Source organism: Mucilaginibacter sp. P4_G9, assembly GCF_056400985.1.
In genome coordinates, this window is record NZ_JBFUKF010000005.1 from 1 (window position 1) to 49012 (window position 49012).

Sequence of the window (49012 nt, forward strand, 5' to 3'; positions counted from 1 at the left end):
GGCAACAACAACTGCAAGATTACCTGCTAAATCAAACACATCTATAAATTCTATTAATTTTACAATGATTATAGTTTTTATCTATATTAACACAGGTGGTGCATATTTAATCGTCTCTTTATATTGATTTAGTACCTTTGGGCTTGCAATAATTAAAATGACGTCTCTCAATTCCCCTAAATATAAGACCCCCGTTTTTAAGAAAAACCAGCCCGACGATACCTATAAATTTCAGCCGCTGCCTGCACCTGCGGGCAAATACCCATACCATTTACAGTTAAAAGATATTGTGCCCAACTTAAATAATGAGCGCATAATGTTTCACATGATTGGCGATACAGGGGGCCTGGGCAACCCGGCATTGCAGCAATTGATAGCTAATACCATGGCCGGTCAATGTAATAAAGCAGGCAACGCGGGCACCAGTCCGCAGTTTTTATATCACCTGGGCGATGTAGTTTACCACTACGGAGAAGCCGAACAATATGACCCGCAATTTTTCCAATCTTTCAACAATTATCCCTGCCCCATTTTCGCGATAGCCGGCAATCATGATAGCGATGTTAATCCCTTAAACATTCATCCATACAAAAGCCTTGATGCTTTTACAAAGGTGTTTTGTGATACCACATCCCGGCCTGTTATTTTCAGCCATCAAACCCACCGCAAAAGTATGGTTCAGCCCAATATATACTGGACCATGGAAACGCCTTTGGCTACCATAATTGGCTTGCACAGTAATGTACCCAAATTTGGCATTATAACCGATGAGCAAAAAAATTGGTTTATTAATGAACTCTGCCAGGCCAATCTTAATCATCCTGAAAAAATACTGATAGTTTGCATTCATCATGCGCCTTATTCTGCCGATATCAATCATGGTTCAAGCCTGCCAATGATCAATTTTTTAGAGGATGCATTTGAGACCGCTGGCAAAAGGCCCGATATTGTTTTCAGCGGGCATGTTCATAACTATCAAAGGTTTTGTAAAAATTATGCTGATGGCAAAAGTGTTCCCTTTATTATAGCAGGAGCAGGCGGATTTGACGAATTACACAGTGTAGCCACCCTGGATGATGAGCGTTTTACAGCCGATATTCCGCAATTTGATGATGTTATGCTGATGAGCTATTGCGATACCGGGTACGGATTTCTCCAGATCACTATAAGCAAAGGTGATGATGAAGTAGTACTCAATAGTAAATACTTTAATGTAACACAAAAAGAGACTACACTAATAGATTCCGTTACCATTAGCAAAAGCATCCAACAAAAAAACCTCCAGGCTTACGACTGAAGGTTTTACTGATTTACTTATGGCCGCCTGATAAAAAAGTTTATTATTTTACTTTTAAATCACTCCCGGCTATATCTTCCCAACGGTAATAATGAAAAGTTTTATCATTACTCATTACTACAAAAATACCATGTTTAAATATTTCATTAAGCGGTACAGCTATTACATCAGATCCATCGCTTTGACGTGCAGCCACATTTGCCACTTTTAATAAGCGGTGTTCAAAAGGATTGTTTTTTGTACCCTCGCGGCTAAATATCTGAAATCGGTTTGCCCCCTGGTCTGATACCAAAATATATCCCGTAGTATCGGTTAATTTGTAAACCGAGATCCCTTCATGGTCGGCCATAAAACCGCTTGTTCCAAATATGGCAAGCTGCTTATCGCCCTTTTCAGGATCTGCATAATATTGCCTTACACCAACTTGCTCATCCGAGTAATAAATATAACCCAACTCATTATCTACTGCAATTGATTCAATTTCCTTTTTACCGCTATACTCACCAAACTTACGTACAAGGCGGGCCTTAACATTCCCCGTACCATCATCTGTAAGCAGATATTGCCAAATGTACCCTCCTTTAAGCGGACCATTTTTACGCCCGACAATGGCATACATCTTACCATTCTTCGCAGTATAAATTGATATACCCATCAGGTCGCGGTACTCATTACYGGTTTCGCCGGCAAATGCTTCTATACCTCCGTTATCTACCGGTTTCAAATCGGGCAGGGAGTATACGCGCAGCTTATGTGTTATGCGTTCTGTAGTAATGGCAATATCTGTTGGTTTGCCATTTAACATTAAGCCGTAGGCTATATCCACATTATTAGGGCGCTTAAGGCCTTTCACTGTTTTGTTAGCTATTATTTTCCCTTCCAGGTTAAAAACATAAAGCGCGCCATCGCTGTTTTTATCCGTCCCAACAATAAGGCTTTGCGCCGGGTTACYGCGGTTAATCCAAATTGCAGGGTCATCGGTATCAAACCCAACCGGATCTGTAATAACTGCAGGTTTTATTTCGGCCGAATTTATGCCTGGCAAATTGATATTACTTTTATTGGCAGCAGCAGTTTGTCCGCAGGCCGTGTTAAATAGCAGTAAAGCTAATGGCGCTATATAAAAAATATTAAATCTGTTCATTAAGTTAAAATAACAGGCGGTCGCTATAAAGAAACCGCCTGTAGTGAATTGTAAATTACCTGCTACTTTGTTCCGAAGGCCCCTACAAATACCGATGGGTCTGGCGATTTATAAGTTATACCATTTATAATAATACCTGCCGCGTGGTGGCGGGTGAAAGTAGTTATGCCTTTTGTTAATGCGGGCGATCCTGCTTTTAAATGAAAATCCMAGCTGGTGTTAAAATCTGCATTGCCGGTTGATATGCTAAGTGGATAATTTACAAATTGCGGATCATTCTCCCCTGCATTTTTGCCAATCACATCATTTACGCCTGCCACAATTTCGGCGCTGGGCTGAAACTGGTTAACGGTAGTCTGATCAAATCCATAATACCAGTTATTGCTATACACCGACCGCTTATCCTCGGGTTTCTTGGTATCTCTTTTAACACCAAAACGGGTGTTGGCAAAAAGATTATTATACAAATCAGCCCTAACGGTACTTTCCAGCCAAACTGATCCGCCTTTTGCGGTAGGCCTTCTCCAACCAGTGTTGATCATGGTATTATTATAGGCTATAATATAAGCCTGTGGTACACGGTCGCCGGTGTTTGATAGCTTAAAGGCATTGGTATTGGTACTGTATACCATGTTATAAGCCAAATCTGCCAAACATCCCGATTTAAAGTTCATAGCCTCGCCGCCTGTTATACCTGTAGTATAAAATAAATTGTTGGCAAAAATCACTTTACCACCTTCAATATAGGTACAATCCTCATTAAAGTTCCTGATAGTGCTGTTGATCACCACCAGTTTCCCGTTAACATTTGAAAACCATAATGCCGGCAAATTTTCGCCGCTTACCGCTTTGTACAAACCTTGCTTTACCGATGTTGAAGCATCAGAAGTTGTAGAACCGCCATATTCCAATATGGTGTTGTCAAGCACCAGCTCGGCGCAACTTTTTGCGGCAAGTATCCCTCCCCAAAGCCTGCCAAATTTTTTGGCTGTGGTTTTATATGCATCATTCACGGTAAATTTAACCGGGTTTTCTGCAGTACCATAGGAGTACAGGTTGCCTTTTACAATAATTTCGGGCTTGGCAACGGTATCCATCAATACGGTCACACCTTCTTCAATGGTTAATGATTTTCCTTCCGGGATAATAATGTCTCCCTTGATCATCTGCGTACTTCCTTTTGCCCATACACCCGATACCTCACCAATGGCCGATCCATCGGCCGGGGTTGTATCAACATCAATATTTGCTTTTTGGCAACCTGCAAAAATCACAACCGATAATGCGATACCTGCAGAAATTTGTTTTAAGTTCATTTTATATATTTTTAAATGATGATGTTTTTATAGTTTATACCTGATACCCAACAGGTAGCTTTGTTTATAATAGTCTTCGCGGATTAACGTTTGCCCGTTTGATACAAGCTTCTCCTGAATTTTAAGGTTTTCGGGATTGGTCCCTTTAATAAAGAGTTTAGCTGGTGTATTGAGCAGATTTCCAGCTTTTAAAAACACACTTATACCGCCTTTAAATCTTTTTTCGGCCGAGAAGTCCATCTGTATAAAACCTTTTTGCCACAGGTCATTATTTAAAAACTGCGAAACGGTATTGATGCGAGGCCCGGTATAAGCGCCAGCCAGTTGGGCATCCCAACCCTTTTTGGTATCCTTATAGAGTAAAGAAATATTACCAATATGTGCAGACTGGCCATAAAGCGGGCGCGATTGCTCAACAGAAATGGCTTCAACATCGCCTGTTGAGCTGTTAATTACCCTTGAGGTTTTAGGCGTGGTAATGCGTGAGTGGGTATAAGTATAGTTGGCTTTGATACCAAATTTATTAAAGAATTTAATATAATCGATCTCCACCCCATAGTTGCGTGCGGTGCCAAAATTACCCGGACTATAATAGATATCCTGACCGCGGGTGGCATCGGCCTGGAAGGTGTATTCAATAGGATCTTTAATTGATTTATAAAACGCGCCTATCAGTAATTGTTGAGATGCATCGGGGAACAGTTCATAGCGCAGATCAAAGTTATCCGCTTTGGCGCGTTTCAAATCGGGGTTACCACGTTCCTGGTATTCTTCGGTTACCACCTTACTTGGTACTATTTCATAAAACCCGGGGCGGTTAAGCGATTTAAAGTATGATGCATGCAGCTGGTCTTTATCGCCCAGTTTATATTTCAACGTTAAACTTGGCAATACATCGGTAAATACCTGGCTTCCTTTAGGCCTTAGCTCACCTGCCGGAAACAGCAGGTTATATGCCTGGTTGGTATGCTCAACCCTTGCGCCGCCGGTTACCTGCAAAGCATTAACAGTAAATTTAAACATTCCGTAACCGGCACTTGTTTTCTCTGAAGCATCATAGGTTAATGGGTTATTTACAGCGCCGGTAGGGTTTTGAACGGCCCATGCTACATCTGTATAGTTTTGAAAATCGGTACCATACTGTGCAGTAGTGTTAATCGGGTAAAGTGTGTAGTTATTAAAAAAACTACTGCGTTGCTTATCCCTGTATAAACCACCTGCTGTAAAATCAACATTTACACTGCCAACCGGTACGGTGTAGGTTATATCCAAATAACCTGCTTTATCTTCATCGGTGTTGCGCTCCCAGCGATGTGTGCTTTGGTCAACCACAGTACGCCTGTCAACATTATTATCACGTACACCGCTTAATGAAATAGTTGTATTATCGGGCACATCGTTTTTTGCTGATGAATAAACGGCCGACCACTGGATCTTTAGTTTGTTATCAAAAAGCTTATGATCGCCATGTAAAGTGCTGTTGTATATTTGCTGCTCGGTTAAACGGGTACGCGTAGAGTAACTTAATTCCGCATCGCCTGCCGACGGATTATAACCGGTGGAGTAATTGGTAGATACCGCGTCCCGGGCCTGTATATTATCCAACTTTACGTATACATTATACAGGCTCAGTTTGTTATTTTTATCAAACACGTAATCAATTTTTCCATGCAAGCCGTATCGCTTTTGCTGTTCTGAATATTGACGGTTGCTTTTGCTGGTGATTACTGCGTACTGGTCGGTACTGTTTACCTCCGAACTGTAAAATGTGCTGTTACTGCCCCTATAGGTATTTTGGTAGCTGCCTGCTAAAATAACACCTAGCTTATTATTAAAAAACCGCTGACCTATTGATAAACTTCCTACCAGGTTTGGGGCTGATTTCTTTGAATCGTAGTTTAATGTCCCTTTAGGAAAATCATTTTGCGTGGCCTGGTAATTTTTGCCGTTAATTTCATAAGGCGACTTATGATTTATTGCTGATGATTGGTAACTAAGAAAATTACGGTCAAAAAATAGCTGATTGTACCCGCCGGCTATATTTGCATTCACCTGGAAACGGCCTGGGGCATCTTTCATTACCATGTTAACTACACCGCCAACAGCATCACCTTCCATGTTCGGCGTAAGGGTTTTGTATATTTCAAGCCTTTCCAGCAAGTCGGCAGGAAATATATCAAGCGGAACATAGCGATATTGATTATCGGGACTTGGAATTTTAACCCCATTTACCAACGTATAATTGTACCGTTTATCCATACCCCTTAAAATGGCATACTGTGCATCGCCATTACTGTTGCGCTCAACCGATACGCCAGACACACGTTGTATAACGTTGGCAACAGTAAGATCGGGAGAGGCTTCAATAGCCCGGCCCGATACTATATTCATAACCTGTACAGATTGCTGCTCAATACGGCGTGCTTCATGCTCTGCCGATCCATCCTTTTTTGATGTTATAGAAACTTCCTGTAAGTCTTTTCCATCAGCCTGCAGGTAAATTTTCACACGTGGGTTATCCTCCTTTTTAATATCAAGCTCCCTGATGATAGTTTTATAGGATATATAAGAAACCCGAAGAGAAAATGAGCCCACGGGAACTCCCTTTAGCTCAAAAGAGCCATCGAGCCCTGTTACGGTTGCTTTATTAGCCTTGTCGAGGGTAACGGTTGCCCCAACAAGCGGTTCACCTGTACTTTGGTCATAAACATGACCTTTTAATGTAGTAGCGCTTGCGGCTGTTGCGCAAAACACAAACATCAATAATATCTGTATAAGTTTATTCATTTTTCGAAATGGATTTATTCAACAATGGGTTCTCTTTTTTTTATGTCGCAAAGGTGTAACGGGAAGAGGCATTAACTGAAATTTAGGCTGTTACAAAAAGTATACACCGTTACACGCACCATATACAGCATGGCAACAAAAAAGTATAAAAATCTGTTAATGAGTTAGATACAAAGCACAAAAACCGACATTATCATTTAATTACCGTTACATTAAGATAATGTTAAGTGATTTGAAAGGCCGGCGCCCCAACGGCATTACGCTTATAGCGTTTGTATAAATGCGGATAGATTATCCCCCTGGTTAAGATTAAGTTTTTTACGCAGGCGGTACCGCGACACCCGGAGACTATCCAAAGATATTCCCAACAGGGTTGCAATATCTTTAGAGTCGAGGTTAATCTTAAGCAATGCGATTAACCGCATATCGGCTGAGGTAAGTTCGTTACTGTATTTTTTCAGGTCTTCAAAAAAACGTTGATGTACCTGCTCAAACGCGGCAGTAAATTCTTTCCAGTGCTGTTCGTGGTTAAAGCTTTGGTTTATCTGGTGAATGATTTGCTGCATCTGTTTCTTTTGATCGCGTTTATCATCCTTAACCATTTCCTGGAGTGTGTTGCGCAAACTCTCCAGCAGCTGATTGTTTTTTATAAGGTTTAAGGTATGGTTGGATAGCTCCTTCCCTTTTAGCTCCAATTGTTGTTTTAATGCATTTTCCTGTAGCTGTTTGTTTTTTAACTCCAGGTTCATTAACTCACGCTGGGCCTCAAAAATCGATTCTTTCTGTGCAGCAAGTACGCGTTGATCTTTAATTTTTAAGCGCTGCCTGCTAAAAATAACCAGGCCTAAAATAACCAGTAAAACAACCACAATTATTTCGGCTATGGTAATCACCTGGTTTGTTTTACGTATGTTGTTTAACCTTGCTATTTCGTCGCTTTTTTTATTAATATCATAAAGCACCTGCAAAAAGGCCGTTTGATTAACCCCTTCTTTTGAATAAACCTCAAGCGAATATTTGCGGCTAAGTTCAATATAATGGTAGGCGCTATCCAGCCGGTTCATTAACTGGTAGGCCTTACCCAGGTCTCTGCAGGCAGCAGCAAGCTGATAGGTATTACTGGTTTGTTGCGCAAGTGCCAATGCCCTGTATGATAGCTTTAAACCTTCTTCATACCGGCCGGTTTTACGTAATATATCGCCAAGGTTATTTACAACCTCAATGCTGCCTATTTCGTTATGGGCTTCATGGTAAAGCAGTAAAGATCTGTTGAAACAATTATAAGCAGAATCATAACGGGCCTGATCTTCATAAATGCTTCCTAAATTTTCGTATATCTTAGCTGCGCCCTGTTTAAAGTTGATTTTTTGATACTTGTTTAAAGCAAGGTTTTGATAATAAAAAGCGCTGTCATACTGCTGATGCTTTTCGTAAAGATGACCGATGTTTCCAAAAATATCGGCCTGTCCCTTTAAATTCCCGTCTTGCCTATATATCGATAAGGCCTTATCATACAACGCACGCGATTTACCAATCTCTTTATTGTAATAATATAATATACCCATCTGGCTCAAATTGGCTGCTAATAGCTCCTTGTTTTTTGATGCCTCAAAAATTTTATCGGCATGTAAATAAAAATCAAGCGCCTGGGCATAGTGACCCTGGTTAAAACAAATCATCCCCATTTGCTGCAAACAAATACCAGTTGTTAAAACATCATTTTTTTCTGTAGCTACAACATATACTTTCTTTAAAATAATGAGTGCAGAATCGGGATGATTTTGACTTATTGCCATTGTATAGGATAATTGCTTATCCTGGGCATGAAGGCTTACTGGCAAAATCCCCATAAACAACCACAGGCAATTCAGGAAGAAATACTTAACAACATGCCTGCGTATACTTATCATTCTTTATATCCCGTTAATTTTCGATACAGCCTTAAAATACAAAAGCTTTTCTAAACAAAGTAAAGCAATCAATATGATGATAATGTTAACAAGCATTTTACAATAAATGCACACAAGATAAATAAAGTTAATTACGCTGCCCTTACTTTTTTGCCATAACCATGAAACTTAAAACCTTGCACAAGTTAAACTTAGCTTTTATTGCCTGCCCTGCAAAAATCAGTTCTCTCCTTAGCTATCCTGCGCAATGGGAAGTATTAATATTCATTTTGCCTGAAATGATTACCATCTAATAAGTTTTAACTATTGGATATAGAATTAATTGATTGTGATTGTGTTATCTAATGTCATAATTTTATATCGCTGTACAATCAATGGGTGCAGGTAAGTGTTCAATATATAAACTCATAACTATGGAAAAAGAATCAAATGACATCAGTAAATGTCCGTTCCACAACGGCAGCATGAAACACAATGTTGGCGGTGGTGGCACCCGGAACCACGATTGGTGGCCCAATCAGTTAAAGCTGAGTATCCTGCGTCAGCACTCTTCTTTATCAAACCCGATGGGCGAAGATTTCAATTATGCCGAAGCCTTTAAAAGCCTCGACCTCGCTGCTGTGAAAAACGACCTTCATGCACTCATGACCGACTCACAGGACTGGTGGCCCGCAGATTTTGGTCATTACGGCGGGTTGTTCATCCGCATGGCATGGCACAGTGCAGGAACCTATCGCGTGGGCGACGGACGTGGAGGCGCCGGCGCCGGGCTGCAACGTTTCGCACCGCTTAACAGCTGGCCCGATAACGTAAGCCTCGATAAAGCCCGCAGACTGCTTTGGCCCATCAAACAAAAATATGGTCGCAAAATTTCATGGGCCGATCTGATGATCCTTACCGGTAACGTAGCACTGGAATCCATGGGCTTTAAAACCTTTGGCTTTGCCGGTGGACGTGAAGATGTATGGGAAGCTGATGAATCTGTGTATTGGGGCGCTGAAAACACCTGGCTGGGTGGAGATTTGCGTTATGCACATGGTTCACCCGGCGTAAAAGAGGAGCATGGCGTCTTGGTATCAGACGATGATGCCGATCGCGACATCCACTCCCGCAACTTGGAAAAACCGCTTGCAGCTGTACAAATGGGGTTGATCTATGTAAACCCTGAAGGTCCTGACGGTAATCCTGATCCTTTTATGGCCGCTAAAGACATTCGTGATACGTTTGGACGCATGGCGATGGATGATGAAGAAACCGTTGCATTAATAGCCGGAGGCCATAGCTTTGGCAAAACCCACGGCGCCGCAACTGCCGACCATGTAGGCAAAGAGCCCGAAGCTGCCGGCATCGAAACGCAGGGCTTCGGTTGGAGCAACAGTTATGGTTCTGGCAAAGGTGCGGATACAATTACCAGCGGGCTGGAAGTAACCTGGACCAAAACGCCTACTCAATGGAGTAATAATTTTTTTGAAAACCTGTTTGGCTTTGAATGGGAACTTACAAAAAGTCCGGGCGGCGCGCATCAATGGGTTGCTAAAACTGACGAGGCCATTATTCCGGATGCTTATGACGGTACAAAAAAACATAAGCCTGCAATGCTTACTACCGACCTTGCTTTGAGGCTCGACCCGGCTTACGAAAAAATATCAAGACGCTTTTTGGAAAATCCCGATGCGTTTGCAGATGCGTTTGCGCGTGCATGGTTTAAATTAACCCACCGCGACATGGGCCCCCTTGCACGTTACCTGGGCCCGGAAGTACCACAGGAAGAACTGTTGTGGCAGGATCCTATTCCTGCAGTTGACCATATATTAATTGTTGAAAGTGATATTGAAGCTTTAAAAGCAAAAGTATTGGAATCAGGCTTAAGCGTATCTGAGCTGGTTTCCACAGCATGGGCTTCGGCTTCCACTTTCCGCGGTTCCGACAAGCGCGGTGGCGCCAATGGCGCCCGCATTCGCCTTGCTCCACAAAAATACTGGCAGGTGAACAATCCGGCGCTGTTGCAAAACGTATTGAACATACTCGAGGCCATTCAAAAAGAATTTAATGCTGCGCAGGCCAACGGCAAGAAAGTTTCGCTGGCAGATTTGATCGTGCTGGCCGGTTGCGCAGGTGTTGAAAAAGCAGCTAAAGATGCCGGACAGGCTATAACGGTTCCGTTTACACCGGGCCGTATGGATGCCTCGCAGGAGCAAACCGATGTGGAATCGTTCGGCTACCTGGAGCCTGCGGCCGACGGGTTCCGTAACTATCGCAAATCAAAAGTACCTGTATCTACCGAAGAGTTGCTAATAGATAAGGCGCATTTGCTTACACTTACGGCACCAGAGTTAACCGTATTGTTAGGTGGGTTGCGTGTATTGGGTACTAATTTTGATGGCTCCAAACATGGTGTTTTCACTTCACGCCCCGGTGTGCTCACCAACGATTTCTTTATAAACCTGCTCAATATGGGCACATCCTGGAAAGCGGCATCTGCTGACAAGGAAGTTTATGAAGGTAGCGACCGCGCTACCGGCGAAGTAAAATGGACAGCAACCCGTGCAGACCTTGTTTTTGGTTCCAACTCAGAACTAAGGGCTGTGGCCGAGGTATACGGAAGCGTAGATGCCCAGGATAAGTTTTTGAAGGATTTTATAGAAGTCTGGAATAAAGTGATGAACCTGGACAGATTTGACTTAGCTTGATTGTAAATCATGAATCACCTTCGGTTTCACTGTTGACCACTAATGGATCAGATAGATGAACAAGATTAGGTAGTATTTTAAATAAGGCACCCTGGACCGGTGCCTTATTTAATTTTTACATCAATCCTTTTTTAGCTGTAGTGTTATCACAAATGGCTGGGTAAATTTTGTGTCCCCTAAATGCAGGTAATAATCGCTCCCGTACGTTTTCTCGATCCGGAATTTTTGATGGCTATCGGTTAAAAGGGAGTTATCTGCAATTGTTGTTTTTTCGGAAGTTTTAATTTTAATGCTTTAGAGACAGGTATATTGAAAACGATCATATAAAGCTTGCCGTCGCCCGGCTTTTGTGTAAAATAACCCCAATCCTGTTTTTCCAGGCTGGCATTGTCGCATCCATATATAGCGGCTGAATTGGTCTTCATCCATGCACCGACTTCCTTAGCCAGGTTTTGCTCATAAGTGCGGATACTGTCGTCGGGCTGGGGACCGAAATTAAGCACAAAATTTCCGCCCATTGAGGTGCAGGTTGCCAGCATTTCCTTTATTTCGTAAGGGGTTTTTACATGGCATTCCCATATTTTGTGTATCCCCATTGATTTTCGGGTACTGTCATGCATGCCTCCCAGTCAAAATCCAGTTTTTTTACCTTTGATGGCAAACGGCGCTCAAAACTGCCGTCAAAATCACCAAAATGCCGCCCCTTATAGTCATGGTCTACATGCCCCCGTGCATCTGGACGAATTCGGTTATTAAGGCTGATACCTGGTTTTAATATAGCAATGGGGGAGACGGCATTTGATAAAATATCGCCTTGACAATACAATGGTAACAAAATAATAATCTAAAAAAATAGTGAAAAATAGCGCAACCGTTTGCACAGGCCATATCAAACGTTTGCGTAAGTTTTATAGCCCAGGGGCATGGTTCTGCGCTTTATTTTTCAATTAAATTTTAGTTAGTTTCGAGAATGTTAACCCTCAAAATCAATACTTTCATATGCGAAAACTAACTTTTCTGCTTGTTTTATTTTTACCGATACATCTTTTTGCCCAACAGTTTGAACCAGTAAAAGCATTGGTTAAGAGGCGCGCTCCGTGGTTAAGCGATCATATCATTTTCAAAGCCGTAAAAACCAGCAGCCCTGAATTAGTTGAACTGCAAACTGTAAAAAACAAACTGGTTATCAGCGCATCCGGGGCTAACGCGGCCGCGGTTGGTGTAAACTGGTATTTAAAATATTATTGCCACCGATCTATGTCGCACATGGGCGATAACCTGGCGCCTGTGTTTCCAATCCCGGTTGTTGGCAAAAAAACAACCGTACAGGCTGAGGCCAGATATCGTTATGCATTAAATTATTGCACCTATAATTATACCATGAGCTTTTACAGCTGGCCCGATTGGGAACGGGAGCTTGACTGGATGGCCCTTAACGGGGTTAATACAATGCTTACCGTTGAAGGGATGGAAGCGRTATGGCAAAATACCCTGAGGAAGATAGGGTACACCGAAAATGAAATTAACAACTTTATAGTTGGCCCGGCCTATACCGCCTGGTGGCTGATGGGCAATATTGAGGGCTGGGGAGGACCAATGCCCCAAAGCCAGATTGACAACCGGAAGCTGATTCAGCAAAAAATGATAAAGCGAATGCAGGAGTTGGGTATAGAGCCTGTGTTGCAGGGTTTTTATGGAATGGTGCCCAGCTCATTAAAAAATAAGAGTAAAGCGCGTATCATCGACCAGGGTAACTGGGGGGYGTTTAAAAGGCCGGATATACTTGACCCTACAGATCCCGAATTTAGCCGCATAGCGGGCATATATTACAGTGAAATGCAGAAATTATATGGCAAAAACATTCACTTTTTTGCAGGCGATCCTTTTCATGAAGGAGGCAAAACCGATGGCATAGATCTCAAGAAAGCCGGAGCCTCCATACAGTCATCAATGCAACATTATTATCCGGGTTCGGCGTGGGTATTGCAGGGCTGGCAGGATAACCCCAAACAGGCTATGCTTGATGGTCTTGATAAATCAAAAGTATTGGTGCAGGAGCTTTTTGGCGAATTTACCAACAACTGGGAAAAGCGTAATGCCTATGATAACACGCCTTTTATATGGTGCAGTGTTAACAATTTTGGTGAACGCCCGGGCGTATACGGTAAATTACAGCGCTTTGCCGATGAAATATACAGGGCAAAGCAAAGTACCTACAGCAACTATCTGAAAGGCGTAGGAATAATGCCCGAGGGTATTAATAATAATCCCCCGGATTATGATTTGATGCTTGAACTGGGTTGGCGTAAAGAACATGTAGATACCCGGAACTGGATTAACGAGTATGCCAAATATCGGTACGGTAAAAGTAACACGCATACCAGCAATGCCTGGCAGGGCTTTTTACAAACAATTTACCAAAGCCTTCCCGGTTACCAGGAAGGGGCCGGCGAATCTATCTTTTGCGCAAGGCCGGCACTTAAAGTTAAATCAATCTCCAGCTGGGGTACGCTTACCCGTAATTATGATACTGTAAAGTTTGAAAATGCTGTAAAAGAATTTGCCGGGGCTACACCTGCTCTTATAAATTCAGCAACTTATAAAATAGACCTCATCAACATGGTTAGGCAGGTACTGGCCAATAAAGGAACCCTTGTTTTTAATGACCTAACAATGGCATACAACAATAAGGATCTGCAGGCCTTTAACGAGGCGAGCGAGAAGTTTTTGCACATGATAAAGTTAACGGATGACCTGTTGAACACCGACCCTTACTTTAGGCTCAACACTTATCTTAAACAATCTGTAGCTAACGGAAATACAGCCGAAGAAAAAGCAAATAATTTAAAAAACGCGCTAATGCAGATTACTTATTGGGGAGAAAACGTGCGTACAGAGGATAACCTACATGAGTATGCCTATAAGGAATGGGCCGGCCTGATGGATGGATATTACCTGCCCCGCTGGGAAATTTATTTTGATTACCTGCGTGGCAACCTGGATGGCAAAACCATTCCCGAACCCGATTACTTTTCCTGGGAGCGCAAATGGGTGGATGAAAACCAGAAGCTAAATCCCGAAAAACCACACCGGCCTTTACAGGAAGTAGTTAACCAAATTTTATCGATGTAAACTTAAAACACCCATTTTAATTCAAACTAACAGACCGCTATGCGTCAATTCAAAAAAACGGCCTTCATTATTTTATCAATTTCCCTGGCATTTTCTTCTTTATATGCTCAAAAGAAAATAGGAACAGAAACACCCGAACAAAAAGCGAAACGCATGGCCTGGTGGACCAACGATCGTTTTGGGATGTTTATCCATTGGGGACTTTACTCGCAGGCGGCAAGGCATGAATGGGTAAAGAGATGGGAACGAATGACCAATGAACAATACCAGCCTTACTTTGATGAGTTTAACCCCGATTTGTTTAACCCTAAAGAGTGGGCAAAGAAAGCCAAGGCGGCCGGAATGAAGTATGCCGTGCTTACTACCAAACATCACGAAGGGTTTTGCCTGTTTGATTCAAAATACACCGATTATAAGGCCACCAATACCGCCGCTAAAAGAGACCTTGTGAGAGAATTTGTAAACGCATTCAGAGCCGAAGGCATAAAAATAGGTTTCTATTATTCCCTGTTAGACTGGCATCATCCGGATTTTACGGTTGATGTTTTACACCCATTGCAACCGGCAAGCGAAAAGGATGAGGATTATGATAGGTTGAATAAAGGCCGCGATATGGCCAGGTACCGCACGTACATGCACAACCAGATTAAAGAATTGCTTAGCAATTACGGTAAAGTTGATATGCTATGGCTCGATTTTTCGTACCCCGACAACGGCAAACATGGTAAAGGCAGCAAAGACTGGGGATCTGTTGAATTGGTAAAAGAAATAAGAAAACTACAGCCCAATATTATAATTGATAATCGCCTTGATATAAACGAATACCAGGACGGATGGGATTACCTTACACCCGAACAGGTAAACTTAACAGAATGGACTAAAAAAAACGATTACAAAACTTATTGGGAAACCTGCCAAACGTTTTCGGGCTCCTGGGGGTATTTCCGCGATGAAAATAGTTGGAAAAGCACCAAACAGTTAGTTACGATGCTGATAGAGGCTGTAAGCAAACGCGGCAACCTGCTGCTGAATGTAGGCCCTACTGCGCGTGGTTTATTTGATAAACGTGCCAATGAGAGGCTGGACGGAATAGCAGCCTGGATGAAATACAACAGCCGGGCTATTTACGGATGCACCGAAGCCCCGGAAACATTTAAAGCTCCCGAGCATACCATGCTTACCTATAATGCCAATACCAGGCGCCTGTATGTGCATTTGTTGGAGTATCCGGGCAAAACCATCACCTTACCGGGCTATAAGGATAAGGTTAAATATATCCAGTTTTTGCATGATGCGTCAGAGATACAACCGGAGAGCAAATCAAAAGCTTCGGGAAACGACCTGGTATTAAACCTCCCCGAAACTAAACCCGATACTGAAATACCTGTAATTGAACTGGTATTAAACTAATGCTATATATCCAACTATTAAAATTTATCTATCATCAATAATTATATTATCATGATTCAGAAATTCATACTTGGTCTTTGTTTGCTGGCCTGTAGCCAGGCAGCAATCGCGCAAAATGAGCATGAAATGTCCAACACCTACCAGATTCCTAAAGATTCCCTGGTACGGCAAAAACTTGCCCAATGGCAGGATCAAAAGTTTGGTTTGTTTATGCACTGGGGAACATATAGCCAATGGGGCGTAGCAGAAAGCTGGACTATTTGTCCAGATGACTGGGTTACCAGAACCGGCCCCTATAGTGATGATTATTTTGCCTATAAAAAAGCATACGAAAACTTACAAACCACCTTTAACCCGGTTAACTTCAACCCCGAAAAATGGGCGAGGGCGGCCAAAGCCGCAGGTATGAATTACATGGTATTTACAACCAAACACCATGACGGCTTTAGCATGTTTGACACCAAACAAACGGATTATAAAATTACAGATCCTAAAACGCCTTTCTCAACAAATCCGCGAAGCAATGTCACCAAAGAAATATTTAACGCCTTTCGTAAAGATAATTTTATGATCGGGGCATATTTCTCCAAACCAGATTGGCACAACCAAAACTATTGGTGGTCTTACTTTCCCCCTAAAGACCACAATGTTAATTACGACCCGCTACGCTATCCCGAACGCTGGCAAAAATTTAAAGATTTTACCTATAACCAAATTGAGGAGCTGATGACCGGCTATGGCAAAGTAGATATTTTATGGCTCGATGGGGGTTGGGTGCGGCCATCACCAGCAAAGGGGAACGATCCGCAGCACTATAACCAGGATCTTGATATGGCCAGAATAGCAAAAATGGGCCGCAGTTATCAACCCGGCCTTATTATGGTAGACCGCACCGTAGCCGGCGAATTTGAAAACTATACCACACCCGAACAAGAAGTACCAGATAAGCCTTTATCCTATCCATGGGAAACCTGTATGACCATTGGTAAGTACTGGAGTTACGTCCCGAATGACGAATTTAAACCCAGCCTGCAACTGGTACAAACACTTATAAAAATAGTTTCGCGTGGAGGTAATCTCCTGCTTAATATCGCCCCGGGGCCCGACGGCGACTGGAACCCCGTTGCTTATCAAAGACTACAGGATATTGCCGGCTGGATAAAAATTAACGGAGAGGGCATCTATGGCTCTGAACCGGTTGCACCTTATTCTGCCGGGAATATTTATTTCACCAGGTCGAAAACTAAGAAAACGTTATATGCATTTTGGTTATCTGAAAAGGACAATGTAACCCTCCCGTCCATGGTAAGTTTCCCGGTAAGCAACATTAAACAACCTAAAAAAGTAAGCCTGCTTGGCAGCACTCAAAAATTAAAATGGCATTACCAAAACGGGCTGTTAAGCATTCAAATACCTGGTGCTTTACAAAAAAGCGCCGCCTTAAAATACAGTGGCACTTTTGCATTAGCATATTAAGGAATAGATGATTTTGACCAGGGGAAATCGCTTTAAAACTAATAAGACCTTAACCATATCGGTGGGTTTGAAACCTTCAGTTTTCGAAAGATTTTCCCCTGGGCTACGGTGTGCATCCATTTTTATATATCCCAAACTGTTGCGTTCGCAACAGGTGAAACACCTAAAATACACATCTACTTAAAGGTCAATTAATTATGAATTGTCATAATTTATAAATCGCAACAAAACCGCAACAGCAGACGAAAAAGAGCGGCTATCAAGAGGCAAAAATTGGGGGTTCAATCGGTACTTCAAACCGATTGTCATTTTGAACGAACCAAGGTGGGAATGGCGCTGTTTAAAATTTAGTTAATTTAACCATCACTACCTCATGTACTCCAATAGCTGTTTTTAATGCCCGTTTAGTATTCCCTAAACCCTTCTTCAGCCATAAATCATATATCTTATAAGCAGATGTATTAAAATCAATATTTATACCAGATAAAGTATCTTTTATTGGGTGATCTTTCCAATTGTAAGTAATGGTTTGGTGCTTTGCCGATCTGTTTAAAAAACAAATGGCCAGTTCATTATTGGCTAATGGCTTTATCCATATCTCCAGTCCGTCAAGTGTAGAATATTTAAACCCGGCAATCCCTAAAACATCCTGATCTACTGCAATCACATCCTTGTTTGTTAATATGGATTTAGTTTGGTCAGTCATTTTACGCAAATCATTACCAGCCATTAACGGCGCTGCCAACATGCACCATAACGAAAAATGTGTCTTGTCTTCATTATAAGTCATACCGTTACCCACTTCCAGCATATCCGGATCATTCCAATGGCCAGGCCCCGAATATTGCCTCATTTCAGCTTGCTTATCAGCTATACCCATAACGCTCATAGCCGACCATGTTCCTTTATCCACAACTCCGTCAAAGCCGGCGCCAATGTCGCCTGTGGTAYGCCATAAATGCCCTACGCTGGTTGCCCATTCCCACGGTTTATGGTTACCCCATTCGCATAAACTGAATACCATTGGCCTTCCGGCCACTTTAATAGCTTTACTCATAGTTGTATATGACTCTTTGGCGTTTAAACCATCTGTATTACACCAGTCATATTTTAAGTAGTCTACCCCCAGCGCCGCATAAAAACGGGCATCCTGGTACTCATATCTGCGCGTACCGGGATACCCGCCACAAGTTAAGGTACYCGCACAATTATATATGCCAAACTTTAAGCCCTTAGCGTGTACGTAGTCTACAAACTTTTTCATCCCTCCAGGAAATTTTTTAGGATCGGGTACCAGGTTACCACTGCTATCCCTTTGAATAGCCATCCATCCGTCATCCAATATAAAATACAGGTAACCGGCATCTTTCATACCCGATGAAATAAAACTATCAACCATATTTTTAAGCATTTGCTCATTAATATTGGTTTGAAACGTATTCCAGGTATTGAAACCCATAGGCGGCGTTTGTGCCAGGGCCTCAGATTTTTGAGCAAATAAGTTATGAGCGGTTAATAAAAATATAATTGCTGTATATAAAAATGCTTTTATCATGATAGTATAGTTTAATAAGGATAATGTGCTGCTCTGTTAAAGTATACGTTTCAGTACCGTTCGTTTTTTAATTAAAAACTCCTCACTGCTGTGAGCCCTTACTTATTTTATTGTTCACTATTCGCGCATTTCCATCAATGTCTGTTGCCCCATTTATATCGGCTGAGATTACCTGCCCGGAATTTTTTGCAGGCGAGGATGATTGCAAATGAAGATCGGGGCCGGATGTATTTACGAATAAAGGGTCGACGCCATTTGTTGAATTAGCATCTCCGCTGCAGGCTGCCTTCCATAAATTATAATCGGTATATAAAATGCCATTCCAGGTCCACTGTGCAGCGCCTGTTGTATAATATAAATTGTAATCGATGATATTGCCAGAGCCCTTCGCAGTGTATTTATGAATAAACATATCTGATGCTCCGCAATAAATAATGTTATTTTTTATAACATTGTTGGTGCAATCCTCCCTGATACTAATCTCACCTTCTATTTCACCAAATGCGCCTAAAGCCTGGTTGTTGTTATACAAGGTATTATTTACAATAGCCGAATTGTTTGTACCGCCACCTGTATAATTTAAATACCCTCCCATGTAAATACCAGAGCACCAGCAGTTATATACCAGGTTGTTCCTTATGGTGACATGATCAGTAGGGAATCCATTGGTTTCGCTTACCGCGCCAATACCTCTATCGGTAACAGATACTTTATTTTTCTCCACCACCACATTTCTGCCGCCATCAACATAAATACCTATAGCGCCATGCCCGCCAAGCGGCCCCCTTTTACTTTCAATGTTATAGAGGGTATTATCACTGATAATACCATTGCGCGCATAATTAAGTGCAGGGTTGGTATTTGCCGCATAACCACCGGCCGCATCAATACCAATATTCTGGGCGTTATATATTGTATTGTTGGTGATGGTAAATCCATCAACATAGCCATTGATGGTTAGGTTTTCACCATACCCGGTTTTACAATCATGTATGGTATTCCCGGTAACGATAATATTGGTTACCGGATCGGAAGTATTCCCGATAATTAAAATGGCATTACCCCCTCCGTTAAGCGGCAGCTGGGTATAATCAATGCCGTATATGGTGTTATTTTTTACGGTAATGTAATCAGAGCCCCCTTCAACTATAATGCCCTTAGGATCGCCGGTAGATGTTTTAAGATTGCGTATTTCAAATCCATCAACAACTATAAACTTTGCCTTGTCAATAGTTATCAGCGCCTCCCGGCCATTAACGCTAAAAGCACTACCATCAATTACAGGTTTTTCGCCACGATACGCTTTCAATGTAATATACTTATCCATTACCCCCGATTTGGGGAATACTACTTTTTCACTGTACGTTCCGCCCCTTACTATTACGGTATCACCAGGCACGGTACGATTTAGCGCAGTATTAATGGTTTGGAGTGGCGCATCAATTGTTCCCTTATTTGACTCTAATCCGTTGGCCGCTACATAGTAAACATGCACATTGCCGGCAGGCGTTACAACCTCGGTGGCGTTTTTTTTGCTGCAACCCAATACCTGTAACGCAAAGCCAAGCATCAAAAAAAAATTAACATTACGTTTCATTCCCGTTCGTTTTTAAATTAAGGACCTCTTAGATCTGTCTAAATTTGGTTTATTAATGTTTTTATACTTCTAATGAAGCACATATCGATGCGTCATAGGAGGCACGAAGCAATCCCCACCTTACAGGGTAGTTTTGCAATCCGCTCTATATAGTTGGCGATTGCTTCGTCGTACCTCCTCGCAATGACGGTCCGTTTTTTTATTTTTAGACAGCCTCTTACTGCTGTGCGCCTTTATTTATTTTATTGTTCACAATACGCGCATTTCCGTCAATGTCTGTTGCCCCGTTTATATCAGCTGAGATTACCTGCCCGGAATTTTTTGCAGGCGAAGATGATTGTATGTGAAGATCGGGAAGTGAGGTATTCTTCAATTGTGGGTCGGCGCCGTTTGATGAATTGGCATCATTGCCGCTGGTTGTCTTCCAGGCATTCAAATCGGTGTTTGGAGCACCATTGGTACTGTTCCAGATCCATTGCGCTGTGCCTGTGGTATAGTATAAATTGTTATCAATAATATTATTGCTCCCCGTTGAAGTATACTTGTGAATAAACACGTCAACCGGCCTTGCGTATACAATATTGTTTTTTATCACGTTGTTATCGCAATGCTCTGTAAGCCTTATCTCTCCTTCTATCTCACCAAATGCCCCCACAACCCGATCGTTTTGGTATAGCGTATTATTCACTACATAACAGTCTTTAGTTCCGCCGGATGTGTAGTTTAAATAATCGCCCATGTATATGCCCGTACGATAGCAGTTGTATACAAAGTTGTTTCTTACAATGGTGGTTTTTGTTGCATATACATTGCTTTCGCTCACCAGCCCGATACCTCTGTCGCTATTATATACCCTGTTTCTTTCGATGATAGTGTTAGCTCCGCCGCAAACATAAATGGAGATGGCGCCATACCTGTCGGGGCCCCAAATTTCGGGAGTCCTGGTCATGGTATTATCATGAAACTCGTTATCGCTTATCACGCCATTACGGGCATAATTAGTAGCAACATCTCCATCTTTATTAAGGTTATCACCGCCAGCAACAATTATCCCTATGTTTTCTGTATCGTATACTTTATTACGGCTAAAAACAAAGCCGTCGATATTACCGGCCAACGTTACATTTTCGCTTGTGCCTGTTTGTGTATCGTGCACTGTGCAGCCTGTAATAACCAGGTTAGTAATGGCTGTGGCTCCGTTACCTATTACCAGTATGGCGTGGCCGCTTCGCCAGTCGRCTAATGACGCGTTGCTTTTTATATTAAAAATATTACAGTTTTTAATTGTTATATCGCGAGAATTGCCATTAATGGCAATGCCCTCAGGATCGGTATTAAAAGTTGCACTTGTAAGATTGCAAATATCAAAGCCATCCAGCGCTATATACTTTACATTGCTTAGTGTAATTAATGACACCCAGCCCGAAACTATTATTTTGCTGCCGTCTATTACCGGTTTTTCTCCGCGGTATGCTTTCACTGTAATAAGTTTATCCTTTACTCCCGACTTAGGGAACACCACTTTTTCATAATAGGTACCACCTCTAACCATAACAGTATCGCCAGGTACAGCATGGCTCAGTGCGGTATTGATGGTTTGGAAAGGAGCATTAACTGCACCCGCATTAGCATCAGATCCATTAACTGATACATAATAAATATGCGTAATACCTGCTGAAGGCGTTACATCATTACCAGCGCTTTTTTTACTGCAAGCCATTCCCTGCAATGCAAAAACAAGCATAAAAAAAATATTAATATAACGTTTCATGCAGTACATTTTCAAATTAAAACACCTGATATCTTTCATTCACTTTGGTTTATTGATACCTGAATATGCAAAGCATAGACCCGTAGCAGAAACTTACTCCYGCTACGGGGACTATACTAATCAAACAAAACAACCATCAATTATTATTTGCGTTGCTCCCCGGCAACAGCATTTGTTAAGGATAGACGATTAACTAAAACAGTATAATTACAAAGGGTAATTGTGCTATTGGCAATTACCATTATTCCGATACTATTTTTCTTACCCTGTTATTATTTTTGTCCAATACATACACAGTTCCGTTTTTGTCAACGGCAACACCTGTCGGAGCGCTAAAAAGGGCCGATCCTCCTATAGCATCGGCATAACCAGCCGTACCGCTCCCGGCAAAGTTGCTTACCTCAAAAGTGCCGGCCTGGATATAACGGATACTTTGATCGGGATTAGAAGTACTACCATCCCAGGTTCCGTTACCGGCTACATATATATTGTTGCTATTATCTACAGCAATGCCCCATGGCGCAGAGAATTTTGCTGCTGTAGCGGCTCCGTTCACATACCCGGCGCTTCCAAGCTGCCCGGCAATAATGCTGCCCTGCCATGTGCCTGCAGCAAATTTTTGAATAACCTGATCTCCGTTATTCGACACATATAAATTGCCGGTTTTATCAAACTTAATTCCCGCCGGATAATTCAGACCGGATACAACTTGTTTTGCGGTCCATTGAGCTGATACCTGGTAGATGTTTCCGGGGCTGGAGCAACTTGAATAATAAACGTAGCCGGTAGTTTTATCAACAGCTACGCTCCAGGGCGACTGGTTTCCCCATGCCCAGGTAGTAGCAGTACCATCCGGAGATATTTTGCGGATATCCCAATTCCCCGGGTCGACAGTGTAAACGTTGCCCTGGGCATCAACGGCCACATCATAAGGCAAAGAAAAGTTTGCGGCTGTCCCCTTCCCATCCGCGTAGCCAGAAACACCGGGACTACCGGCAAATGTTGTCACGTTCCCGGCTGTATCAATTTTCCTGACACAATGATTCCCCGGATCGGCAACATAAATGTTCAGATTATCGTCAACAGTTATACCGCAGCTCCTGTACCAGCTTTGACCGCCAAAATCAAACATAGCATCTGTTCCCTGGCCATTGGCAAAGCCGGCTTTACCCGATCCGGCCAATGTGGTAACGGTCCTGGTATATTGGTAAGTAAAATTACTTGTACTTGTGGCGGTTCCTTTTCCTATAGTTATAACCAGCGGCCCTGACCCTGCCTTTTTGGGTACCACTGCAATCATTTGCGTAGTATTGGCGCCAATGATCCTAAGTTTTAGCCCATTCAGCGTAACTGCAATTTGCGAAGTGTCGGTTGAAAAATTGGTCCCCGTAATCAGTACTTCTGTACCTCCGCCACCCTGTGCCGGAATAAATGTGTTAATACTGATAGGCGAGTCGGCATTATGTGTAGGGGTCTTCTCTTTTTTACAGCTTATAAAAGCCATCATTATAAAAACCCCGCCGGCAAGTAAGTATTGATTTATACTTTTTGCCATTATGTTTATGAATGTTTTCATTTGAATAATTATTCTTTAATTATTTATTTTTTACAATATCTTCTATTGCCTTTTGGGCAATAAAAACGTGCATTACCAACCCGGATTTTGTACTAAAGCCCTGTCGCGGTCTAATTGGTACTGGGAGATGGGGAACAGGTACATTTTATTGTTCCATACCCTTTTTTGAAAAAGCGTTCTATTGTAAAAACCGGTAAACGAAAATCCCAGGCCCTGGTCATCGGTATTTACATTCAGGCCATAAATGATTTGGTTTTCATCAGTACCTAATAATAGTCTCCTTACCAGGGTATAGTACCTGTCGCTTTCAAAACACAACTCTACCTGTCTTTCCTTTAAAATGTATTTTCGCATTACATCCTTGTTGCCAACGGCGCCCGGATAAACAGTTTCTATACCGGGTAAACCGGCCCTGCTCCTGATCTGATCCAGGTACAGAACAATATTTTGATTTGATGGATCATATTCGTTCAAAGCTTCTACATAATCCAGCAATATTTCGGCATATCTTATCAGTATAAAAGGTCTGTAATTTGCCGCATCCTGTCTTATGTTATCTGCAGGGCTTACATTTTTCAGCACATCATATCCTGTAATATTATTACTGGCCCCGCTTGCTTTTGCACCAGCTTTACCGTTATAATAAAACTCTACCCGGCCTGTTCCATCAACATTGGCGGCTGATGAATAATAGTTTTTGTCGTCAACAGTTGGTGCAGGCAATACCGGCCTGCCGTTATATTGTATATAGGCATAAAACCGGGGCTCACGGTTTGCATACATATTCCATTGCCCTTTGCTGTGTTCCCAGTACTTAGTACCATTGCTTTGGGCAAAACTTGTTCCCGTATATCCGGATAGCGGATCATCAATGGTTCTGCCGTTATTCATATAAAATGCATCCACAATGTTTTGGGTAGCATTGTACATACTATATCCTCCCGGCCCTGGCGATACGCATTTTGTATATCCCCAATAATTCCATGAATTTCTTGAAAATATGATCTCGCTGTTCCAGTTGGTTAAGAAAAGATCCCTGACAGACAGGTAAGGATCAAACTGGGTTCCGCCATTATCAAGATTGGTAAATAACTTATATGAACCAAGGTCAATTAAAGCCTTTGCGGCATCTGCAGCTACCTTCCATTTATTGGCATCGTATGCTGTTGGCGCCAGCTGTGTACCATCCTGGTTTTTAAAAGAGGAAAATGCAGGGTTACCGTTCCACAGCGGGCTTGCAGCCAATAAAGCAATCTGTGCTTTTACAGCAAGACAGGTACCCTTTGTTGGACGGCCATAACTGCTGGTTGAGGGCCACTGGGCTGGTAAACTTGCCGCAGCCTGATCCATCAACTGGTTAACATAGTCTTTACAATCATCAAAAGATGATCTTGGATACTTGTTAAAGTCGTCGTTTAAACTTAACGCCTCGGTTACTTTCACAACCGGGCCGTATTGTTTTATCAGCTGCCAGTAAAACCATCCGCGTAAAAACCGGGCTTCGGCTTTATATTGATTTTTTAACGTTACACTCAACTGGGTGATTGGAACTTTATCAATATTAGCTTCAAAAATAAACGACGACCGGATTCCATTATAATAATTACCCCAGTAATCAAAATAAGCATTTACGGGGCTCCAGTTACCTACAACCATTTGCCTCACGTTGGTACCAGGAATTGATACAGACGATTCATCACTTGCCCCCATGGCGCTAAAATTACCGCCATCAGTTTGTATAATATACCCATATATATTGTACAGGTACGATTCGGCATTGGCCCGGGTGCTCCAGATCAAATCAGATGTTAACAGGTTATCTGGTTTTTTATTAAGATAATTACAAGAAGATAAACCGGCGGCCAGGAACGATGCCCCGACAGCTATAATGAGTATATATTTTTTCATTTGGAACATTTTAAATACTTTTTAATTTGACTTAAATTCATTATTTCTTTAAAACGAAGCTCTTAACCCCAAAGCAAATATTCTTACCGGTGGATAGCCTGCGCCGTTTGAGCCAAGCTCAGGATCCCAAAGTTTGAATTTGGAGAATGTTAATAGGTTTTGGCCGGTTAAGTAAAAGTAAACCGAGTTAACACCAGCTGTTGTAAGGAACGATGGCGTAAGCGTATAACCCAATGTTGCCTGTTTTAAACGAACAAAACTTGCATCTTTTGACCACCATGTACTCGGCTGATAATTGTTACTGTTTTGATTGGAAATACCTAACCGTGGATAATCTACATTTTGGCTCGGGTTTTCAACTGTCCACCTGCTTTCAAGATTGGCAAGCATTCCAGACGGATAAGTACCCATACCAGTAAACGGAACAATACCCGCACCGCCTGCGCCGGCCCCGCTTATTGAAGAACCATTGGCCATAATAATTACATTGGCGGTTCCCTGGAAAAAGAGAGAGAGGTCGAACTTTTTATAGCCAACCGTAAATCCGGCGCCATACAATATGGTAGGTATATCAGATTTACCGGTAAATACCTTATCAAAGCTGTTTATTACGCCATCGTTGTTAACATCTTTGTACTTAATATCGCCGGGCCTTAACACTGCACCAAATTGGGTAGGGCTTTTATCCACGTCTTCCTGGGATGTAAACAACCCTTGGGCAACATACATCAGGTTATCGCCAAATTTACGCCCGGTTGATTGCTGGTAAGCGTACAGCTGTTTAGGTTCATCCCGCTGTACAATTTTATTATTGTTATAAGTAACGTTACTGTAAAGGCGAAGGGACACTTTACCAATATTGTCGTTATACTCAACATTGCCCTCAATACCATGATTATTCATTTCGCCCAAATTGGCAAATACAGATCCGCTTACACCCAATATGCCCGACAATGAACTGCGTTGAACTAAAATATTGGTTCTTCTCTCTTTATAGGCATCTATGGTGATATTCAATTTATTGAACAGGCCTATCTCTAACCCAATATTGTCTTTGGTTGCTTTTTCCCAGGTAAGATTCTCTACCCCAATTACGCTTTCGGTAGTACCACCATATATAGTTCCGTTAAGTCCTAAACCCACGGATCCGCCACTGCCATATTGATTAATATAAGGGAACCTGGTAATACCATAGGCCGATCCAATCTGGTCATTACCCACAAGACCGTGAGAACCCCTTATTTTAAGCAGCGTAAATGTCTTTGAAAGATCCTTAAAAAAGGCCTCCCTCGAAATTACCCAGCCTGCAGAAACGGCAGGAAAAAAGCCAAACTTCTTACCCGGTTCAAAGTTTTCTGAACCTGTATAACCGGCATCAAATTMCAGCAAATATTTGTCGGCATAAGTATAGGTTACCCTGGCCGCTAAGCTCTGGTTGTTATAAGGGATAGAGCCTATAACGCTGCCTGCCGAGCTTACCACCCTCGATCGCATATTATACAAAACCAGGCCGCCAACATGGTGCTTGCCAAAAGACTGGTCATAATTAATATTTGTTTCGAGGTACATGGTTTTTTCGGCAGAGGATGACTGCGAATACCCCAAAAACTGGCTCCCGTATCTCGACTGGCCCAATACCAAATTACCTTGCGGATCTCTTGATGTAGCTAAAAAAAGATCATTCGTGCCGGTTCTTCCATTATCATTTTCGCTATAGGAGTCGAATGAAAACCTTGCCATAGCGCTCAACCCTTTTGTAATAACATCCAGCTTTTGGTTGATGGAAAAAACAGACTGAATAGTGGGGCGAAACTCGTTATTATAACCGGAGTTTTGAATATCGTTTACCGGGTTTGAGCCTCCGTTATTATAAGGGCCAGCCCATATACCACCCGGATATTGTATTGGAAAGGCGTTAGGCGGCGTTAAATACGATTCGTACCAGATAGCCCCGGCAGATATACCAGGATAGCGGCTATTTACCAGCATGGCATCCAGGTTCATTGTTAATAAAGTAGTTTTACTTAAATCAATATCCAGGTTAGATCTGAAATCATACCTTTTAAAGTTAAGATTAGGATTATAACCATGTTGTTTGGTAACCTTATAACTTCCATCCTGATCATAAAAAGAAGCAGAAACATAATACCTTACCGTTGATGCACCGCCGCTAACATTAAGGTTGGTGTTATAGCCGGGAGCCCAATCTTTATAAACTGATTTTATCCAGTTAACATTTGGATACAGGTAGGGATCTAACCCACTTGCTGTTTTTTGAATAGTTTCTTCGGAATATGCAGATGGGTTACCATCATTTGTAGTTGCTWCATTATGCAGCCGCATCCATGATACCGCATCCAGCATTTTAGGTGTTTTAGTGAGGCCCGACATGGACATCTCTGTTTTGAAAGAAATTTTAGGCTTACCCGCAACACCTCTTTTAGTAGTGATGATTAAAACTCCGTTGGCACCTTTGGCACCATATACAGCGGTTGACGAAGCATCCTTTAACAAAGAAATACTTTGAATATCCTCGGGGTCTATGTTATTATAAGCCCCCCCATAGGTACTGTTTACATCATCGCGCTGAACCCCATCTATAATAATAAGCGGGTTTGAGTTACCAGTAAAAGTACCGATACCGCGAATAGTAAATGATGCATTATCATAACCAGGCTCCCCGCTTCGCTGCATAGATATAACACCTGCAACTTTACCGGCCAGCGCGTTAGATAAAGAACGATTTGGAGTCATCACGTCTCCAACACTCACCGTAGTAACAGCCCCGGTTATCGTTAGCTTTTTCTGCTTACCATAAGCCACAACTACCACTTCGTTTAGTGCCAGGTTATCTTCCTTCAGCGTAACATTAAGTGATGTTCTCCCATTTAAAGGAATCTCCTGCTTAATAAAGCCCACCATCTGGAAAACCAGTACAGCATTCGCATCTGCCTGGATCTTGAAGGTTCCGTCGGTAGTTGTTGATGTAGCAATCTGGGTACCTTTAACTACAACGGTTACCCCGGGAAGCGATTCCCCTTTCGCATCTGTTACCTTACCTGTTATAGTAACAGCAACCGGGTTTATTAAAGCGTTTCCATTTATTGAGTTACGGGCATACCCCTCATAACACAACAAATTAAGAAGTAAGAACAGCCCGAAACCGGGTTGAATTTTTCGTAAAAGTCTTGATTTCATAAATTATCCTGATTTAGTTTAGTTGACACATAAGCCATTTTTTTTGTAAGAGATTGGTTTGTTTAAAAATTACATGTGTGCGCAAACACACACTTTTATTTATGTATATAAACAAATTTAAAAATTAAATGCGTGTGCGCAAACATTTTAAAACAAATGACAAACTTTTACGAAATTTTCAAGAAAATGATTAAAAAATTGGATTAAAATCAATTTAAATGGCCCCTAAGTAAAAATTACTTAGAATTTATGCCAAAATGATATGAATTTTTTACAGAATAATTTACAAGACAGGATWTAATCGCACACAATTGCCATTAAAAAACCAATTCTTCAACAAAACAATGATTAAAATGAAACATTTATATCATTTAGTTAAAAAATAGAGAAAATCCGCATCAAAAATGGCATTTTAATAGATTATTCGTTTAAAACAAAAAAAAGCGATGGAAAGTAGGAGCTTACATCACACACATATAAAATATGGTCCATGATTTTAGCGCAAAACAGGGATAGGTTTAAAAAGTTTTTAATTGAAATAAGCATGCGATGACATGGCAAAGCGTTGGCTGATTTATATCAAATAGATATGACATAAATAAGCCAACGCTTTGCATGCTAACTCAAGGCAAGATAGCTGGAAGGTTTTTATTTATAAGATCTAAAAGCTATTCAACCGACTTTGAGCTGCGTGAAGTACTCCGGCTGCGGTGTTATCTTTGAACTCCCGAAGATCAAAATCGTTCAGTATTTTTTCAAGCTGACGCAATTTGTCCCGCTGGTTGTTTTTTATAAAATCCTTTTTCAGCGTGTTTATCTTTTCAAAATCCTGAATGCCTTCAATCAATCGCTCAAAGCGGATAGAAGACCGCAAACCCGGGTAAACCAAATATGCATCTCCGGATGACCATGATCCAAAACGTGTATCATGTAAAGAATCTTTTGTCCAGCAATTATAAGCCCACCTCAGGTACCCATCGTATCCCTTGTAAGCTGCGTACCATGCCAGCCAAACAGATTCTGCAGGTGCCGAAAAAGAGAATGTATTGGGATGCCCTTCTGTGCAACAGGTATAATAGGTAGTATTAAATCCCGCTTTTTTACGCGAAAGCATGGTTACCTCATCTATTACCTGGTTTGAGGCCACGCTGTAATCTACCAAATCATGCTCAATACCGGGATGATAATTACCCGCCAATGAAATTTTAAAATCTTTATCCGCGCTTTTAATTAATGCAATTGCTTTTTGCATATCCTCCATAGGCCTTTCGTCCATAGCAATAGTGGTTTTAGTAAACCATCCTTTTTGTTTAAGGTGACCGGCAAAATCAGCCAGCATGGGGCGCCAATGCGCATTATATTCCGGGGTACCAGGTTTGGCGATGATTGCAGTGTCTCTTCCCAGGGCCTGGTCATAATAAAAGAATTTCAAATTCCAGGGGATCATACTATAACAGTTGATAAATTTATTAATCCCTAACGACATCATAAAAGACACCCATTTATCAAAAATCGTATAATCATAAGTCCATGAACCGTTCTTATTTTTAGTCCATTTTATCATTGATCCATAAATATCATATGTTTGGCTATTCCATGGATCATATATAAGTGTAGTGGTAATTGATTGCTGACCGGCATCCGCCAGCATTTTCATATATGGGCGCATAATGTCGAAATGCTGTTTAGACCAGGGCTCTACACCATATGCCCTGGAAACCGAGTATGGATTTTGCCACAGATCTAAATGAAATTTCCGGTATGCCGGCGCAGGCAGCGTGTGATTAAGCACCTCAATTGTGTAATGCAAAATCGCGGGATATTTATTTTTTCCTTCCTTAACTTTCACATAACCCTTATAAATACCTTCAACCGCATCATCCGGCACATTAACGCTTAACCAAACGGGGCGGGTAGTATTTTTAGCTACCGGCAGGAATTTTTCCCGATCAATTACATCCTCAACAAGAGAAGAATCATGACCAGCCTGTATCCCACAACCTCCGCCTTCATTATTCAGCCCATCGGCCATTACATAACGTACAAAATTGGCACTGATATTTTTTACCGGAATTTGGTGCCCTTTACCGTCGCCGAGAGTGCTCCATTCAAAACTAACCTGCTGCATATCCCGGGTTGTCCATACCAGGAATTGCGTATGCACTTTCTCCCCTCTCCATGCTTTGGATTGCCATTGAGTTTGTAAAGGGGCTATTGAAGGAGCATTCCGTTTATCATAACGGATATCCGCTGAAGCAAAACTTACATAAACACCCGGTTTTAACACGCTCCAGGTTTCCTGTTGAACAGGTTTAGGATCGGGAAGTTCCTGGTAAGACCTATCAATTTTATACTGTGCCGAAACAACAGTGCTAAATAACAACAGTATTATGGTAAATTTTATGTTCATGATTTCGCTGCTTTCTATCAGACTGCTATACGTTTATGTTCAAATTTCATTCTCCCAAAAAATTCGGGCAAATGAAAGTCCGGATCGGTAGATTTAATATCATTCCAGGCCAAAAAATGAGGCTCGGGCAGCTCGTCGCCGCATTTATAAAAGTTGCCCCGGCATTGCTCGCCATTCAATGATGTGAATAAATGATGACTGAACACTTCCAATGGTATCATTAGGGTAAGTTCCCAGCTTATATTCCCATCCGCGGGATTATTTACCGGCTTTAACAGCGCAAGGTGCTTTATCATCCGCACAACTGCCTCCGGTAATAACTTGCGGTCGGTTTTACTTGTTCCAAAGCCCAGCATACAAGTGCCCGCGCAGTTAAACTCAAAATTGTAATAACCCGGTTCGTCACCAAATGAAACAAAAAACTCCACACAACTATCTTTATGAACGGGCTCATTTGGTTGTTTATATATAGCCTTTACAGACTTTTCACTTACGTAGTATTTTATAAAAACACAATCGTTACTATAAGCTATTGCAAAATGAACATCGGGCCTGTATCCATATTGGGGCCACGGCGCTATTCCAACAAGATGCTTTTCATAACTATCTAACAAAAGTGAAAGATGTTCTATAGGACTGTCTTTACTTACAGCTCCTAAAAATGGCACTATAAGTTCCATCATTTAATTTCTATCCATATTAAGTTTCTGACTTAGCATTCATAAATGTGTACGAACACACAAAAAAGAACACAAAAGGTTAAGTACAAATATAAAAATATTTACGTGCTCGCACACACTTTTGTTGATTTCTTATACAAAGTTCTTTTTACAAATGATAATCCATCTATTACTAACCCTATTGGGATATCAGCAGATATCCTAATAGGCCTTATGCCCCACCAGGCGCAAGCAATAAGCAGCTTTACTAAAAAACAACCTGGTTTAAAAATACAAATCCCTGCTGACTTGCATATAGATAAGCAATTCACCAGGGATAAAAAAATTAGTGTAAACGCTGATTGAAAATCAGCAGACGATTAAATATCTAAATAAACAGTATCTTCATCATCTATGTAATAGTTCATGTTTTCTTTGGTAACAATATCCAAAGGAAGATATTTTAAAATAGGCACTTCCTTCTTAAATACCAGGTAATCGGTTAACTGATAAATACCCCAGTAACCCTGACCTTTAGGATTTTGGTTAATTAAAAAGCTAATCGCCCCTTTATTCAGAAAATATAAATTTTGAGGCAGTAAATCATATCCTATTATTTTAATATGCTTAATATGCCGCTGCTCCAGGTATTTTGCAATTTCATGTGCTTTTGATGTTGTTACAAAAACACTTGCCATATCTGGTGTACTATCAATAATAGCATCCAATTGTGTTATAAACAGCGCCGCATTTGACCGGTTTAACTCAATCCTCAAAATTTTGTACTGGTGATCGAGGTTGTTTTGAGAAAAGTAATTACGGAATCCCTGCTCCTTTTTCAAAAGGTGGGCGGCATTACTTATTTCTTCATCAATATGTGCAATTAATATTGAACAAGGATCGGGCTGCCCGTAATGAATAAGTTTGCCCGCCAAAAAACCACTCTGGTAAGAATCCTGACCGATATAACTTAAAGGATCGTATTCGGCAATTTGAGTATTAAATAACACAAACGGGATTTCGGCCACTTTCCATTTCTCAAAAAATGGCAGGGTTTCCCGATAGAATATAGGCGACAAAATTATGCCATCCGGATTATCCTGGGTTAATTGGTTGGCATTTGCTATAAACGACTCTACGTCGTAAGGGTCAAATACATATTGCTGAACAATAATGCCGTATTGTTTCAGGTCTTTCTCTGCCTTTTCAATCCCCGCTTTTGGCGCATACCAATAGGAGTCGCTTTTATGATCTGGTATTAATGCAGCAATTTGATATACCTTATTGGAACCCAACGCTCTTGCCATAAGATTTGGCTCATAATCCATCTCTTCAATGATCTTAAGAATCCGCTCCTCCACTTTTTTTGATACCCGCCCCCGTTTATGCAATACCCTGTCAACCGTACCTGTTGAAACTTTCGCTTTTTCGGCAATATCTTTAATGCGGACAATTTTATTCTTCATATTAAGCTTTCAATTAAAAAGGATAGCAAATGTAATTTAATAAGAAGGTGTTTAAAAACAAATAAATAAATGGTCATTGCTGATTCCTGGCAAAAAGAATCTACCCAACTCTCCCCGGAAGGATGAACTATTTAGAAGAAGCTCTAATGCGATGATATTATTTTTTAAGGTATGGAAGTAAAGCAATTGCCAGTTTTTGATAACCAACCTTGTTAGGATGCAAGCCATCCCCAAAAAGTAATTCATCCACCTTTCCGGCATGGTTAAGCAATATTTTCCCCGGGTTAATAAAACGGACCTGGGTTTGAGCGGCCAGCTTAGAGATTGCTTTATTAAGCACCGCTATCCGTTTTTCCTGCTCTCTTCTCGGCAGCAAGCCCGATAAAAGAATTTCAGTTGCGGGTTGGCGTACTTTTACTGCCTGTACCAGCATTTTTAACCCTTCAATTATTTCTTCATCATTGTTAGCCAGATTATTGGTGCCTATCATTATCATAACCTTATCGACCTTAAAGCCCTCTATTTCTTCATGATATACGCGCCATAATACATTCTCCACCTGGTCCCAGCCAAAACCGAAATTTTTTACCCCCAGGGGCGTCATATATTTATCCCATGAATCGGCTCCTCGTGCTAAAGGCGCTTTTGGTATGCCGCCCCAGTAATTCAGGATAGAATTACCAAGGAATACAATCTTAGGCGGATCCGTTTTAATGAGCGTTAGTATTTCACTATGCCTGTTTCGCCAGTCATAGTAACCATCCCTGCTTTGTACAACCGGCACAGTGGTTGAATACCTGCCAGTTGGCTCATTAATAATTGCCCGTATGGTTTTCTCATAAGCACCGGCATATTTTTCCATCCCAACATCATTGGGGTGTAAACCATCAACCGTTGAATTAATATCAAAACCAATTTCCTTATTGGTTAATAAATAAACGTTTTTAGTTCCTGCAGCAACCAGCTTTGAATAAACCTGGTCAAGCACCTTATTAACACGGCTATAGCCAGCATTCTTACCTGTATCTAATAAACCATCTACATCGCCCTCACTATGCTCTACAAGCAATATGGGCACCAGCGGATGCTTTTCTGTTAAACTTTGTACTGATGCTAATAAACGCTTCTCTATTTCCTGATCAGGAAAACTGGTTAAATTGGGCATGCAATCAAGTACATATATTTTTGCATCTACCTCTGCCATCAGGTCAATAACCGATTTTTCGAGCAGCCCGGAACCAGAAAAACCAAGGTTTACCAGCGGGCGATCAAGCGCGCGTTGTAAAATTGCAGTCCATGCCAACCCAGGCCGCGACGCGCAACCGCCCTGGGCAATGGATGTTCCATATACAAGCACTGGTTTTTCTTTAGATAAAGACATGAAATTAAATGCGTTACCGGCAGGAACTCCTATCTCAAGCCAGGATACGGCATTATATAATGGCAAAAAGAGCCTGTATTCATAGCTTCTTCCCGGAAAGCTTGAACTTACTTTAATATTTGAATAACGATAGGTAATGGTATCTTTAAAGGAGAAGCTACCTGGAGCCAGGCACCATTTCCCATTAGGATCCAGAACATAAAGGTCTAAGCCGCTTACACCGGTAGCCTGCATATGCGACATGGCAAGATCACCTTTAACCTTATAACGGATAACCAGGTTGGAGGCATCTGTTTTAAACTTGATATATAAACCGGCACTGCTGTGCGATATGTTCCATACATTAGGATTAAGATCCTTTTCGGCACGTGCCGGGAACCGGTCATAGGCGCTTGCTGTTTCCTTTGGCCATGCCTGTCCTTCTATCACAGGGTAATCAGCTGCAGCCGGGTTCAGCCATTTATATGTTGTCGTAGTTTGTGCAAAAGATGCTGTTTTAAAAAAGCAAAGGCTTAATAAAATTACTTTTGATATCCGTTTCATTTATAATTTGTTTAAAGGCAATACTGCCATAAAACCGGCGATGATTGAATGCCTATTTTGTTAATGGTAAAGCAAAAGCCATTAAATAATATAAGACATTTGCCTGCTTACCTATTTGAATTTCACCATTGCTCAGCAACTCAACCGGCAAAAATTTAAACCCGAAATATACGTCTTTAATGAACAGGCTTAGCGTTTAATACCATCACCTCGAACGGCTGCAGTGTAACAGTATAGACATCTCCCTTAAATAGTGGAGTTTTCATTTCCTTACTTTTTGCATTATAAAAAAGATAGCTGTATTTATCGTTAATTAAAGGCAATTCAAAAACATTGTGTACATCAACCCGGAAGGTTTTTGCTTTGCCCGAAGGGTTTCTTAAAGTAATGATGCCCTTTTTGGGCGACCAGGCCGCAAACCCATAAACATCCCCTTTGGATGGATCGCCGCCCACCCAATGAACATCCGGCATGATGTCTGCATTTTCCCGCGACCATTTTATTGCAGCAGCCAGGCAATCCCAGTTAGCCGTGTTTAATTTATGGGGATTAATATACAATTCCTGCAAGCTTGTTCCCGATCCAAAAAATGACCATATTTCGTCAGAGATATCCTTGTCATTCATATCAAATTTGGCGGTTGCGCCATTATCAGCAATGCAGACGCCATGATACATCAGCGAACTTAACGGATAAAGCGGGGCGCGCTGAACAATATTTTTATATACTTCGCCATCACGGTAATTGAGCCATTGCTGCCTGCCATCTCCTTCTCCTTCGGTACTTGTATCCCAGCCGTTCCTCCAAATCACATCACCATATTTGAGCCAGAAAGGCGATGGCCAGGTACCTATGGTAAGGCTAAAATAAAGATCGGGTTTTACGGTACGAAGCGATGACACCAGGTTTAACAGCGATTCCATATCCGTTTGATATTCAGGAGTAGCGCCCGCCGACTGATCGCCCGCCCCAACACCATCAAATTTAAACATGGAGATGCCGTATTTAGTAACAAAATTAGCGGCCGCATCTTTAAACCTGGTAGAATAAACAGTCCCCGAAAGGGAAAATCCATGTGAATTAGTTTCAAAAGGAGGGTTTTGTTTTCTTCCATATTGCAGCCTTTGTTCTTTTGCCTGCTCATAACCACCCCAGGGCGACATCCACACTCCCAAAGACGCATTATACTTACGGGCCAACGCCTTAATATTATCAAACCCTACGGGGAAATTCGTTTTACTGATTTGCCATAATGTTTGATTATCGTCCCAGCCATCATCAAACAAAAATGCGTTTAAGTTAACCTTACGTTTTATAGTAAGGCTATCTCCAAACGCCTGGATGCGATCAAGACAACCAGCCTCAGTCAGCTTACGATCAGCCCATGAAATATCATACCATGAATTGTAATGCAGCATTTGCCTGTATGGCACGGCTCGCTCCCGTTCCTGGTAATAAAGAAATCCCCTGCGCAGCTGACCTTCGGGAGCAATACCCCATACGGTTGATGAAGTTAAATCCAGGCTTGGTTCCTGCCGTTCAATATAACTACTTATCCAGCCATTTTGAGCATTGTATTTACTTATCGGGCTTTCGGATGCAAAAAAGAAATTCCCCGAAACCATCGGCGATCCATCAACAATACCCGATGGCTTAATCCCCGTCCCGGTAGGGAACTTTATAAGCTTCAATTTTCTGATCCTTAAAGAATCGTTCAGGTTATGAAAGCTAAAAACCTGCCTGATATAATTGGAATTATCTTTCAAAATAGCCTCCCAGCTTACCCGAATACCATGTTTCACATTCAAAAACTCAGCAAAAACTGCTATCCCATTTTCCTTTTCGGCAATTTTAGCCGCCTGCAGATTACCCTTTACCGAAACAATTTTAGGAAGGATGCTTAATTGAAAATCAGCAGAATTAAGTACAGCACCATCCTTAAGCTCCAGTTCAAACAGGGGCGAGCCTTTTAAAGAAATCCGTTTATTATCCGACGCAGCAAATTCGTTTATGGTGACTGTTTTTTTGTCGGCAAGCCATTTTACTGATAAACAGCTATTTTTTAAAATCAATGCCCCTTTACCCGAAAATGCAACCGCTTTACCCGGCTTTACACCTGACAGAAAAACATTTTGAGCGTTAGCAGCGCCTGTTAGGCCGATTAAAATTAAAAACAAGAGTTTTTTTAGCATACTTGATAAATTTAACAAGAAAATATTAGAAACGATTTAGTGTGTGCGCACACAAATATATGGGATTAATTTCTAATTTAAAACTCAGAAAATAGTTTTTCTTTTAAGCACAGGAACAGGGTGCAGAATCTGTACAAATCAAAATAGCTCTTAATGCATTGTCTCACTAACACAGATAGCCCCAATAACACCATTTACCGGCTACTAAAAATCATTTTACAATTCCTTTCATACGTTTATAAACAAATTTTATATTTTTGCGTTTCCGAACACGCAAAAATGAAAAAAGCTTGCAAAAAAAATTTTAGTGACAAGATGGATAGATTATATGAGTTCATATACCATTGCGGAATTTCAAGCCAATTTTAAACCCATTAAAGTAATTATATTATAATGACATTAATCAAATCAATTTCTGGAATAAGAGGAACCATTGGTGGTCCGGTAGGTGAAAATCTAACCCCATTGGATATTGTGAAATTCACATCAGCATTTGGAAGCTGGGCGATAAGACAATCAGGGATAAAAAAAATTGTGGTTGGCCGGGATGCCCGGATATCCGGGTCAATGGTTAATAACCTGGTGGTTGGTACACTACAGGGTTTAGGTATTGATGTTATTGATTTAGGTTTGTCAACAACCCCTACTGTTGAAATTGCCGTGCCTGCTGAAAATGCTGCTGGCGGTATTATTTTAACAGCAAGTCACAATCCTAAACAATGGAATGCCTTAAAGCTTTTAAATCATCGTGGCGAATTTATCAATCACGAGGAAGGAAAAATGGTGTTAGACATAGCCGAAAACAGCGATTTTGATTACGCCAATGTGAATAACCTCGGCAAGGTAATTTACGATGAAACCTATATGCAGAAGCATATTGACATGGTGTTGGCCCTCCCCCTTGTTGATGCTGATGCCATTGCTAAAGCAAATTTAAAAATAGCGGTTGATGCGGTTAACTCAACAGGCGGAGTTTTTGTACCTGCCTTGTTAAAAGCTTTGGGTGTAAAAACAATTTTTGAATTGTATTGCGAACCCGACGGCAACTTTGCTCACGATCCTGAACCATTGCCCGAAAATCTAGAGGAGCTTTCAAATGAGGTATTAAGGAATCGGGCTGATTTAGGTATCGCAGTTGACCCTGATGTGGACCGTTTGTGTTTTGTATGTGAAGACGGAAGTAAATTTGGCGAAGAATATACTTTAGTGGCCGTTGCTGATTATGTTTTAACGCACAAGCAAGGAAATACGGTTTCTAACCTGTCTTCAACCCGCGCACTAAAGGATATTACTGAAAAAGCCGGAGCCCAATATTATGCAGCAGCAGTTGGTGAGGTAAATGTGGTAAATAAAATGAAAGAAGTTGATGCAGTGATAGGCGGCGAAGGCAATGGCGGAATAATTTATCCTGAATTGCATTATGGACGAGATGCTTTAGTTGGTATTGCTTTATTTCTGACCCACCTGGTTAAGCTTGGTAAACCAGCTTCTGCTTTACGCAATACTTATCCCGACTATTTTATATCCAAAAACAAACTGGAACTTGACGAAAACGTAAACATTGAATCAATCATTAAAAAAGTTAAAAACAACTATTCACATAGCCCCCAGAATACAATTGACGGCTTAAAAATAGACTTTGATTACGGATGGGTGCATTTAAGGCGTTCAAATACAGAAGCTATTATAAGAATATATGCTGAAGCAAAAGATAAAAAAGCAGCTGATGGCATAATAAACGATGTAATGGAAACAATGCGTGGATAAATATAATCTCTTTAGGAACACCACCGACTGTGATTTGCAGATAAAATGGTAAAGCATCGCAGGTGCAATCCTTTGGCCTTCTTAAATAAAATAATAAGCCTAAACCTTTTCTAACATGACGATAGTTTTTTAAGTGGACCTATATCGAAATGTAGTGGTAAAAAAACAAAATACCCTCTATTTAACATGCTTAAATAAGACACTTGCAATTTTTGGGGTTTGACCATTAAACAAAAGCCTGCTATCATTTGGATTGCAGGCTTTTACATAATTTTGATACTGCTTTCCGTGGTCCTTAGACTATAAAACTCGAACTCTTTTGTGGCTGTTTTGTGTTGTGCGGCGGGTTTGTAAATTAGGTTATCTAAAATACTGCCGGTACTGGCCATTTTCGGTATCCATAGTAAAGTAACGTCCAAACACTGTGTGTTGTATGCGCTCACTAAATGTAGACTGATCAATGGGCAACTCTATTCCAAAAATCATCCACTTGAAACAATGTGGGATTAATTTCAAATACATCACGTGCCTGATAATTATGCAAATAGCCTAAAAGATAATGCGGTAACAAACCTCCTTTTAAAGTAACTTCTTCTTGAGTATAAAAAAACGTTCTTTCATAGACCGGCAATCCAAGAGTATTCATATCAATTTTCCGAGCAAGAATCCTTGTATCAGGTACATTCAAAATCCCCTCGTAGTTCTTAGGAATCCAACCGAAAAGGACTACAGGGTTGTTACTGCCCTCGGTTTCCCCTTTCCAGGCAAATTTTTGAGATTGAAGAAAATTTGTTGTGGTGCTGAGAAGAAAGGAGGAAGAATAATATTCGCTTTTACTTATATGGTGTAGGAGAGCAAGGTAATAATCCCGTACGATTATTCGTCTTTCTTTAGGAAGATTGTTTAGTATGCGAATAAATCGTTCTAAGTTGTCATTATCGCTGAAGAATGCTGTTATATCTGCTTCTCTTTTTTTAAATCCTGTCAAAGCCATTCTTGTAGCACCAAATGGAAATTGTCTTCTTAAAAGATTGCAAAGCATTCGGAAAATAAGATAAAACTCATTATTTCCAGCTTCAGCAATATCTATCCCATTTATATTTGGCAACGCCGATTGCCCGAACATTCCGGCTTTTGCTCCCATAAGAAATAGTGAATATCGAAATTCGGCGGCGAAATTTGCATCATTATATATACTTTGAAGAAGCTCCCTTTTATGCCCCCGATAAATAAACTTGTAGTTTTCCCTATGAATCTTATTCACACAATTAAAGAAATGCTTTTTTTGTTTGTTGTTTAAAGCCTTGCCATTAACTTGTAAAAAGTATTTGTAGTAATTAGGAACAACGTCGAATTTTTCCATTTAGAAACCTCTTTTAACACAGTAAATATATGATATTGAGCAAATTATTTACCAATGAAAAAACCGCAACTAGCATTGTTTGCTGATTGCGGTTTAGTGGCCCCTAGACTACAAAACTCGAACTCTTTTATGGCTGATTTGCATTGTGCGGCGGGTTTGGAAGATTATTAAGATTTGTAAGTGCCCCGTCAAGGAATCGAACCTTGTATCCTATAAACATACAGTGACAATTTTGGCAATGTATGTCTATAGTGTCTCACCGTTGACCTCAGGGCAAACTAAATTATTTTTAAAATATCTTGAATGTAGTAGTTAAAATCATCTTCACTCATTGCGAATTCGTTGACAAACTCTAATCTAACCTTCTTTTTTTTTGTTTCCAAATCTAAGTATTTATTGAACCGTTTAAGATTAAGTGATTCTATTATATTTTTGTGATTTTTAGAAAAAGCGTTTTCACAACAGTGTTTGGCCAAATGTTTACAAAGCCTAGTAAACAGATTATAGTCAATCGATGACAGTTTTTGAAAAGGATTGGGTAGTTGGCTCAAATAGAAATCCTTCTTTTCTTTGGGGGCTTTAGAATCTAAAGTAATCTCTTTTCTTAATTTTTCTAACTTTTCAATTTTTGAATGCGATGATTTATCTCGGCATTTCTTATAGTATTGAAATAATTTATATGATTATCTGGTATATTTTCTTGACCAACCTTTGTTAGAATTTGAGCAAATTTCCCTGGCGTTTCCCCATTAATTTTCGTGTCGCTATAGCGCCATTTTTCCTCTTTACAAAAATATTTATTGTAATCGTTTTGAAATTCAATGAAAAAAGATTCGAAACTATTATAAACAGTAACAATATTATTTAAGCCAACAATGTTTTCCAGCGTATCAAACTTATATATATTCACAATTACACTATGTTGCTCAGCTTTCGCTTTGATAAAATCTTTAATATTTTCAGTTGCTTTACTATTTAATAAAAAATCAGCTATTGCCAAATCAACTATTTGCATATAGGCATCGCGACCACCCAATTCTAGCTTAAGTTTTCTATAAGATGGAAAAGTCAGACTCATAAAAATTTTTAGTTAACTATTTTTAAATTCACCATATGACACAAAATTTTAGCTGGTTACAGCAAAGCCTTCAGATTTCCATCTGAAGGCTTTTTCAATTTATTCCCATGCTTGGCATACGGTGGGTCATTTTGTGGTCCCGACGAGAATCGAACTCATATCTAGAGTTTAGGAAACTCCTATTCTATCCGTTGAACTACGGGACCGAATATGACTGATAAAGGCAAAACCCCAATCAGCTTGCAAAGGTGCAAATTATCAATGAAAAATCACATGCCTTAACAGCAAATTTTTATCGGCAAAAATCTACACATCCGTAATGTGCACATTTACCTAATTACTGCCCCGTTATGAAAATCATCTATAGGTGCTACAAAGCTTAGTTTCCCTTCGCTGTTCTCAGCCATCAGGATCATTCCCTGTGATAGGATGCCCTTAATCTCACGTGGTTCCAGGTTTACCAGGATGCTTACCTTTTGACCAATGATGGCTTCCGGCTCATAATATTCGGCAATTCCCGATACTACCGTGCGCTCATCAATGCCGGTATCAATGGTCAGCTTTAGCAGCTTTTTGGTTTTGGCCACTTTTTCGGCAGCCAGGATAGTTCCGGTACGGATATCCATTGCGGCAAAAGTATCATAATTGATATTGTCCTTTGCGGGTTGCATATCAATACTTGGGAGCGGAGCTGCAGCTGCCTTTTTAGCCTGCAACTTTTGCAGCTGATATTCTATTACCTCGTCCTCTATCTTCTCAAACAACAATGAAGATGGGTTTAGCTGGTGCCCGTTATTAAAAAAGAATTCCTGGTCGTAAGTAATAACTTCATTTGGCCAGTTAAGCATCGCTATGATTTTTTTAGCGGTTGCCGGTAAAAATGCCTGCGCTGCTGTAGTTAAATGACCTATGATGAGCAAACAGTTATGCAAGGCCTGCTTAGCATCCTCAGGATTGGTTTTAATAGTTTTCCAGGGTTCTTTTTCTGTTAAATAGYGATTGCCAAGGCGGGCTATATCCATTACCGCCTGCAGGGCCTGGCGATAGCGGTAAGCCTCAAGGTTTTTCTCTATCTCGTCATAACAAATGCCTATTTCGGTATTAAGGTATTCGTCGTTAAGCTCAATTTTATCAGTAGTGCCTTCAATTTTACCATTGTAAAATTTATGCATCAGTATCATTACCCGGTTTACAAAGTTGCCAAGTATAGCTACCAGTTCGTTATTGATACGGGCCTGGTAATCTTTCCAGGTAAATTCACTGTCGCTGGTTTCGGGCAATATAGAGGTAAGCACATAACGCAGTTCGTCCTGCTTGCCAGGGAATTCTTCCAGGTACTCATGCAACCAAACAGCATGGTTACGTGAAGTAGAAAGTTTATCGCCCTCTAAATTTAAAAACTCATTGGCAGGTACATTTTGTGGTAAAATATATTCACCGTGAGCATGCAATATAGATGGGAAAATAATACAGTGAAATACAATATTATCTTTACCAATAAAGTGCAGCAAACAAGCATCATCCTGCTCATCGGCCTGTTTTTTCCAGTATAGTTTCCAGTCTTTATTGTTGTCAATAGCCCATTGTTTGGTGGCAGAGATGTATCCTATGGGTGCATCCATCCAAACGTATAGCTTCTTGCCCTTAGCTTCTTCCAGGGGTACATCTATTCCCCAATCCAGGTCTCGGGTCATGGAGCGGGGCTGCAGGCCCGATTTAAGCCATGATTTACATTGACCGAACACGTTTGTTTTCCAGCTGCCTTCTTTAGTATCTATCCATTGCTCCAGCCAGGGCTGGTATTTATCAAGCGGAAGGTACCAGTGTTTGGTTGGCTTTAATACAGGCGCTTTACCACTTAAGGTTGATACCGGGTTAATCAGGTCGGTAGGATTTAGCGATGTGCCGCACCTTTCGCACTGATCACCATACGCATTCTCATTATGGCAATTCGGACATGTCCCGATGATGTACCGGTCGGCCAAAAATTGCTGATAATCCTCATCGTAGTACTGTTCGCTCATTTTTTCGATGAACTCATCCTTTTCATACAAATTCAGAAAAAACTCCTGCGAAAGATCATGATGTATTGGAGACGAGGTGCGATGGTAAATATCAAAGGCTATCCCAAACTCTTCAAAACTTTCTTTTATCTGGGTGTGGTACTTATCAATAATAGCTTGCGGTGTTGTGCCTTCCTTTTTAGCCTTTATGGTAATGGCAGCACCATGCTCATCTGAGCCGCAAACATATAGTACATCCTTTTTTTTGAGCCTTAGGTGTCGCACAAAAATATCGGCAGGCAGGTAGGCGCCCGCAAGATGACCAATATGCAGTGGTCCGTTGGCATAAGGTAAAGCCGATGTAACGGTATATCTTTTATATTTGTTGAGTTCTGACATTAAAAAGAGGCGTTATAAATAATTGGCAAAGATAAATTATTTAAGTTGGAAAAGCCCGGATACAGTGAAGTCCGAAATACGGATGCGAAAAAAAATTTATTATTATTGACCTATGGATAATCCCGCTCATATAGTTTCTTCCGATCGCTCGGCACCCTCCGCTTCCAGGCTCCCAAGCTATTTAAAAAAGGGAGATAAAATAGCTATCACCTGCCCTGCAAAAAAGTTGCCCGGCCCAATGACAGATGCCATAGCGCTTTTACAATCATGGGGATTAGAGGTTGTTTTGGGCGAAACCGTTGATGCATCATATCACCAGTTTGCCGGCGACGATGAGTTAAGGGCGAAAGATTTGCAGCGTTTTATCGATGATGACACCATAAAGGCCATCATAGCGGCCCGCGGCGGCTATGGAACCGTCAGGATCATTGATAGGGTTAACTTTAGCGCGTTTGCCCAAACCCCTAAATGGATTATTGGCTTTAGCGATATTACTGTGCTACATGCACACTTGTTTGCAAATTACCAGGCGCAAACCATACATGGGCAAATGCCTGTAAATATTCCCGATGCATCAGCCCGCTCATTGGATACCTTGCGCAAAGCCTTATTCGGCGAGGATTTAAGTTATCAATTTACTTCGCACGCTCAAAATCGTGCGGGTGAGGGTAAGGGGATACTGGTTGGTGGTAATTTATCGTTGCTGGTAGCTATCTCCGGCTCGGTGTCAGATATTGACTATACCGGCAAAATATTATTTATTGAGGATGTAGGAGAGTATCTGTATAGTGTAGACCGGATGCTGCGCTGCCTGGATAGGGCCGGCAAACTTAAAAGCCTTGCAGGTTTAATTGTAGGAGGCTTTACCGATATAAAGGATAACGACATCCCATTTGGGCAAACTGTACCTGGTATAATTATGGATATCGTACAACAATATGATTATCCCGTTTGCTTTGATTTCCCGGCAGGGCATATACCCGATAATTGCAGTTTAATATTGGGACGAAATGTTAGTTTAAATGTAAAGGAACAACAGGTAAGCGTTCAGTTTGTCTGAATCTGGCTTTTCAGAATGAAATAATCAACAGATCTAATCAATAATAACTAAGCTAAAAACAATTATTACATATGGCACTACTCGGTAATTTAGGCAATTACAAAAACACAGGACTGTTAATCATCCGCGTGGGTTTAGGCATAATGTTTATTTATCATGGCTATCCCAAACTCATGGGCGGCCTAAAAGGCTGGGAACATTTAGGGGGATCAATGAAGTATGTAGGCATTCATTTTTTACCTGTAGTGTGGGGATTCCTGGCAGCTGCAACCGAGCTGTTGGGCGGCTTTCTGCTTTTAATAGGGCTTGCTTTCAGGCCAGTGTGCATCCTATTGTTGGTTACCCTCATTGTTGCTACCTTAACTCATTTTGGCAGTGGTGGCGATTTAGGAGACGCAGCACACGCCATTGAAGATGCAATTGTATTTGCAGGACTTATTTTTATTGGCCCGGGGAAATATAGTGTGGATAAGAAGTGATCGGCCAAAAAGAACTGTCAATAAATCTAAACGGTTCTTTTGAAAAAAAAATTTTCTGTTTAGTTTAACGAATCCGCCAAATTCTTCAGAAAGTTTTCGTCAATTTCATCGTCTCCATGGGCGCTGTAAAACGCTTTTACCTTATCAGCATCATCAGCAAATGCCTGCTTTATTGCTTTGTTCTTTAGAGTCGTCTTTTGCAATTGAGATGTTTTAACATTAAATACATAATAAGCAGCCTCATCAACATACTCATCGTATTTGTTGCCGCTTGATGTCATACCATCAGATTTATAATTGGCTTTTACAAAAGCGGTTTGGGTGAGTTTGTAAACCTTGTACTTACTGCCGGTTGCCAAAACCTGGCAATAATGAGTGGCATCAATGGCTGGCACGTATTCAAATGCCATTGGGCTATCATTTTTATCATAAACAACAAAAGCTTTAACGCGCTCCTTGTCGGTTGCAATGGCGGTTTGTTTATCCTGGCTTAAAAGTAGCGAACCGCCAATTTTGTCATAATTAAAAATATAATTCTCGCTGTTAATTGCGTTTCCCTTATCATCGGTTACATTGCCCTTAACCCAGATATCAAAAAGATACCTGCTGCCCTTTGTATCTTCTTTATTGGTAAGATTATAAGCCATTCCCGAGCCCGACGTAATACCTGTTGTTGAAAGGCTGTTGACACTACTTTGAGCGTTTGCTCCAACGCATGCTACAATGCAAATTACTATGGTCGCTATTACTATCTTTTTCATATTAAAATTCGTTATTAAATCTCCTAAAGGTGTTGTATCAAAATATAACAAAAAAGACCATTAGAAAAATCTAACGGTCTTCTTTGTTATAAAGTGCTCAAACCCAATTAATTCAGTGAATCAGCAAGATTTTTCAGAAATGTCTCGTTGATATCATCATCTGCGTGGTCAGCATAAAAGGCTTTAACTTTGTCTGCTTCAGCAGCGAATACTTGTTTAATGGCTTTATTCTTAATGCTTATTTTTTGCAATGCCGATGTTTTTACATTAAACACGTAATATTCCAGTTCGTCAACATACTCGTCGTAATGGTTGCCGCTTGAGGTCATACCGTCGGTTTGATAATTGGCCTTCACAAAAGTAGTTTTGGTAAACTTATATATTTTATATTTACTGCCATCGGCCAATACCTGGCTGTAGTGAGTCGGATTTATAGCGGTTATCAACTCATAAGTTTGTGGCTGATCAAGCTTATCGTATATTGTAAAACTTTTAAACTTATCACGGTCAACATCAACTGCTGCGCGCTTATCCTGTGTTAATAACAGCGACCCGTTTATTTTATCATAATTATAGCTAAAATCATCATTTTTTACCCTCGCACCCGTGTTATCAACAACATAGCCTTTAGCCCAGCCATCGCCCACTAAATACCGGCTGCCCCTTGTATCTTCCTTACGCGAAACATTAAATAATGCCCCGGCTCCATTTGTAGTAGCAAGATTAAAAAAACTAAACCCATGGATCTGATTCTGTTGATCAACAGCAGTAGCAACCACCTTATTAGGATCCGACAGATTATTCCCTTTAAATGTAGACTTTCCAGGTTTAAGCACCACCGTCAGGTTCTCTTTCGGGGCAACTTTTTCGTCTTTATAACCCTTTGCAACCACCAAAAGCGATGTGTTATCTTTTACCGGCAATGTAAAAAAGCCAAGCGAATCGGTGTATGTGGCTTCATTGGCATCGGCTACCTGAACCAAGGCAGACGATACGGCTTCGCCTTTTTCGTTTTTAACTGTACCGGAAGCGTTTTTTGTTTGTGCCATAATAAACTGAACTGTTATTACAGCCAAAGTTAAGGTTAGGATGTATTTTTTCATTGATATTATATTTAAGTATTAAAGTTAAGGATAAACACACTAAAAGCCAAGCCGTTGATTCAGTTTATTAAAAAGATTAATTACCTCATTATTATTCGCAGAGACCAACAATAGCTGCCGACTTGCCTGCGTATGCATTTTATCATTTGTACCAAGGCATATGTATTAATTTCCCCTTTGAGGAATTAAAACCATTATTTTTTGCGAGTGAGTCCAATATTAAAAAAAGGCTGGTTCTTTTCAGAACCAGCCTTTGGTAATGCAATACGCTATGATATTAAACTGTTAGGTTTATAAATTTAAGCATTGTTATTTTTTATATTGATCAAGATTATTTCGAGCTCCTGATCCGCCAAGTACATCGTATGTAAAGCCTTGTTCAAACAAAGCCAACACCTGGGCATAGGTGTAATCTTTTTCTACATATCCTACAATTGACGCTGCTTTCGTCACAGCTATACCGCTTCCTCCTAATATGGTAGTCACATCGGCAGGGTCGATCACGATTGTGAAATGTGAATAAGTAGCGTTAGGGTACAAACCTACCTGTTGAAAATCAACTTTATACCTTACTGTCTGCGTAAAATAACCGCCTGTTACTTCAAACTCAGTGGCAGAGTTTGGTAAAAATACGTTGGTATTACCTGCTGCATATGTAAAATTACCTGCTGGTGGTGTTCTTGTAAATTGCCATTTATAGGTTCCGGCAAAATCGTTACCAATAAAATGGTAGTATTTAATACTGAAATTAGCACTTTTAGCGGCGCCAGTTACCGTACTGATTTTGATTGGAAGCATATAGCTTTTTGTAGGATCCAGCTTGTTTTTGTAAAAAGTTACCGGAATATCGGCTAAACGTGTACCTGCTTTAATGGTAACAGTTGTGTTGGTAAACGCAAATGAACCCGCAGGTAGCGCCAAATATGGAACAGTTGGATCTGACGCCACGTAAGTTGCGATAATTGAATTATCTAATTCAACGGTAACCTTTACATCTGCTGTAGGAGCATATTCTCCTGTTACGTTTATTTGAAGGGTTCTTGATATTGTATCCGTAGCATCGGTTATAGATGCTTCGCCAAAATATGGTTTGCCACTATGCACAATCTCTGCAAAAGCAGTCAGATTTGAAAAGTCCACATTCGGCTTGTCTTTCAGACAAGACGTAAGCGAGACTGTAAGGGCTCCTAATAATATGATTAATTTTTTCATTTCTTTTCTTTTAATTATTTAAACTATTAATACCGGGGACGCTTATTTCATCCAAAATATTTTGGATGTTAAAAGATCTGTACCCGCACCACCGGCAGGAACATTTGCTCCGTTCAATGAAGTTTCGTTAACCGGGTAAGGCAAACGGTATGGTATGTGCGGTGCAGTATTACCAGGATAAATAGAAACCGGCAAATCTTTAGGAATACCCAATCTTCTCCAATCGCTGTATGACTCTAATGGGTCAACCGAGTTTAAAGCAGCCCATTTTTGAGTAATAAGCGTGGTTATTTTATCCGGAGAAAGGCTATAGTTGGTTAAATTATTTGACTGACCAACATAGGTAGCAGCTGCAGCAGCATAATTAGC

Annotated in this window: 32 protein-coding genes and 1 tRNA gene; 8 read left to right on the top strand and 25 right to left on the bottom strand. The window is 40.8% G+C overall.

Annotation, left to right across the window (positions count from 1 at the left end):
- Positions 1–157: 157 nt before the first annotated feature.
- Positions 158–1297 carry a metallophosphoesterase family protein gene (locus AC1DPZ_RS01230; protein ID WP_477400679.1) on the top strand — a complete coding sequence of 380 codons (1140 nt, stop codon included), beginning with the start codon at positions 158–160 and terminating at the stop codon, positions 1295–1297.
- Positions 1298–1340: 43 nt separating this feature from the next.
- Here AC1DPZ_RS01230 and AC1DPZ_RS01235 read toward each other — a convergent pair whose 3' ends face one another.
- The 4 genes from AC1DPZ_RS01235 to AC1DPZ_RS01250 form a co-directional block, all read right to left on the bottom strand.
- On the bottom strand, positions 1341–2441 hold the full coding sequence (locus AC1DPZ_RS01235; RefSeq protein WP_477400681.1) for a phytase: 1101 nt from the start codon (positions 2439–2441) through the stop codon (positions 1341–1343).
- Between the two features lie 62 nt (positions 2442–2503).
- Positions 2504–3757 (bottom strand): right-handed parallel beta-helix repeat-containing protein, encoded by a 1254-nt coding sequence (locus AC1DPZ_RS01240; protein ID WP_477400683.1) that lies wholly within the window; start codon positions 3755–3757, stop codon positions 2504–2506.
- Positions 3758–3784: 27 nt separating this feature from the next.
- Positions 3785–6544 carry a TonB-dependent receptor gene (locus tag AC1DPZ_RS01245; protein WP_477400685.1) on the bottom strand — a complete coding sequence of 920 codons (2760 nt, stop codon included), beginning with the start codon at positions 6542–6544 and terminating at the stop codon, positions 3785–3787.
- A 263-nt stretch (positions 6545–6807) separates the two neighbouring features.
- Entirely contained in the window at positions 6808–8454 is a 1647-nt protein-coding gene (locus AC1DPZ_RS01250; protein ID WP_477400687.1) for a tetratricopeptide repeat protein, read from the bottom strand.
- 413 nt (positions 8455–8867) lie between these two features.
- On the opposite strand from AC1DPZ_RS01250, the gene katG reads away from it, so the two are divergent.
- On the top strand, positions 8868–11144 hold the full coding sequence (gene katG / locus AC1DPZ_RS01255) for a catalase/peroxidase HPI (RefSeq protein ID WP_477400688.1): 2277 nt from the start codon (positions 8868–8870) through the stop codon (positions 11142–11144).
- Positions 11145–11383: 239 nt separating this feature from the next.
- On the opposite strand, the gene AC1DPZ_RS01260 is transcribed toward katG, so the two are convergent.
- Entirely contained in the window at positions 11384–11740 is a 357-nt protein-coding gene (locus AC1DPZ_RS01260) for an alpha-L-fucosidase (protein WP_477400690.1), read from the bottom strand.
- Positions 11707–11970: a hypothetical protein gene (locus AC1DPZ_RS01265; protein ID WP_477400691.1), complete on the bottom strand. Its 264-nt coding sequence runs from the start codon at positions 11968–11970 to the stop codon at positions 11707–11709. Before AC1DPZ_RS01265 ends, AC1DPZ_RS01260 begins: the two co-directional genes overlap by 34 nt.
- 173 nt (positions 11971–12143) lie before the next feature.
- Here AC1DPZ_RS01265 and AC1DPZ_RS01270 point away from each other — a divergent pair, with 173 nt between their 5' ends.
- Genes AC1DPZ_RS01270 through AC1DPZ_RS01280 form a run of 3 tightly spaced genes read left to right on the top strand, consistent with a single transcriptional unit; the run spans position 12144 to position 17162 of the window.
- Positions 12144–14276, top strand: a complete 2133-nt coding sequence (locus tag AC1DPZ_RS01270; RefSeq protein WP_477400693.1) for an alpha-N-acetylglucosaminidase — start codon at positions 12144–12146, stop codon at positions 14274–14276.
- Between the two features lie 39 nt (positions 14277–14315).
- On the top strand, positions 14316–15686 hold the full coding sequence (locus tag AC1DPZ_RS01275; RefSeq protein WP_477400694.1) for an alpha-L-fucosidase: 1371 nt from the start codon (positions 14316–14318) through the stop codon (positions 15684–15686).
- Between the two features lie 51 nt (positions 15687–15737).
- Positions 15738–17162: an alpha-L-fucosidase gene (locus AC1DPZ_RS01280; RefSeq protein WP_477400695.1), complete on the top strand. Its 1425-nt coding sequence runs from the start codon at positions 15738–15740 to the stop codon at positions 17160–17162.
- Positions 17163–17502: 340 nt separating this feature from the next.
- Here the strand turns inward: AC1DPZ_RS01280 and AC1DPZ_RS01285 are convergent, their stop codons facing one another.
- From AC1DPZ_RS01285 to AC1DPZ_RS01335, 11 genes are all read right to left on the bottom strand, one after another.
- Positions 17503–18717, bottom strand: coding sequence for a glycoside hydrolase family 27 protein (locus tag AC1DPZ_RS01285; protein WP_477400697.1), 1215 nt, complete (start codon positions 18715–18717; stop codon positions 17503–17505).
- A gap of 82 nt (positions 18718–18799) precedes the next feature.
- Positions 18800–20314 carry a right-handed parallel beta-helix repeat-containing protein gene (locus tag AC1DPZ_RS01290; RefSeq protein ID WP_477400698.1) on the bottom strand — a complete coding sequence of 505 codons (1515 nt, stop codon included), beginning with the start codon at positions 20312–20314 and terminating at the stop codon, positions 18800–18802.
- A gap of 217 nt (positions 20315–20531) precedes the next feature.
- Positions 20532–22085: a right-handed parallel beta-helix repeat-containing protein gene (locus AC1DPZ_RS01295; protein ID WP_477400699.1), complete on the bottom strand. Its 1554-nt coding sequence runs from the start codon at positions 22083–22085 to the stop codon at positions 20532–20534.
- Between the two features lie 241 nt (positions 22086–22326).
- Entirely contained in the window at positions 22327–23640 is a 1314-nt protein-coding gene (locus tag AC1DPZ_RS01300) for an IPT/TIG domain-containing protein (protein WP_477400700.1), read from the bottom strand.
- A gap of 93 nt (positions 23641–23733) precedes the next feature.
- Positions 23734–25569 (bottom strand): RagB/SusD family nutrient uptake outer membrane protein, encoded by a 1836-nt coding sequence (locus AC1DPZ_RS01305; RefSeq protein ID WP_477400702.1) that lies wholly within the window; start codon positions 25567–25569, stop codon positions 23734–23736.
- Between the two features lie 48 nt (positions 25570–25617).
- Entirely contained in the window at positions 25618–28767 is a 3150-nt protein-coding gene (locus AC1DPZ_RS01310; RefSeq protein ID WP_477400703.1) for a SusC/RagA family TonB-linked outer membrane protein, read from the bottom strand.
- Positions 28768–29428: 661 nt separating this feature from the next.
- The gene (locus AC1DPZ_RS01315) at positions 29429–31177 is read right to left on the bottom strand and encodes a DUF4091 domain-containing protein (RefSeq protein WP_477400704.1); all 1749 of its coding nucleotides are present in this window, start codon (positions 31175–31177) and stop codon (positions 29429–29431) included.
- A 17-nt stretch (positions 31178–31194) separates the two neighbouring features.
- Positions 31195–31860, bottom strand: a complete 666-nt coding sequence (locus tag AC1DPZ_RS01320) for a carbohydrate-binding family 9-like protein (RefSeq protein WP_477400705.1) — start codon at positions 31858–31860, stop codon at positions 31195–31197.
- A 356-nt stretch (positions 31861–32216) separates the two neighbouring features.
- Positions 32217–33302, bottom strand: a complete 1086-nt coding sequence (locus tag AC1DPZ_RS01325; RefSeq protein WP_477400706.1) for a substrate-binding domain-containing protein — start codon at positions 33300–33302, stop codon at positions 32217–32219.
- Between the two features lie 157 nt (positions 33303–33459).
- Positions 33460–35226, bottom strand: coding sequence for an SGNH/GDSL hydrolase family protein (locus AC1DPZ_RS01330; protein WP_477400708.1), 1767 nt, complete (start codon positions 35224–35226; stop codon positions 33460–33462).
- A gap of 176 nt (positions 35227–35402) precedes the next feature.
- Entirely contained in the window at positions 35403–37418 is a 2016-nt protein-coding gene (locus AC1DPZ_RS01335; RefSeq protein ID WP_477400709.1) for an alpha-amylase family protein, read from the bottom strand.
- A gap of 393 nt (positions 37419–37811) precedes the next feature.
- Between AC1DPZ_RS01335 and glmM the strand changes: the two genes are divergently transcribed.
- The gene (gene glmM / locus AC1DPZ_RS01340) at positions 37812–39185 is read left to right on the top strand and encodes a phosphoglucosamine mutase (protein ID WP_477400710.1); all 1374 of its coding nucleotides are present in this window, start codon (positions 37812–37814) and stop codon (positions 39183–39185) included.
- Positions 39186–39642: 457 nt separating this feature from the next.
- On the opposite strand, the gene AC1DPZ_RS01345 is transcribed toward glmM, so the two are convergent.
- The 4 genes from AC1DPZ_RS01345 to metG form a co-directional block, all read right to left on the bottom strand.
- Positions 39643–40548 carry an SH3 domain-containing protein gene (locus AC1DPZ_RS01345; RefSeq protein ID WP_477400711.1) on the bottom strand — a complete coding sequence of 302 codons (906 nt, stop codon included), beginning with the start codon at positions 40546–40548 and terminating at the stop codon, positions 39643–39645.
- Positions 40549–41161: 613 nt separating this feature from the next.
- Positions 41162–41626, bottom strand: coding sequence for a hypothetical protein (locus AC1DPZ_RS01350; protein ID WP_477400713.1), 465 nt, complete (start codon positions 41624–41626; stop codon positions 41162–41164).
- Positions 41627–41760: 134 nt separating this feature from the next.
- A tRNA-Arg gene (locus AC1DPZ_RS01355) sits at positions 41761–41832 on the bottom strand.
- Between the two features lie 123 nt (positions 41833–41955).
- Positions 41956–44028: a methionine--tRNA ligase gene (gene metG / locus AC1DPZ_RS01360; protein WP_477400714.1), complete on the bottom strand. Its 2073-nt coding sequence runs from the start codon at positions 44026–44028 to the stop codon at positions 41956–41958.
- A 112-nt stretch (positions 44029–44140) separates the two neighbouring features.
- On the opposite strand from metG, the gene AC1DPZ_RS01365 reads away from it, so the two are divergent.
- On the top strand, positions 44141–45088 hold the full coding sequence (locus tag AC1DPZ_RS01365; protein ID WP_477400716.1) for a S66 peptidase family protein: 948 nt from the start codon (positions 44141–44143) through the stop codon (positions 45086–45088).
- A 71-nt stretch (positions 45089–45159) separates the two neighbouring features.
- On the top strand, positions 45160–45567 hold the full coding sequence (locus AC1DPZ_RS01370) for a DoxX family protein (protein WP_477400717.1): 408 nt from the start codon (positions 45160–45162) through the stop codon (positions 45565–45567).
- 59 nt (positions 45568–45626) lie between these two features.
- On the opposite strand, the gene AC1DPZ_RS01375 is transcribed toward AC1DPZ_RS01370, so the two are convergent.
- From AC1DPZ_RS01375 to AC1DPZ_RS01390, 4 genes are all read right to left on the bottom strand, one after another.
- Complete coding sequence (locus AC1DPZ_RS01375; protein ID WP_477400719.1) at positions 45627–46328, bottom strand: hypothetical protein; 702 nt, start codon at positions 46326–46328, stop codon at positions 45627–45629.
- A gap of 107 nt (positions 46329–46435) precedes the next feature.
- Positions 46436–47431 carry a hypothetical protein gene (locus AC1DPZ_RS01380; protein ID WP_477400720.1) on the bottom strand — a complete coding sequence of 332 codons (996 nt, stop codon included), beginning with the start codon at positions 47429–47431 and terminating at the stop codon, positions 46436–46438.
- A 309-nt stretch (positions 47432–47740) separates the two neighbouring features.
- Positions 47741–48643: a DUF1735 domain-containing protein gene (locus AC1DPZ_RS01385; protein WP_477400721.1), complete on the bottom strand. Its 903-nt coding sequence runs from the start codon at positions 48641–48643 to the stop codon at positions 47741–47743.
- A 42-nt stretch (positions 48644–48685) separates the two neighbouring features.
- A partial coding sequence (locus AC1DPZ_RS01390; protein WP_477400722.1) for a SusD/RagB family nutrient-binding outer membrane lipoprotein occupies positions 48686–49012 on the bottom strand: 327 nt, incomplete at its 5' end.

Excerpts from the sequence above, each read along its gene's own strand:
- AC1DPZ_RS01230 (WP_477400679.1), top strand. The coding sequence starts at position 158 with ATGACGTCTCTCAATTCCCCTAAATATAAGACCCCCGTTTTTAAGAAA.
- AC1DPZ_RS01245 (WP_477400685.1), bottom strand. The coding sequence starts at position 6,544 with ATGAATAAACTTATACAGATATTATTGATGTTTGTGTTTTGCGCAACA.
- AC1DPZ_RS01250 (WP_477400687.1), bottom strand. The coding sequence starts at position 8,454 with ATGATAAGTATACGCAGGCATGTTGTTAAGTATTTCTTCCTGAATTGC.
- katG (WP_477400688.1), top strand. The coding sequence starts at position 8,868 with ATGGAAAAAGAATCAAATGACATCAGTAAATGTCCGTTCCACAACGGC.
- AC1DPZ_RS01260 (WP_477400690.1), bottom strand. The coding sequence starts at position 11,740 with ATGGGGATACACAAAATATGGGAATGCCATGTAAAAACCCCTTACGAA.
- AC1DPZ_RS01275 (WP_477400694.1), top strand. The coding sequence starts at position 14,316 with ATGCGTCAATTCAAAAAAACGGCCTTCATTATTTTATCAATTTCCCTG.
- AC1DPZ_RS01280 (WP_477400695.1), top strand. The coding sequence starts at position 15,738 with ATGATTCAGAAATTCATACTTGGTCTTTGTTTGCTGGCCTGTAGCCAG.
- AC1DPZ_RS01290 (WP_477400698.1), bottom strand. The coding sequence starts at position 20,314 with ATGAAACGTAATGTTAATTTTTTTTTGATGCTTGGCTTTGCGTTACAG.
- AC1DPZ_RS01300 (WP_477400700.1), bottom strand. The coding sequence starts at position 23,640 with ATGGCAAAAAGTATAAATCAATACTTACTTGCCGGCGGGGTTTTTATA.
- AC1DPZ_RS01305 (WP_477400702.1), bottom strand. The coding sequence starts at position 25,569 with ATGAAAAAATATATACTCATTATAGCTGTCGGGGCATCGTTCCTGGCC.
- AC1DPZ_RS01315 (WP_477400704.1), bottom strand. The coding sequence starts at position 31,177 with ATGAACATAAAATTTACCATAATACTGTTGTTATTTAGCACTGTTGTT.
- AC1DPZ_RS01320 (WP_477400705.1), bottom strand. The coding sequence starts at position 31,860 with ATGATGGAACTTATAGTGCCATTTTTAGGAGCTGTAAGTAAAGACAGT.
- AC1DPZ_RS01325 (WP_477400706.1), bottom strand. The coding sequence starts at position 33,302 with ATGAAGAATAAAATTGTCCGCATTAAAGATATTGCCGAAAAAGCGAAA.
- AC1DPZ_RS01330 (WP_477400708.1), bottom strand. The coding sequence starts at position 35,226 with ATGAAACGGATATCAAAAGTAATTTTATTAAGCCTTTGCTTTTTTAAA.
- AC1DPZ_RS01335 (WP_477400709.1), bottom strand. The coding sequence starts at position 37,418 with ATGCTAAAAAAACTCTTGTTTTTAATTTTAATCGGCCTAACAGGCGCT.
- glmM (WP_477400710.1), top strand. The coding sequence starts at position 37,812 with ATGACATTAATCAAATCAATTTCTGGAATAAGAGGAACCATTGGTGGT.
- AC1DPZ_RS01345 (WP_477400711.1), bottom strand. The coding sequence starts at position 40,548 with ATGGAAAAATTCGACGTTGTTCCTAATTACTACAAATACTTTTTACAA.
- AC1DPZ_RS01350 (WP_477400713.1), bottom strand. The coding sequence starts at position 41,626 with ATGAGTCTGACTTTTCCATCTTATAGAAAACTTAAGCTAGAATTGGGT.
- AC1DPZ_RS01365 (WP_477400716.1), top strand. The coding sequence starts at position 44,141 with ATGGATAATCCCGCTCATATAGTTTCTTCCGATCGCTCGGCACCCTCC.
- AC1DPZ_RS01370 (WP_477400717.1), top strand. The coding sequence starts at position 45,160 with ATGGCACTACTCGGTAATTTAGGCAATTACAAAAACACAGGACTGTTA.
- AC1DPZ_RS01375 (WP_477400719.1), bottom strand. The coding sequence starts at position 46,328 with ATGAAAAAGATAGTAATAGCGACCATAGTAATTTGCATTGTAGCATGC.
- AC1DPZ_RS01380 (WP_477400720.1), bottom strand. The coding sequence starts at position 47,431 with ATGAAAAAATACATCCTAACCTTAACTTTGGCTGTAATAACAGTTCAG.
- AC1DPZ_RS01385 (WP_477400721.1), bottom strand. The coding sequence starts at position 48,643 with ATGAAAAAATTAATCATATTATTAGGAGCCCTTACAGTCTCGCTTACG.